At 51.1% G+C, this 46,640-nt stretch carries 48 protein-coding genes; 34 read left to right on the forward strand and 14 right to left on the reverse strand.

Features of this window, described 5'->3' with window-relative positions:
• The first annotated feature begins 466 nt into the window (after window positions 1-466).
• The 3 genes from RW092_RS11450 to RW092_RS11460 all read left to right on the forward strand — a co-directional run bounded on the left by RW092_RS11450 (window position 467) and on the right by RW092_RS11460 (window position 2,054).
• Entirely contained in the window at window positions 467-928 is a 462-nt protein-coding gene (locus RW092_RS11450; RefSeq protein ID WP_316010270.1) for a GNAT family N-acetyltransferase, read from the forward strand.
• A 17-nt stretch (window positions 929-945) separates the two neighbouring features.
• Window positions 946-1,329, forward strand: coding sequence for a VOC family protein (locus tag RW092_RS11455; RefSeq protein WP_028538630.1), 384 nt, complete (start codon window positions 946-948; stop codon window positions 1,327-1,329).
• Window positions 1,330-1,439: 110 nt separating this feature from the next.
• Complete coding sequence (locus RW092_RS11460; protein ID WP_085170951.1) at window positions 1,440-2,054, forward strand: YjgB family protein; 615 nt, start codon at window positions 1,440-1,442, stop codon at window positions 2,052-2,054.
• Window positions 2,055-2,218: 164 nt separating this feature from the next.
• On the opposite strand, the gene RW092_RS11465 is transcribed toward RW092_RS11460, so the two are convergent.
• Window positions 2,219-2,593 carry a hypothetical protein gene (locus RW092_RS11465; RefSeq protein ID WP_316010247.1) on the reverse strand — a complete coding sequence of 125 codons (375 nt, stop codon included), beginning with the start codon at window positions 2,591-2,593 and terminating at the stop codon, window positions 2,219-2,221.
• Between the two features lie 285 nt (window positions 2,594-2,878).
• Between RW092_RS11465 and RW092_RS11470 the strand changes: the two genes are divergently transcribed.
• From RW092_RS11470 to RW092_RS11490, 5 genes are all read left to right on the forward strand, one after another.
• Complete coding sequence (locus tag RW092_RS11470; RefSeq protein WP_316010248.1) at window positions 2,879-4,474, forward strand: response regulator; 1,596 nt, start codon at window positions 2,879-2,881, stop codon at window positions 4,472-4,474.
• Between the two features lie 82 nt (window positions 4,475-4,556).
• Window positions 4,557-6,254: a sensor histidine kinase gene (locus RW092_RS11475; protein WP_316010249.1), complete on the forward strand. Its 1,698-nt coding sequence runs from the start codon at window positions 4,557-4,559 to the stop codon at window positions 6,252-6,254.
• 209 nt (window positions 6,255-6,463) lie between these two features.
• Entirely contained in the window at window positions 6,464-8,116 is a 1,653-nt protein-coding gene (locus RW092_RS11480) for an extracellular solute-binding protein (RefSeq protein WP_316010250.1), read from the forward strand.
• A 15-nt stretch (window positions 8,117-8,131) separates the two neighbouring features.
• Window positions 8,132-9,022, forward strand: coding sequence for an ABC transporter permease (locus RW092_RS11485; RefSeq protein ID WP_028538635.1), 891 nt, complete (start codon window positions 8,132-8,134; stop codon window positions 9,020-9,022).
• A 21-nt stretch (window positions 9,023-9,043) separates the two neighbouring features.
• On the forward strand, window positions 9,044-9,934 hold the full coding sequence (locus RW092_RS11490; protein WP_316010251.1) for a carbohydrate ABC transporter permease: 891 nt from the start codon (window positions 9,044-9,046) through the stop codon (window positions 9,932-9,934).
• A gap of 81 nt (window positions 9,935-10,015) precedes the next feature.
• Here the strand turns inward: RW092_RS11490 and RW092_RS11495 are convergent, their stop codons facing one another.
• Window positions 10,016-10,558, reverse strand: a complete 543-nt coding sequence (locus tag RW092_RS11495) for a PadR family transcriptional regulator (RefSeq protein ID WP_016310999.1) — start codon at window positions 10,556-10,558, stop codon at window positions 10,016-10,018.
• The gene (locus RW092_RS11500) at window positions 10,555-11,400 is read right to left on the reverse strand and encodes a sialate O-acetylesterase (protein ID WP_016311000.1); all 846 of its coding nucleotides are present in this window, start codon (window positions 11,398-11,400) and stop codon (window positions 10,555-10,557) included. Before RW092_RS11500 ends, RW092_RS11495 begins: the two co-directional genes overlap by 4 nt.
• A 91-nt stretch (window positions 11,401-11,491) precedes the next feature.
• Between RW092_RS11500 and RW092_RS11505 the strand changes: the two genes are divergently transcribed.
• Window positions 11,492-11,668, forward strand: coding sequence for a hypothetical protein (locus RW092_RS11505; protein WP_174844475.1), 177 nt, complete (start codon window positions 11,492-11,494; stop codon window positions 11,666-11,668).
• Window positions 11,669-11,743: 75 nt separating this feature from the next.
• Window positions 11,744-12,166, forward strand: a complete 423-nt coding sequence (locus RW092_RS11510; protein WP_127575817.1) for a hypothetical protein — start codon at window positions 11,744-11,746, stop codon at window positions 12,164-12,166.
• 61 nt (window positions 12,167-12,227) lie between these two features.
• On the opposite strand, the gene RW092_RS11515 is transcribed toward RW092_RS11510, so the two are convergent.
• Window positions 12,228-13,856, reverse strand: coding sequence for a helix-turn-helix domain-containing protein (locus RW092_RS11515; protein ID WP_028538637.1), 1,629 nt, complete (start codon window positions 13,854-13,856; stop codon window positions 12,228-12,230).
• Complete coding sequence (locus RW092_RS11520; protein WP_127575818.1) at window positions 13,853-15,598, reverse strand: sensor histidine kinase; 1,746 nt, start codon at window positions 15,596-15,598, stop codon at window positions 13,853-13,855. Before RW092_RS11520 ends, RW092_RS11515 begins: the two co-directional genes overlap by 4 nt.
• A 368-nt stretch (window positions 15,599-15,966) precedes the next feature.
• Between RW092_RS11520 and RW092_RS11525 the strand changes: the two genes are divergently transcribed.
• The 7 genes from RW092_RS11525 (at window position 15,967) to RW092_RS11555 (ending at window position 21,301) form a co-directional block, all read left to right on the forward strand.
• Entirely contained in the window at window positions 15,967-16,890 is a 924-nt protein-coding gene (locus RW092_RS11525) for an ABC transporter permease (protein WP_316010252.1), read from the forward strand.
• Between the two features lie 17 nt (window positions 16,891-16,907).
• Complete coding sequence (locus RW092_RS11530) at window positions 16,908-17,834, forward strand: carbohydrate ABC transporter permease (protein WP_255315314.1); 927 nt, start codon at window positions 16,908-16,910, stop codon at window positions 17,832-17,834.
• Between the two features lie 46 nt (window positions 17,835-17,880).
• Window positions 17,881-19,500: an extracellular solute-binding protein gene (locus RW092_RS11535; protein WP_316010253.1), complete on the forward strand. Its 1,620-nt coding sequence runs from the start codon at window positions 17,881-17,883 to the stop codon at window positions 19,498-19,500.
• 138 nt (window positions 19,501-19,638) lie between these two features.
• Window positions 19,639-20,577 (forward strand): glycoside hydrolase family 43 protein, encoded by a 939-nt coding sequence (locus tag RW092_RS11540; protein ID WP_316010254.1) that lies wholly within the window; start codon window positions 19,639-19,641, stop codon window positions 20,575-20,577.
• The gene (locus RW092_RS11545; RefSeq protein ID WP_316010255.1) at window positions 20,574-20,720 is read left to right on the forward strand and encodes a hypothetical protein; all 147 of its coding nucleotides are present in this window, start codon (window positions 20,574-20,576) and stop codon (window positions 20,718-20,720) included. The genes RW092_RS11540 and RW092_RS11545 overlap by 4 nt, the downstream gene beginning before the upstream one ends.
• On the forward strand, window positions 20,717-21,052 hold the full coding sequence (locus RW092_RS11550; protein WP_028538643.1) for a cupin domain-containing protein: 336 nt from the start codon (window positions 20,717-20,719) through the stop codon (window positions 21,050-21,052). Before RW092_RS11545 ends, RW092_RS11550 begins: the two co-directional genes overlap by 4 nt.
• A gap of 78 nt (window positions 21,053-21,130) precedes the next feature.
• Window positions 21,131-21,301 (forward strand): hypothetical protein, encoded by a 171-nt coding sequence (locus RW092_RS11555; RefSeq protein ID WP_157268784.1) that lies wholly within the window; start codon window positions 21,131-21,133, stop codon window positions 21,299-21,301.
• 22 nt (window positions 21,302-21,323) lie between these two features.
• On the opposite strand, the gene RW092_RS11560 is transcribed toward RW092_RS11555, so the two are convergent.
• Both RW092_RS11560 and RW092_RS11565 read right to left on the reverse strand, forming a co-directional pair.
• Window positions 21,324-21,587, reverse strand: a complete 264-nt coding sequence (locus RW092_RS11560) for an MBL fold metallo-hydrolase (protein WP_316010256.1) — start codon at window positions 21,585-21,587, stop codon at window positions 21,324-21,326.
• Window positions 21,588-21,599: 12 nt separating this feature from the next.
• Window positions 21,600-22,007, reverse strand: coding sequence for an MBL fold metallo-hydrolase (locus RW092_RS11565; RefSeq protein ID WP_316010257.1), 408 nt, complete (start codon window positions 22,005-22,007; stop codon window positions 21,600-21,602).
• Window positions 22,008-22,200: 193 nt separating this feature from the next.
• Between RW092_RS11565 and RW092_RS11570 the strand changes: the two genes are divergently transcribed.
• Both RW092_RS11570 and RW092_RS11575 read left to right on the forward strand, forming a co-directional pair.
• Entirely contained in the window at window positions 22,201-22,722 is a 522-nt protein-coding gene (locus RW092_RS11570) for a YfiT family bacillithiol transferase (protein ID WP_016311006.1), read from the forward strand.
• Window positions 22,723-22,952: 230 nt separating this feature from the next.
• Window positions 22,953-25,565, forward strand: a complete 2,613-nt coding sequence (locus RW092_RS11575) for a carbohydrate-binding protein (RefSeq protein ID WP_316010258.1) — start codon at window positions 22,953-22,955, stop codon at window positions 25,563-25,565.
• A gap of 41 nt (window positions 25,566-25,606) precedes the next feature.
• On the opposite strand, the gene RW092_RS11580 is transcribed toward RW092_RS11575, so the two are convergent.
• Window positions 25,607-26,686: a permease gene (locus RW092_RS11580; RefSeq protein ID WP_085170486.1), complete on the reverse strand. Its 1,080-nt coding sequence runs from the start codon at window positions 26,684-26,686 to the stop codon at window positions 25,607-25,609.
• A 204-nt stretch (window positions 26,687-26,890) separates the two neighbouring features.
• Between RW092_RS11580 and selD the strand changes: the two genes are divergently transcribed.
• From selD to nagZ, 7 genes are all read left to right on the forward strand, one after another.
• Window positions 26,891-27,943, forward strand: a complete 1,053-nt coding sequence (gene selD, locus RW092_RS11585) for a selenide, water dikinase SelD (RefSeq protein ID WP_028538647.1) — start codon at window positions 26,891-26,893, stop codon at window positions 27,941-27,943.
• A gap of 22 nt (window positions 27,944-27,965) precedes the next feature.
• Entirely contained in the window at window positions 27,966-29,003 is a 1,038-nt protein-coding gene (mnmH, locus tag RW092_RS11590) for a tRNA 2-selenouridine(34) synthase MnmH (protein WP_036624522.1), read from the forward strand.
• Between the two features lie 128 nt (window positions 29,004-29,131).
• Window positions 29,132-31,540, forward strand: coding sequence for an S-layer homology domain-containing protein (locus RW092_RS11595; protein WP_316010259.1), 2,409 nt, complete (start codon window positions 29,132-29,134; stop codon window positions 31,538-31,540).
• A gap of 375 nt (window positions 31,541-31,915) precedes the next feature.
• A complete protein-coding gene (locus RW092_RS11600; RefSeq protein ID WP_028538650.1) occupies window positions 31,916-32,374 on the forward strand; it encodes a DinB family protein in 459 nt (152 codons plus the stop codon).
• A gap of 64 nt (window positions 32,375-32,438) precedes the next feature.
• On the forward strand, window positions 32,439-32,981 hold the full coding sequence (locus RW092_RS11605) for a hypothetical protein (protein WP_316010260.1): 543 nt from the start codon (window positions 32,439-32,441) through the stop codon (window positions 32,979-32,981).
• Window positions 32,982-33,018: 37 nt separating this feature from the next.
• Window positions 33,019-33,594, forward strand: a complete 576-nt coding sequence (locus RW092_RS11610; RefSeq protein ID WP_016311015.1) for an LOG family protein — start codon at window positions 33,019-33,021, stop codon at window positions 33,592-33,594.
• Between the two features lie 49 nt (window positions 33,595-33,643).
• Window positions 33,644-34,966, forward strand: a complete 1,323-nt coding sequence (gene nagZ, locus RW092_RS11615; protein WP_316010261.1) for a beta-N-acetylhexosaminidase — start codon at window positions 33,644-33,646, stop codon at window positions 34,964-34,966.
• On the opposite strand, the gene RW092_RS11620 is transcribed toward nagZ, so the two are convergent.
• Complete coding sequence (locus tag RW092_RS11620; protein ID WP_316010262.1) at window positions 34,954-35,289, reverse strand: MGMT family protein; 336 nt, start codon at window positions 35,287-35,289, stop codon at window positions 34,954-34,956. The two genes, nagZ and RW092_RS11620, sit on opposite strands and share 13 nt — an antisense overlap.
• Before the next feature lie 173 nt (window positions 35,290-35,462).
• On the opposite strand from RW092_RS11620, the gene RW092_RS11625 reads away from it, so the two are divergent.
• Both RW092_RS11625 and RW092_RS11630 read left to right on the forward strand, forming a co-directional pair.
• The gene (locus RW092_RS11625) at window positions 35,463-36,293 is read left to right on the forward strand and encodes a DUF1361 domain-containing protein (RefSeq protein WP_316010263.1); all 831 of its coding nucleotides are present in this window, start codon (window positions 35,463-35,465) and stop codon (window positions 36,291-36,293) included.
• Entirely contained in the window at window positions 36,241-36,804 is a 564-nt protein-coding gene (locus RW092_RS11630; RefSeq protein ID WP_316010264.1) for a GNAT family N-acetyltransferase, read from the forward strand. Before RW092_RS11625 ends, RW092_RS11630 begins: the two co-directional genes overlap by 53 nt.
• A 141-nt stretch (window positions 36,805-36,945) precedes the next feature.
• On the opposite strand, the gene RW092_RS11635 is transcribed toward RW092_RS11630, so the two are convergent.
• Together RW092_RS11635 and RW092_RS11640 are read right to left on the reverse strand one after the other, a co-directional pair.
• Window positions 36,946-37,755, reverse strand: coding sequence for a histidinol-phosphatase (locus RW092_RS11635; RefSeq protein ID WP_085279548.1), 810 nt, complete (start codon window positions 37,753-37,755; stop codon window positions 36,946-36,948).
• 62 nt (window positions 37,756-37,817) lie between these two features.
• Window positions 37,818-38,720 (reverse strand): LysR family transcriptional regulator, encoded by a 903-nt coding sequence (locus RW092_RS11640; RefSeq protein ID WP_016311021.1) that lies wholly within the window; start codon window positions 38,718-38,720, stop codon window positions 37,818-37,820.
• 271 nt (window positions 38,721-38,991) lie between these two features.
• Between RW092_RS11640 and RW092_RS11645 the strand changes: the two genes are divergently transcribed.
• From RW092_RS11645 to RW092_RS11665, 5 genes are all read left to right on the forward strand, one after another.
• Window positions 38,992-39,450, forward strand: coding sequence for a chemotaxis protein CheX (locus RW092_RS11645; protein ID WP_036624248.1), 459 nt, complete (start codon window positions 38,992-38,994; stop codon window positions 39,448-39,450).
• A 103-nt stretch (window positions 39,451-39,553) separates the two neighbouring features.
• Window positions 39,554-40,330, forward strand: a complete 777-nt coding sequence (locus RW092_RS11650; RefSeq protein WP_316010265.1) for an SDR family NAD(P)-dependent oxidoreductase — start codon at window positions 39,554-39,556, stop codon at window positions 40,328-40,330.
• A gap of 122 nt (window positions 40,331-40,452) precedes the next feature.
• Complete coding sequence (locus RW092_RS11655; RefSeq protein ID WP_316010266.1) at window positions 40,453-41,871, forward strand: DEAD/DEAH box helicase; 1,419 nt, start codon at window positions 40,453-40,455, stop codon at window positions 41,869-41,871.
• A 23-nt stretch (window positions 41,872-41,894) separates the two neighbouring features.
• A complete protein-coding gene (locus RW092_RS11660; RefSeq protein ID WP_316010267.1) occupies window positions 41,895-42,647 on the forward strand; it encodes an ABC transporter ATP-binding protein in 753 nt (250 codons plus the stop codon).
• A gap of 2 nt (window positions 42,648-42,649) precedes the next feature.
• On the forward strand, window positions 42,650-43,876 hold the full coding sequence (locus RW092_RS11665; RefSeq protein WP_016311026.1) for an ABC transporter permease: 1,227 nt from the start codon (window positions 42,650-42,652) through the stop codon (window positions 43,874-43,876).
• 68 nt (window positions 43,877-43,944) lie between these two features.
• Here the strand turns inward: RW092_RS11665 and RW092_RS11670 are convergent, their stop codons facing one another.
• The 3 genes from RW092_RS11670 to RW092_RS11680 all read right to left on the reverse strand — a co-directional run bounded on the left by RW092_RS11670 (window position 43,945) and on the right by RW092_RS11680 (window position 46,204).
• Window positions 43,945-44,064: a YjcZ family sporulation protein gene (locus RW092_RS11670; protein ID WP_208855739.1), complete on the reverse strand. Its 120-nt coding sequence runs from the start codon at window positions 44,062-44,064 to the stop codon at window positions 43,945-43,947.
• 107 nt (window positions 44,065-44,171) lie between these two features.
• On the reverse strand, window positions 44,172-45,470 hold the full coding sequence (locus tag RW092_RS11675; protein WP_316010268.1) for an aminotransferase class I/II-fold pyridoxal phosphate-dependent enzyme: 1,299 nt from the start codon (window positions 45,468-45,470) through the stop codon (window positions 44,172-44,174).
• Between the two features lie 113 nt (window positions 45,471-45,583).
• A complete protein-coding gene (locus RW092_RS11680; RefSeq protein WP_016311029.1) occupies window positions 45,584-46,204 on the reverse strand; it encodes a pyridoxamine 5'-phosphate oxidase family protein in 621 nt (206 codons plus the stop codon).
• Between the two features lie 128 nt (window positions 46,205-46,332).
• Between RW092_RS11680 and RW092_RS11685 the strand changes: the two genes are divergently transcribed.
• Window positions 46,333-46,640: winged helix-turn-helix domain-containing protein (locus RW092_RS11685; RefSeq protein ID WP_316010269.1), on the forward strand; the 308-nt coding region annotated here is incomplete at its 3' end.

Consider the following 46,640-nt stretch of genomic DNA (forward strand, 5'->3'; position numbering starts at 1 on the left):
TTGTCACAACGTGAATCTCTCAGATTTTGGCTAGGCTACATTCCGAATTCATGTTAAATATTCGTATAAGGGTATTGGGGTAGGCGGTAGTGGAGAATTACCGGATTTGTCAGTTGATGGTGTAATAAGTGCACTATCAGGAGGAAATGGTGCAATTCCACCAAAAGATTCAGTAATTAAGGTAATGATCGAATGGAACAATCGAAAAGAAGAATTAGACCTTATTTCCAAGTAACCTCGACTTAATTGGGATTAGAGAATATCAAACGTATTATTATTGTCACGAACTTTTTTCATCAGACGCTGCCTTCTTAATACCAGGCCTGATAATTGGTGTCTAACGGAGAAGGGTGGAACAAGGGTTAGGCAACAAGAAGTTGAAAGACTAATATTAAACGGCAGTACAACGTTTCAGATCTGATATATTTAAAAGAAAGACATAACCTATAGGGAGATACATATGGATGTGAAGATACGCCTACTTGAAGATCACGAAGAAGTTCCCCTTGATCTATTACTGTTAGCTGATCCATCGCAAGAGATGATTGCGGAGTATTTGCAAAGAGGTCAGTGTTATGTGGGCTTGGACGAGAGAGAGCAGATTGTTGCTGTCATTGTATTACTACCAACACGACCCGGAACATTGGAAATTGTAAACATCGCAGTGCGTGAAGCGTTTCAGGGAAGAGGGATCGGGAAGAAACTGATTCAGTTTGCATTGGACCAAGCAAGAGAGAAAAACGCCAAAACGATTGAAATCGGGACAGGAAACTCAAGTGTAGGACAGCTGCTGCTTTATCAAAAATGCGGATTCCGAATTACGGGGATTGATCGGGACTTTTTTATCAGACACTATCCTGAAAAAATTTATGAGAACGGAATTCAATGCAGGGATATGATCCGATTAAGTCTTGATTTATTTGAATAAGAAAGAAGGAGTTTATCATGATCCATCATGTTGAAATCAATGTATCCGACCTCCAAACAAGCAGAGCATTCTGGGATTGGATCTTTCAAGAGCTTGGATATTCGGTCTATCAAGATTGGGATCAGGGAGTGAGTTGGAGAAGTGGAACTACCTATCTGGTCTTTGTACAAACGGAACCAAACTACTTAGACATCCCCTATCATCGAAAAAGAGCGGGACTCAACCATCTCGCATTCCAAGCGAACTCCAAGGAACAGGTCGACAGGATGACGAAGCATCTGGAAGAACGTGGGGTACCTATTCTCTATAAAGACAGACATCCCTATGCCGGCGGACCGGGGCATTATGCGGTATTTTTTGAGGACCCCGATCGAATCAAGGTCGAAATCGTTGCTCCTTGATTTCAGCGAAGGTTTGCTCCTGTTACCAGCAACCTTTTACAGTTTCGTTTCGTTACAAGGGTGTAGCAAAAATCAGCATCCGAGGTGCTAGAAAACAGGAGGATGGTTTCATGAATAAATCTGCAAGAAAGAAAACGGCAGCCTTGTATATCGCAGGAGCTGCAGTACTCGGATTCATTGGGATCTCGAACAGCCTGCCGACTGTATCTGCGGCACCGCCAGCAAAGACTGCAACAGCGACGGAATCTAAAGCTTCACAGTCCGTGAACAGCTTTTTGAATAGCTTTTATAAGCCGGCCCTTAAAGGCCAATTCCCGGAAGATGCAGTCAAACCATTAAAAGCACCTACGCTTGGAAAAACCACACGTCAAGAGATCATTAAAGCTATTGGTGAGCCTGAGGAAGCGGGCACAGGGGCGAATGCCTTTGACTCATATCATGGTTCCATGGGGCAACCTAGCCTTGCTTTTTCCTACAAGTCGAAGAAGCTTCAAGAAATGCGTTACTTTGGCACGGGAGTCGAGCGTCAACAGAATCTCGGCAGCATTACTCAAAAAATTTTGATGAAGCAATGGGGAATGCCCAACTCGACTTCTACCTTTAAAACGGGTAAACTCACCCAGAAAAAATTAGTGTACATCCGCGGGGATTACCAGCTGGAATTTATTTTTGACAGCAGCACGGACCTGAATCACATTAATTTGACCTACAAAGATGCGAAGTAAAAAAGCAACATAATACACAAATAAACGCCCCGGCCTAGAGCGATTCTTTAGGCCGGGGCGTTTCGCTATATTCGTTCATTTAAGGAGGAAAAACCATTCGGTGAAGGAACGCGGTGGCATGCTCACTTCTTCCGTTCTGCTTCCAACGATGAGCCTGTGATCCTTTATTGTCTAATAATCAGGATGTCTCTCGGAGGTCTTCCGGTACGCTGAATTTCAGCGATCTCTGCATTGGTCAGGTTGCGGCCAACGAGAACAAGTGAAGTAGTTACGTTGTTGAAGCCGAGGTTGCCCAGGTTGGCCACATTTTGACTGCCCCGGAATACCCGGATCGAACCTTGGAAGTTCGTTCCCGAGAACAATACCAGGGTGACGCGGTTGCTTTGCACAATATTTCTGAGCCGGAAGCTGGTCAGTGCATTATTAAATCTGAACGCTCCCAGATCGCGGACAGCGACCCCGCCGCGTCTGAAGAGAATCCGGCGGCCTGTAAAATTAGCACCTGACCATAATGCAAGACGTACATCGCGGTTTGCCAAAATCTATCACTCCTTTTCATAGGGATGATATATTCTATTTCCGTTTCTATGAATCGGTGTGGACAAGAGAGCAGGGTACTCGTTGGAATTTTGCGGGAATTTCCCGAGACATATGCGGAAGCACAACCTAGCAAAAGTTGCCATCTTGATAGAGCGCAATATATTGCAACTGCGGCACCATAATTACCATGGGAACTGTAATTTTTACCCATTAAGATAGAAATCAAGATGTAAATGCTTTCTAGTATCGCTATCGAGGAGGATTAGAGATGGAAATGAGTGATGATGATGTTCAAACTCCTGATTGTTGACGATGAGTTATTGATGCGCATGGGGATCCGTTCGATGGTTGAATGGGAGCAGCAGGGATTCTGTCTCGCCGGAGAAGCATCAAATGGGAAAGAAGCGCTGGAGCTGGCAAGAAGCGTTCAGCCTGACTTAATCATTACAGATATCAAGATGCCTCTAATGGACGGTTTGCAGTTGATCCGCGAAGCCCAAAGGGTGGTTCCAGGCTGCAAATTCGTGATTCTAAGCTATTTTAATGAGTTTAGTTATGCGAAAGAAGCGATGCAACTGGGGGCTGTCGATTATCTGATCAAAAATGAGATTACGCCGGAGGGATTGGTTCAATTACTGGAGCGCATTCGGCAGAAGCTGTTGGCCGAGAGGGCTTCTTTCGGTAAAAGCGAACCGGCGGTAAGTTATTTGGAAAGCCTTTCGTATCTTAAAGAAAATCTGTTCAAAGACTGGATCAGCGGGCTGCTGGAGGTCAATGAAGCGGTCATGAAATCTGAGCAGCTTCATGTCCGCGTTCGTTCCGCCGAATTGCGGGTGATAAAATTTCGTCTGGACCATTTTGAAAGGGTGCGTAAGAAGTACGTTGAGAAAGACGAGAAACTGCTGCGTTTTTCCATTCTTAATATTTTGGAAGAGATGATTCCGAGAAAGTGGGAGAAGGAGGTCGTCATTGAAAGCTCCTCCGATTATTTACTCATCATCAATACGGTTCAAAGTGAGTCCGAGCTTTCAGAGGTCCATCAATTATGCAGGGATATTCAACAAGCGATGAAGGATTTTATGAACGTCACGTTTTCTGTAGGTGTAAGTTCGATCATCCCAAGCTTAAAGTGCTTGAGAACGGCGTACCGCGAAGCGGATCAAGCCCTACAAAGCCGATTTTTTTGGGGAACCGGGCAAATTTTGATTTATGAAACCCCTAAAATGAACCATGGATCAAAGAAAAGGTCTGGTTTACCGTTGGAGGAATGGAAATCGGAATTTCGAAATGCGTTAGAGAGTCGTAAGGAGGAGAAACTGGCAGACGCGCTCCTAGAGATACGGCGAAATCTAGTTGCTGAGGAGGCAAGCGAGCGCGAAATTCGGGAGTTCTATATGGGATTAGCCGAGATCATCAGCACCGAAGGTTTCTCCAAGTGCACGTGTCGGCTGCCACAGGTGGAAAGGCTGCCGTATGAAGCGGTGTTGACCGCAGAGAGCTGGGATGAGATCCACCGTATTGTTCTGGAATATGCGAAGCAGTGCATCGCCACGGATTATCCGTTACCGGAGAGAAGCTATGCGGATCTGGCGGCTGATTTGATCCACCGAAATTATGCCGAAGAGATTTCGCTCATTAGCGTAGCCAATCAGATCAACGTCAATCCCTCGTATCTCAGTCGGGTCTTCAAGCAAGAAAAAGGTGAGAATTTCATTTCGTATTTGACCCGAGTGCGAATCGAACGCGCCAAATCGATATTAGAGAATCGAAGATATAAAATATCGGAAGTAGCCGAGAAGGTCGGGTATCGCAATTATCCGTATTTCAGCAAAATTTTCAAGAAATTAGTTGGTATGAGTCCTGAGGAATATCGCGGATAATCCCACCGACTTTACTTGGAAAGGGGCTCTGTGTGAATCGATGAGAAAGCGCTTACCATTCGTTAGCATCAAATCGAAAATCGTGATTATCTGTCTAACGGTCATCATCGTGCCGATCTTGGTGATGACGGTCATCTCCTATTTCTCTTCCCAAAATCAATTGGAACGAAAGTATACGGAATTATTGATGGAAGTCGCCAAGCAGACGAATATCCGCATTGACGAGTATTTTAAGGAAATTGAGAAGATTTCGCTGGTAACGACTTTTGGAATGAACAACCCGGATCATCCCACAGAGAAAATTTACCCGATCCAAGAGTTTCTTCGAGACGACAGCGAACAGAACAAAAATGAAGTCTATGGCATGCTGATGAACTACATCATGATGAAAGATCAAGAAATCTCCATCTATGTATACAATCTAAACGGCGGGCAGGATCTGATTGTTGGTACCAATCAGCCTTATAACTACCGTTATCGTCCGACCCAAGAAGAGTGGTTTCAATCTTTTCAAGTTTCCACCAGTAAAATGATGATCCTTGATACTCACATCGACAGACAGACTCAAAACAACACCTTGGCCATCTCGCATGTTCGCAAGATCTTGGATACGGACAGCGGGACTCTGCTTGGCTTCATGGTCGTTAGTATTGATCTTGACGTCATTGAGATTGCGAGCAATCGGCTGCAAGAGTCGTTGCGGAAGCGATTCACCATTGTGGACGAATCGGACAACATCATATATAACAATGATTTTTCGTTAATTGGTCAGAAATTTTCAGAGACGATTCGGCCTAACCGGACGGATCATCTTATGGTCGCCAGCCGATTTGAACGTCAACGCTGGACGACCTATCTCTATATGCCGAAGAAAGAGCTCTCGGCGGAGGGAAATCTATTACGACACAACCTATACTTGCTGGCTACGCTGATGTTAATCTTCCTCGCGATCGTTTCCATTCTATTATCTACTGTGATTACACATCCCCTAAAAAAACTGATGAGAAATATCCTGCTGGTCGAGAAGGGGCAATTTGATCAGGTGCAAGAGATTCGTTCTCATGACGAAATCGGACATCTATCTACTCGGTTTCAAAGAATGTCGCATGAATTAAAACGGCTTGTCGAACGGATCCAACAAGAGGAGAAGGACAAGGCTACCGCCGAAATCCGCGCGTTGCAGTCCCAGATCAATCCTCATTTTCTATACAATACCCTGGGATCTGTGAAATGGATTGCCTCCATGCAGCAAGCGAACAAAATCGTGGAGATGACGGATGCGCTTATCGAGATGCTGTTTTATGCCGCCCGTTCCGAAGACGCATTGGTTACGGTTCGCCAGGAACTGGATAACCTGCGCAATTATATGATCATCCAGAAAGTACGCTACTACAACCGAATACGACTGGAAATCCAAGCGGACGAGGATACCCTCGATGAACGCATTCCAAAGCTGATTCTTCAGCCGTTGGTGGAGAATGCGATTTTCCACGGGTTGGCATGGAAAGAGGAGAGCGGTACGATCACGATCAACGTCGAGCGTTCGGGCAACGATATCTCGATCACCATTCAAGACAATGGCGTCGGTATGGACGATGAAACCCTCCATTCTCTTACCGATTCACTGGCCTATGCGGAGAAGGGGGAAGCCCAAAATATTGGACTTTATAATGTGATGCGGCGTCTTAAGCTTCATTATGGAGAGAATCATGGATTTGAGTTGAAGAGCAAGTGGGGGGAAGGCACCACCATCCGCATGGTTCTTCCGAATTTAACGTAAGATCTAGCCTCCATGACTGCGGGTTAGGCGGAATAACACTTTTTTTACTTTGCTTATATCATTTTTACTTCTTTCAAAATCCTTGGGTGATTCTGCGCACAAGACGTAAAGAATCTAACATCAAATCGTCATTTTCGTTGATTTCTTGCGGCCTGACGCTTCTTCTACAATATAGGCGAAAGTATTCCATACTCATGAGGGGGGCAAGTATGAACAGAAAGCTAGTTTCCGTTTTATTATCCTTATCCTTATCCTTTGTTCTTGTACTGGTATCGGCCTGCAGTAATTCTACAAATTCGAGTCAACCTGCTGTCAATGGAGAAGAACCTAAACAGGCAACAAATGAAAAAGGAGAAGTCGATTATGCGTTTGGCTCCTACGAAGAAACGGTCACCCTTCATACCGTTCGTGCCGAATATGCTTCTGCGCAATTTCCTGATGGCGATGATATGACCAAGAACATCTGGACGCGAGCGTATAAAGAGCGCTTCAATATTGACGTCGTAACGGATTGGGTAACCGACGAGTATGATACGAAATTAAATTTGGCGATATCCTCCAAGAAGCTTCCCGATGTGTTCCATGTCAATCCGACTCAATTGCAGCAATTGATTAAGGCGGATATGATCATGGATCTAACCGAAGTGTTCAATAAGTATGCCTCGGATCGTGTAAAAAGCTATATGGAAGCCGATCGCTCCAGTTATGAATCGGGAATGAAAGACGGCAAATTATACGGGATTCCTCAGATGCATTGGGGGATCATTGATCAGCCGGATTACATCTGGATTCGCAATGACTGGAAAGAAGAACTTGGTTTGCCGGACCCGAAGACGATCGACGACCTTAAGAATATCGCGCTTAAATTTAAAGAAGCCTATGGCGGATTCGGCATGGCCGTGGATCAGACGCTCGATTATTTGAATCTTCTGGCCGTCGGTTGGGGGGCTCACCCGGATATGTGGATCCCGGGCGAAGACGGGAAACTGGTATACGGAACGATTCAACCCGAGATGAAGAACGCCCTGGCCGATTGGGCGGAATGGTACAAACTGGGCATCATTGATCCGGAATTCGCCATTAAAGACTTTAGCGCTATGAACGCAGGTGTGGTGTCAGGCAAGGCAGGCATCCAACCTTATTATCAATGGTGGGGATATAACCCTGGTGTAGACGTCGTCACCAACTTGGGCAAAGAGGCGGTTTTTTATCCGTACAATATTCCAACCGTCGACGGGAAGCCAGCCACGCATTCCATTTTCTTTGCCAACGGAGTTTATACGGTAGTTAATAAGAACTGCAAAAATCCCGAAGCGGTTATCAAATTACTCAACTTCTATGCCTACATGCTGGATGAAGGAGCACAGAATGAGGATCCCGAAACCTTATCTGCCTTTTTGGATAATGATATTGCTCACGTTACCGGGGCATTCAAAATTATTAACCCGGAAACCGACTATACCCAGTTCGAGCATGTGAGTGAAGCGCTGAAAACCAACGACACGAGCAAATTCACGACAAGCGGGATGTGGCAGAAGTATAACAACAGCGTAGAGTTCAAGAAAAACGGAACTCCAGCGGCTACAGGTGATTATCTTCAACAAGGCAGCCCGAAGCCAGCGTACGGTCTTGCCAAGTCTATTCTTGACAACGAACAATATATCAAGACCGCGTTGTGGGGCGCTCCGCCCGAGGTGCTCGTCAAGTATGGATCGACCTTGGATGACATCCTCACGGAAGGCTTTACCAAAATTATCATGGGTGCAGAAAGCATTGATTATTTCGATAAGGTAGTTGAAAACTGGCGGACAGCCGGCGGTAACGAAGTAACTGAGGCCGTTAACGAAATGTACGAGCAATGAACGGAGGATCAAATCATGCTCAACAAATTATGGCGGCAGCGAGCCTTCCATCTCATGCTCATCCCGGGAGTGGTTCTGGTTTTTATTTTCAGCTATCTTCCCTTTTACGGATTAATTATTTCCTTTCAGGACTATAATCCTGGGCTAGGTTTCAACTCCCCCTGGGTCGGCATGGAGAATTTTCACCACGTCTTTCAACAGCCGAATTTTATAAGAACGATCTGGAATACCCTGTACATGTCCATCTTCAAAATTATCGGCGGCATTGTCGTCCCCGTTATCTTTGCATTGCTGCTGAATGAAGTAGCTCATACGTTTATTAAACGAACGTTTCAAACGTTGGTTTATTTGCCGAACTTCCTGTCGTGGGTGATCATGGCGGGTATCATGATTGACATTCTGAGCTCGGAAGGGATTGTCAATTCGTTTCTCGGCTTATTCGGGGTGGGCCCTATCTCTTTTCTAGGTAGTCCCTCCATCTTTCCTTGGACCATGATTGTGACGGATATCTGGAAGGGATTTGGGTTTGGAACCGTCGTTTATTTAGCGGCCTTAACAAGCATTGACCCTGGTTTGTACGAGGCTGCGGTCATGGATGGAGCGAGACGTTGGAAGCAAACGCTCTATATCACCTTGCCGTTGCTTGCGCCTACCATCGTGCTCATGTCCGTATTATCCCTGAGTAATGTACTGAACGCAGGGTTTGACCAGATATTTAACCTGTATTCCCCGGCTGTTTATGAATCCGGCGACATTATCGACACTTATGTATATCGCCTCGGAATCCAGCAAGCGCAATATTCCGTGGGAACCGCAGTAGGTTTATTTAAATCGGTTGTTTCCTGCGTGATGGTCGCCTTGTCCTATTTCTTGGCGGATCGGGTTGCCGGCTATCGAATCTTTTAGCGGGGAAAAGGAGGCAATTCTATGATATTAGACCGCAGTCCGGGACGTAGGCTGTTTCAAGCGGTAAACTACTTGATCCTCATATTAACATCGCTGCTTTGTATTCTGCCCTTCGTGAACCTGCTTGCCGTCTCTTTCAGCGGCAGTGCTGCTGTCTCGGCGGGGGAAGTCGCCTTTTGGCCGGTTGATTTCAATACAAAGGCTTATGCGTTTGCGATCAAAGGCGGGGAGTTTTTTCAAGCCTTATGGGTATCTGTCCAGCGCGTCCTATTAGGGACGCTTGTGAATCTTGTATTAATGGTGCTTACCGCATACCCTCTGTCCAAATCCAAAGAGAAAGTAGCGGGGCGCGGGCTCTATATGGGATTTTTCGTGATCACCATGCTGTTTAACGGAGGGCTTATTCCGAATTATCTGATCGTTGTCAAAGCGGGGCTGATCGATTCCATTTGGTCTCTAATTCTGCCGGGGGCGCTTCCAGTTTTCAGCATGATTATATTGATGAACTTCATTCGGGGCTTGCCGGAAGAGATCGAGGAATCGGCCACTATCGATGGGGCGGGGCCTTTGCAAATTCTAATTCGAATTCTAATGCCAGTCTTAAAGCCGGCGCTGGCCACCGTCGGATTATTTAGCATCGTCGGTCATTGGAACTCTTGGTTCGACGGCATCATCTATATGAACGACACCGCCAATTACCCTCTGCAAAGCTATTTACAGACGCTGTTGCTGAATTTCGAGCAAATTATGCAGCGATCCAACAACGATTATACACAGCTCTTGGCGATGATGAATGTAAGAACGGGACGCGCCGCTCAACTCTTCCTGGGAGCACTTCCTATTTTGGCCGTTTATCCTTTCTTACAGAAATACTTTACGAGCGGCCTTGTCCTCGGCAGTGTGAAGGCATGATGAACAAGGGGGAGCGTTCGTCAATCTAGACAGTATCGACGAGGAATGTTCAAGAACCCCAGAGGCTCAGATGAAAGTCATCTAAGCCCTTGGGGTTCTTGTTATTTCTGTTTTTAATCGTTCAAACCATTCCAGGTTAACCAAGTGATGGGCTCGGGAGTTTTCGTTCATGAGGCGGAAGTAATCGAGAGTGCCCGGAATCTCCTGCGTACTGGACAGGTATTCATCCAAAAGTGCAATTCGGGATTTGGTCTGATCGATTTGCGACTGGATCAGCTCTAGCAGCTTGTCTTTGTCATATTCATCAGCAAACAGAAGCGCTCCATAAAATTGCAGGTTCACATACTCCGATTTGGTGCCGTATTGGACCATTAACTTTTCGAACTCTGCCCTTCCGGAGGGGGTGATTTTGTAGTTTCGCGTTTCGCGTCTGCTGGTTGTGGACTCTTGCTGGATCTGTTCAATCCAACCTTTCTCTTCAAGCTGCTGCAGATTGTAATAAAACGACCCCTTGGTGAAATTAACGATGTACTTGTAATGGCGTTGTTCCATGAGGGCTAGCAGCTCGTAGCCGTGAGCGCCGGGATTCTGGATCAGTAAGCCAAGGATCAGTAAGGGGATCAAGGCATCATCACCTTCGCCATCCTAGCTTCGAATTCTGCGTAGGTGATTTTACCCAATGCCAAATCCATGCTATGGAGGTAAATCAGTTCGTTTTTTGAATAGTTACGCTCCACGTTCAGCGACTGTTCTTCTCCCGGAAGGGGCTCCAGGACATGACGTTTTTTCGAAAAAGCCTCAAAATACCGGTAGCCAAATTTACGCTGCGAAACCGCATCGATATGAATCCCATCCGGATTCGCGGTTAATTCCGCTGCCGTTACAAAATAACAATTTGGATGCGTGTTGGCATAACGCTGTAATTGCTCATTAACTTGTTGATATTCCGTCGCGTGCTGTCCAAACCCGGTTTTTCCTAAGAAATCCCCAAGCCCGCCAAGGATCAGCGGCACTTCATCATCCAGATTTAACTCGTTTCTCAAGGTCTCAATGATCAAGGCGAATTTCTCGTAGTAGGTTTCATGAAGTGAACCATAACTATCACTTTCTCCCTGATGCCAAAGAATCCCGCAGATTTGACTGGACTGCTGAGCGAAGCGGGCTTCGGATAAGGCATGCTGAAACAGGGTACCTTCCGGATGCCAATCCTTTAAGGAGCTGCCTCCTTCCGCACAAGGAATCAACCCGATTTCCTCATCGGGATGTGCCTTTGACCAGGCATCAGCAAAGGATGCCGCCAAGCTAACGCCAGAGACCGGACGGTCGTAATTGATCGGCTCCGTCATCATCTGCCACTGCCCGTTGCGCAGCATTTTGATTTTCTCATTATAGATCGGATCGACTTCATGCAAAAATCCACGACCCGCCATATTCGACTGACCTAACATTAAAAATGACTTGATCATCAGCTTAACTCCTTTATCTCGACTCAATAGTCTAATTAGACTATTGTTAGCTTATAACAGACTTGGGCAATAGTCAAATGAATGCGGGATGATGAAGGTCTGTTCTGCAATTGGCATTAAGAGCTTGCCTTTTTTCTCGGTGAAGACCAAGTCCTCCCATGCTTCATCAGACAACTTCTCCATTTACGGAAAATATGTCTATCTGGAGAACGGGGATTGCAACCATAGCATTACAGATACGGGCGCGCTGGAGCGGTTCTTGCTTTAGGTTGGAAAATAAAATCGAAGCAAATCTGAGGCGGGTTGAATGATTCAGTAATATGCTTTGAGGGAGGCACTCTCAATGAAAAAAGCACTAAAACTCTTCCTGATGTTTTCCGTGATCTTACTTTGCTTGGTTCAACCTGTATCGGCTGCGACCAGCACGGTGAAGCTCAAGGTGACGCTCGTCCGCGTGGAACTGGTGGAAAACAGTCACGTGGGTAACGAGTGGTATACCACGGCATCGGTGAATGGCAAAGAGATCGAAGAAGGCTCAAGTGTTACTTTGAAACTTAAATCATCGGAGAGCCTAAAGTTAAAGGCGTATGCGGAAGAGCAGGACAAAATCCCCGAGAGCGGCTCGGCTAACGCAACGGTGAAAGTGTCCTCGGTGACCAAGGACATCACCAAGTCACTTAAGGTAAAGGTCACCGAAAATCGAGGCCGATATTCCGGGAATACAGCGGAATGGAAATTTACGTTTAAGGTGCAAAAGTCAAAATAAATCAAGGAGAAGGGCCTATCCAACAGTCGGAAAGGCCCTTCTTCCTGCGCTTGGCGTGCCATCAAGCCCGCTCCGCCACCCGCCATCGCTCCGCGCTGCGCGGGTTCTTCTTGTAATCGTTGGGCGTGACGCCGACCTCTTGCTTGAACAGCTTGGAGAAGTAGGAGTAGTTGGCATAGCCAACTTGGTTGGCGACAGCGTACACGGACAGTTTGGTCGTTTCGAGCAGCTGCTTGGCGACGGAGATCCGGACTCGGATGATGTAACTGCCCAGCGAAATCCCCGTTTCTTTCTTGAATAAACGGGCGAGGTAATCCGGGTTGAGGTAGACAACCTCCGCGAGATCGTTCCGGGTCAGCTCATCTCCGTAATGGGCGTGGATGTACTGCTTGATCTCTTCAGCAACGGATTTCGGTTCCGCCGCAAAATCCCGATAAGCCATGGCTGTATTCACCAAGTAAGTGACATACTCCTGCATGTCTTCGATCGAATGGAGTGACTGCGCCAACAGCTGCTCATTGGCCCGTGCCGCATATAATTTGTGCGCTTCGATTCCTTTTAACTTTAAGAAGGCGTAGACAAGTTGCACAATATCCAGACGGAACAAGGCGAGGCTGGAAGTGTCCAGCGTTTTGCGGTCCAAGCAGTCGCGAAGGTATCTCGCCGTCTCGGCAAGGAACGAAGCCGAATCGTTCTGATGAAGCAGCTCCTCCAGACGGGTCAGGTTCGGGGGATGATATACTGGTTGCTTTTTCAAATCATCGCGCTCTGCCCAATAGGTTCGGTTGCGGGTTTTGGTTAAGCTCTCGTTCATCATCAGCAGCTGGTGCAGCGCGTGGCCAATTCGTTCCAGCTGATCGGAGAGGCCCACTAAGCAGCAAGCATCACAATGCAAATAGGCGTTGGCTCGGCGAATCCCTTCAGAGCACAATTCCGCAAGTACGCTGGGGTTCGGCGGAGCATTCCACTTGAGGATAGCCATCCATTGATGCTCTTTCACCTCCAGGATCGTCTCGGCGGTAAACTGCGAATGATGCAGCAGCTCGCTCATTACATTCCCAAGGGCAAAATCGAACAGTCCTTTTTCCTCCCGCCCCAAGCTGCCGCTATATGGGAACACGTGTATCAGCACCGGCTGGAGGATATCGGACGGAAGGTAGGCAAGCTGCTGATCTTCCACCGCCTGAATCACCGCTGCCGGCTTAAGTGGGGCGGTAAGGCTTGCGCTCACCAGCTTACGCCAGAAATATTCCAAGAGATTGGCCTGATTTCGCTGCCACAGTACCCCTTCTTGCATCGCCTTCTCCCGCTGCTGCTGTTCCTCGGCTCGGGCGATCGCCTTACGAAGGATCAGCATCAGCTTATCGAACTCGATGGGCTTCAAGAAGTACTCGAAGCTCTGCAGCTCAATCGCTTTCTGCGCATAATTGAAATCCGCATAGTTCGTCAGGAAGATCGCTTGAACGTTGTAATTCTCTTCCCGAATCCAGGCGAGCAGCTCCAGCCCGCTCCCCTGCGGCATCTCGATGTCAGAGATCAGGATTTGTATCGGGTACTGTTGCAGGATGTCGCGAGCCAGGGCGACGTTGTTTGCGGTATAGAGCTTATCAATGCCCAGCGCCTTCCATTCGATTTTCTTCTCTAAAGCAGCGACAACATAAACATCGTCATCCACAACTAATGCGTTCATACTGCCACGCTCCTGTTCATCCCAACTTCTGCTGGGAGGGATAAGATCACACATGCACCGCCGTTCTCCCGATTGGAGAACGATACGACTGCATCCCCGTTGTAGAGAGACTCCAAACGCTTCAGCGTATTCATGATTCCGATATGGTTGCCAGCGGATTGATCCAAGGGGGTGCCGTTCTGCAGACACTCCAGAATTTCCGGTGGAAATCCGGGCCCGGTATCGGTAATTAGGATCGTCATGCGATCCTCGCTCCTCGCACGCTCCCATCGCACCGAGAGCGCGATGTGTACTTGTGAAATCCGGGACACCGCATATTTAACGGCATTTTCCACAAAAGTCTGCAGGACGAGCGGCGGGATTCGCACCTCCTCAGCCCAATCTTCCTCCGCATCGATCGAATAGACCAGTGCATCAGGATAGCGGTGCTTCTGAATATCTAGATAAATCCGCACATGCTCAATTTCGTCTCTTAACTTTACGAAATTCCCGTTGTTCTGAAAGATGTAACGGAAATACCGCGAGGTGGACAAAGCCATCTGCTCGATTTCCCGGTACAGCTGCATTTGCGCCATGCTATAAATATTCGTCAGACAATTCAGGAAAAAATGCGGATTAATCTGCAGCTTCATATAATCCAATTGGATTCGCTGCTTCTCCAGTTCCCGTTCGTACAAGTCGATTTTAAATTTCTTGATCTGGTCGACCAGGTTCATAAATTGCTTATTGGCTCTTTCCAGCTCGACGATCTTACTGCTCTCGAAGGCCAGCACCTCCCCTTCCTCCGTCCAAAACGCCAGATTATAGGAGAAGCTCTTGATCGGTAGAAGGACTTTGTTGCGGAAATAGAGCAGGATGAATCCCAGGCTGCAGGTGATCATGACCGCGAGCAGAAGAATTAGCAGCTGGGCGATCATGATTTTCTCGAAGGTTCCAAACTGGATGACCAGCTTGACGTGAAAAGTCGCGTTCGTGAACTCCCCATTCACCGTCGTTCCGCCCTTGAATAAGTTCTGAAAAAATGAGGAGCGTCGATCCTCATCCATCCATGCGCCGTTATTGGAGATGGGGCTGGTTAAGGCCTGACCGCGATCATCCACCAGGGAGACATACCCGTTCTTGCCGAGATTCAGTTCACGTAAAGGACGAATCAGTTGATCTGCTGACACCAGGCTGATCATGTAGCTGTCGTGATACGGGACGATGTTGGTAATATAGTGCCTGCCGTTAATTTCAACGGGAGTCCACTTGGAGTAAATTTTCTCGTAAACGTCCCGGCCCGCTTCTACGTTAGCAACAACCTGTTCCTTCAGCTCCAAGTAATCTGAATACGGGATGCTGATTGGCGCGCAGTTAAGGAAGAAATCCTGGTTCTTTAAATACACGAAGAAATTGTATTCCTGGCCGTAGTTTTTTTGCAGCTCATTAAAACGTTTGTGCAGATTTTCATTCCCCTCAAAAAATGCCACGCTGTTCATCGGATGATCGTTCATCGCCTGCAAGTTCTCATCGTTCGCCAACGTCCAGCCCGTATAGTGGTTAATATAAGCGAAATCATGGTTGATCCGGTTGATGTACAGATCCGCCGTATCTTGCAGAAACCGCGTGGATTGCTGCTTGACGATCGATACTGCCGATAAGCTGATCACGAAATCCAGGATCAGGACGATGAAGGAGATCAGAAACATGATGTTCACGTAGTGCCGAATTGGATATTGTTTGTTTTTCGCTCTTTTGACCATGTTCCCCTCGCCTCTTCCTGCCGGAACTAGCTTGTTCTGACTGATGTGAAAACATCCATGAATGCGCTGTCATTGGTGTTAACCCTATTATAATTCCTTCCTATAGAAAAAGAAGACCGAATCCATCCCACGCCATCGAAAAGTCCGGAAAGCGTCAAATCAAGTCCGGATTCTGATATTCCCTTCTGTTGCTTATTGAGGGGACAAGCTTCAAAATCACGAGAGCCTATGAACAGAAGTCCGTTTACTGCCGACTTGGAGTCCGATAAACGCCCCGGCTCAGCGCTATACTCAAGACATGAAAGCCGCCGTGCAGGCGGAAGGCATGCCTAGGGAGTTTAGACAATCAAGAAGAAGGAGGGGATGAAATGAAATCCGGCGCAGTGAGCCTAAGGCGAACGCTTGGACAAATCAAAAGAAATCGGGGACTTTACCTGCTGCTGTTGCCTGCGGTGGTGCTGACGCTGTTATTCGCGTACAAACCGATGTACGGCGTGGTCATTGCGTTCAAGGATTACAGCCCGGCGCTGGGCATTGGCGGCAGTCCTTGGGTGGGGTTTAAGCATTTTGAGAAATTTTTTCATTCATATCAATTTAAGGCGACGATTCGGAACACCATCATCATCAGCTTATACAGTATCGCCACGTTTCCAATTCCAATTGTGTTGGCGTTGATGGTGAATCAGATGCGGGCAAACCGGTTCCGCCGTTTCTTTCAGACCGTTTCGTATATGCCGCATTTCATTTCTACCGTTGTAATGGTAGGGTTGATCCTGATTCTGCTCTCCCCGAGTACTGGCCTAGTGGGGAATCTCTACAAGCTGTTCGGAGGAGAAGCCCCCGACATTATGGGCTCTGCCGCCTGGTTCAGCAGCATCTACGTCTGGTCGGATGTGTGGCAGCATGTGGGATGGGACAGCATCATTTACATCGCCGCATTGTCTACAGTGGACCCCAGCTTGTACGAGGCAGCAACCGTTGACGGAGCCAGCCGCTGGCACAAAATCCGTTACATCGATATTCCGATGCTGATGCCGACGGCAATAACGCTGCTCATTTTGCGGGTTGGCGGCCTGCTGGGAGTTGGGTTCGAGAAGGTCTACCTGATGCAGAATGACTTGAATATTACCGCAAGCGAAATTCTCTCTACGTACATTTACAAGATCGGCCTGCTAAGCAGCCAGTACAGCTTCTCCTCGGCGGTCAACCTGTTTAACACGCTGATTAACTTCCTGCTGCTGATTCTAGTGAACCAGATCTCTAAGAAATACAGTGAGAACAGCCTGTGGTAGGAAAGGGGGAGAAAGAGATGAAAATGGAGCCAGCCCATTCTGTATCCAGTCCAGCCGTACAGCCCATCAACAATCGGTCTTCCGACAAAGTGATGGAAGTGCTGCTCTATGTTTTTGCGGTGCTGTTTCTGATTGTGATCATTTATCCGCTTTATTTTATCGTGATTGCTTCCTTCAGCGATCCTTCAGCAGTGGCGAACGGGCAGGTGTGGTTTTTTCCCAAGGGGTTTACTCTGGATGGCTATAAGGAGCTGCTGAAGCACGATAATATTTGGATTGGCTACAGAAACACGATATTGTATACGGTAGTAGGCACGGCTATTGGCCTGATCGTGAACGTGTCGGCGGCGTACGCGCTGTCGCGGAAGGATTTGATCGGACGAAAATTCCTTTCTTTATTTTTCATCTTTACGATGTTTTTCAGCGGCGGGTTGATCCCGACCTTCCTGACGATTCGGGATTTCCATCTATACGATACATTTCTAGTGATGGTCCTGCCGTTTTCCGTGGTTGTGTACGATATCATCGTGGCAAGGACGTTCTTTCAATCAAGCATTCCTGAGGATTTGTGGGAGGCGGCGCAAATGGACGGCTGCGGAAACCTCCGATATCTCGCCCAAATTGTGCTGCCCCTGTCCAAGGCGATCATTGCCGTCCTGGGGTTATGGATCGCAGTGGGTTACTGGAACTCTTACTTCAATGCTTTGATTTATTTAAAAAATCCAGACCTGCACCCCCTGCAGCTTATCCTGCGTAACATCCTGATCACCAACCAGATGCAGTCCGGCATGGGAACCGGAGAAGCGGCGCAAATCGCGCTTCGGCTCGCCAATTTGATGCGATACTCCGTCATTATTATCGCTACCGTCCCGATCATGTGCGTATATCCCTTCCTGCAGAAGTATTTCAATCAGGGGGTGATGATCGGCGCGGTTAAGAGCTAGATGGACACGTAAGGCATGGTACAATCTAAGAATGGGGGAACGAGCAATGAGCAAACATTCTGGTAAATTATCAGTCAAAAAATGGACCTCGCTTATACTTGCGGGAACGCTTGCCCTTAGCCTCGCGGGGTGCGGCGGCGGTAAATCTGCGGATTCCAGAAGTCCGGCGCCAAGCGATACGAGCCTTTTTAATAAAGAGGGGCTGCCGATTGTCAATGAACCGGTCACGCTGAAAGTGTTAACGATGCGTTGGGGAAACATGGGCGATACGTTTACCCAGAATCAGTGGCTGAAGGATTTGGAGAAGAGTACGAACGTCAAAATTGAATGGCAGGTCGTATCCTCCAACGATTGGAACGAACAAAAGTCGATTATGCTGGCCAGCGGTACGCTACCGGATATTATTTTGGGCGACCAGACGTTCTCCGACTCCGATATCGTGAATAACTTAAGTTACTTCCGTCCACTGGACGAGTACATTGATCAATACATGCCAAACCTCAAAGCAGCAATGGCCGAGACACCGGAGCTGAAGAAGATCAGTACGTTCCCGGACGGCAAAATCTATTCCTTGCCAACCCGGTTGCCGTCGCGTCCAAAAACGAAAAACCAGCCGGTCATCAACAAGGCTTGGCTGGATAAATTGGGACTCCAAGTGCCGGACACGATTGATGATCTATACAACGTGTTGAAAGCGTTTAAGGAGCAGGATCCGAACGGCAACGGGAAGGCGGACGAAATTCCGTATACCGAAACAGGGTTGTCTCCGGATTTCCTGAATCCTTTTGGCATTACTGATATCAACGCCACTAATATGCTGGTGAAGGACGGTAAACCGGTGTTCTATCCAACCAGCGAGGAGTACAAGGAAGGCTTGAAATATGCCCATAAGCTGTATGCGGAAGGCCTGATCGACAAAGAGCTGTTCACTCAGGATGCGACGATGACGTCGGCGAAACAGCAAAATGCGGATGCTCCGATTGTTGGATTTACGAACCAATGGACGCCGGATGCGGTATTTGGCAAATGGAGTGATCAGTATATCGCCATTCCGCCGATTGCAGGTCCCGACGGGAAGCGGTACAATCCGGGGAATCCCAACGGCATGAGCTTTAACCGTAACGAGCTGTTGATTACGACTTCCTGCAAATATCCGGAAGTGGCCGCCCGTTGGGCTGATCAGTTCTATACGAACGAAGCGAGCATCCAGAACTTCTGGGGTGCGATCGGTACGGTCATTCAGAAGAATGACGATGGGACCTATACTTTGATGGATCCACCGGCCGGAACCAGTGCAGATGCCTGGTACTGGGAGCAATCGCTGCGGGATTTTGGACCGAAATACGTCAGCCCTTCCTTCGAGAAGAACATTGTTCTTAACCCGAAAGCGGGCGACGGCTTGAAGCTGGAGATCGACAAAATGGGCAGCGAATACGTGACTACGCCATTCCCGAATGTGATGTATACGGCTGAAGAGTTCCAGGAGCTCCCAACCCTAACTACGGATATCGATACCTATGTATCAACGATGCGCGCCCAGTGGGTAACCAAAGGCGGCATCGACGAAGGCTGGGATGCTTACGTGAAGCAGCTGAACGCCATGGGCTTGGAGAAGCTGCTGAAAATCCGCACCGACGCCTACGACCGTTATATGAGCGTGAATTAACATCTTATCGCTTAGGAACCGCTCTGCATATGCAGGGCGGTTTTTGTATTCTTAATTCATGTAGGCAGGTATGGATCTCCCCGGCGGCGAATATAGCCTTAAATATCCATACAAGCCATTAAGCAAAGGAGGAGCCCCATGAACGAAGAGCAGATCAAGAGATCCGGAAATCCCGTATTTCCAGGCTGGTATGCGGACCCGGAAGCGAGGATTTTTCAGGATCGATATTGGATTTACCCGACGTACTCGGCCCCTTATGATGAACAGACCTTTTTTGATGCTTTCTACTCTACGGATTTGACGGAGTGGACGAAGGTGGAGCGCATCCTGACGATGGACGACATCGCTTGGGCGCGGCGAGCGTTATGGGCCCCATCGCCGATCGAACGAAATGGTAAGTTCTACTACTATTTTGCGGCGAATGACATCCAAAGCGACGAGGAGCTGGGCGGCATCGGCGTGGCGGTGGCTGATCGGCCGGAAGGGCCGTACCGGGATGCGTTGGGCAAGCCGTTAATTGATCGGTTTCATTTTGGAGCGCAGCCGATTGATCCTCATGTTTTTCTCGATGATGACGGAAGCGCTTACCTCTACTATGGGGGCTGGGGACATTGCAATGTGGCAAAGCTGACCGAGGATATGGTTCATCTGGACACATTCGAGGATGGAACCACGTTCAAGGAGATCACTCCGGACCATTATGTTGAAGGGCCTTGCATGTTTAAGCGTAACGGCATTTATTATTTTATGTGGGCGGAAGGGGGATGGACCGGACCGGATTATTCCGTGGCCTATGCTATGTCCGATTCACCGATCGGGCCGTTCAAGCGCGTAGGCAAGATTCTGCAGCAGGATCCAGCCATCGCCACCGGTGCCGGGCATCATGGATTTCTGCAAATTCCGGGCAGCGACGAGTGGTACATCGTTTACCATCGTAGGCCGCTTAATGAAACCGATGCGAATCATCGCGTAGTTTGCATGGATCGCATGTTGTTTGACGAGGAAGGGCGAATCCAGCCAGTGCAAATGACACATGAAGGCGTTACGGCCAGACCGTTGCAGCGGGCGGAAGGATGACGAGCAACTTTATGGATCTAACGTATTTGCAAAAAGGCAATGAACGACAACGCCAAGCTTACTATGAAACGCTGCTAACGCTGTATAAGTGGGAGGATGCACGGCTGCGTCATTTTATCGCAGAGAGGATGGAGATGAAGTGATCAGTAAACAGAACGCAGAGCATTATGTGTGGGGCGGAAATTGCGACGGTTGGCGGCTGGTGGATCGGGAGGAGTGCAGCATTATCCATGAGAAAATGCCCCCGGACAGCCAGGAAGTCCGGCATTTTCACGAAAAGGCAGAGCAGTTTTTCTTCGTCCTGTCCGGTTGTCTGCATCTCGAATTGGATGGAATCCAATACGAGCTTCATCCGCATGAAGGGCTTGAGATCCCGCCGAATATGCCGCATCAGGCCATGAACCGATCCGCTGAAGCGGTGGAATTCCTTGTTATATCCCGCCCGAATCCACGGGGGGACCGAGTGCTGGCTTAAATCCACTGGACGGATGCAGATAAAAGAAGAGGAGAACAGAAATGTACAGCCCCGGCTCGACCGGAGAACCTCCTGTATTTGATCGAACAAATGCTGCAAGAGCCAACGGCCGAGCGGATCGAAGCTTTTTACCATTCGGTCCGCACGTTTGCCGATTGGGGCGAGGACGACCGAAGCTGGCCGTCGCGTTTTATGGAAGACAGCGAATTAAACTGGTTAACCGGCTTAACTCCGGTAGGGGATATCTAGCGGTTCTGTTGCCGCGAACGGTTTATTTTACGCCTGCCGCAATCTCCTTCATCCGTTCTTGAACCGCCCCGGTACATACGCCGCCATGATAGGTGATCACGGTTTCCACATCCAAGGCAGCCAATTTCTTGACCGATCTCAGGGCCTGGGGGTAATCCTGCGTAAAATTCGGTACGGGCGGCTGTACCTGGCCCTCGCTAGAGACAACTGCGTCTCCGCTGATTAACGTTTTACTGGAAGGATGATACAAGCTAATATGGTCAGGCGTGTGTCCTGGGGTGTACACGACTCGTAATCCTCAGCCAAATGGCAAATCGTCCCCGTCGTGAAGCGCCGTATTGACTTTCACCGACTCGGCGTAAGCACCGCCCTTAATCAGCGGGATTTCACCAGCCAGATACGGAATCCCCTCCTCGTGGGCCAACACTTCCAACTTCCCTTCCTTCGCCCGGATCAGCTCCGGCAGGCTGCCGATATGGTCGCGGTCTTGATGTGTAATGATCACATGGGTCAGCTGATCCAAGGAGAATCCTGCTTGCTCCAACCCTTCGCGAATCACATCCAATTGCCCGGGAACCCCGGTGTCAACAAGGACGAGATGATCGGTACCCCATAATAACGCCGCATGGACAGCCATCTGGTTCCCATTTTGCAACTTCAGGTTGAGCGGCAACGGCAGAATGCCGGATTCTTTAGAATGTTCCATTTTCGTCCCCTCCTCGACATTTAAACATAGTTTAACCTGCGCCAAAATCGTAGCAGAGAATAGCCCAAAGGACAAGTCCTAAGCTTTAATCGTATGGAATAGGTTATCGACAATGTCAGCTTGATCAGGTATAAATGAATCAATAAGAAAGTGAAAGTGGCAGTTTAATTCCTGATCAGGAGGCGAACCAGACATGGACCCTAGATATCCGATAGGCGAGTATGCCTTCACAGGCGAGATTACGGCGGCACAGCGAGATCAATGGATACGTGAAATCGAGACGCTGCCGACGCGATTAAGGCAGGCGGTGGCCGGATTAAGTGAAGATCAGCTGAACCTTCCTTACCGCGAGGGCGGCTGGACGCTGCGGCAGGTTGTGCACCATCTGGCTGACAGCCATATCAATGCCTACACCCGGTTTAAACTGGCGCTAACTGAAGAGACCCCAACGATTCGGCCTTATCACGAAGACCGTTGGGCGAAGCTGCCCGACTACGAGGGAGACATCGAAGCTTCACTGCTTCTGTTGGAAGCGCTGCATCGTCGCTGGACCCACCTGTTGAGATCGCTGAGCGAGGAAGATTTTGAGCGTTCGTTCCACCATCCCGAATCGGGGAAAACGACGAGCTTGGCCTACAACCTCGGAAACTACGCTTGGCACGGAAATCATCATCTTGCTCATATTACGGCGTTAAGAACGCGGCTGGATCTTTAGTTCCATCCTTCTCTTTTGCAGACAGCCTGAAAGTCCTAATAAGGACGGCAGGCTGTTTTTTGTTTGCATCGAAATTGGAAAAGAACTTTAATTTCCGCTATAAATCGGCATTTTGAGTTATAGAAAGAAAGCGCTGTCTATTTTAACATGGGGTTCGTAATCGAACTTATCGATGAAAGGATGGATGATTCGTGAAGGCTGGTACGGGGAAGAGGTCGAGGTGGAGTGCAATGCTCCGATATGTACTGATGGCGATATTGGCTTGTTCGCTGACAGGTGGCGCGCAGATCGCCCCAAAACAGGCGGCCGCTGAAGGAGGAAGCACGCAAGCAACGGAGGCGGTTTATACGTTTGAGGCGGAGGCGGCGGCAAATACCTACTCCGGCAAAGCCGGTCCGGTTCCTTGCGACACCTGCTCCGGCGGGGCAAAAGTAGGCAACCTTTACCAAGGCTCGGCAATGCAGTTTAACGCGGTGAATGTAACGGAGGCAGGCGTTTATAAGCTAAGCTTGTCCTATATTTCCGGGGATCCCCGTTCGTTTATGGTCAGCGTAAATGGCGGAGAGCGGGAGCGCTTCTCGCCGCCGGCGACGAAGGATTGGAATGCGGTGGGCGTATTCGACTTCGAGGTCCGTTTACAGGCGGGCGATAATACGTTGTCTTTTGACGATGACGGCGGATATGCTCCGGATTTGGACAAAATCAGCTTGACCTTCGTCACGTCCTCGGAGCCGGGAACCGATCCGGGGAACGGTGAAGATCTGGAGCTTGGTGCGCCGCTCAGCACGGTGAAATACGGGCCGATTGCCGTAACCCGGCACGCGAAAGGGATGAGCGTAACCAGCGGCAGTCTGAAGCTGCTCTATAATACGGAAAATGGGCTCTCGGCGTACAGCTGGAAAAATCGCGGTGAAGAGGCCAAGATCCAAGGGGCGTACAGCTCCATTCAGTTGGACCAGTACTTAACCAGCAAGGATTACGCCAAGCATGAGTTCAAGCTGGAAGAGGTGGAGCGGTTCCACGACCGTGGCGGCAAAGGGATCAAGGTCACGGTGAACAACAGGCAGGAAGGTCTGCCGACCCTGAAGCAAATCTACTATATCTATGAGCAGAAGGATTACTTGCTCACTCAAGTTATTGCCGAGCAAGATACGCCGCTCGCAACGAACTATATTGCCCCGCTGATTGTGGATCACCGCGGCGGCGTGGATATCGGCCAATATGGCGACAACCGGGTGCTGGTAGCTCCTTTTGATAACGATGCATGGTCGCGGTATTTGTCCAAGACGATCAACACGGATCTAAACAATCAAAATTATGAAAGCTCGGAACTGACGGCCATTTTCGATAACGACAGCCGTCGCGGCTTTGTGGTGGGTTCGGTTAGCCATGATACGTGGAAAACCGGCATTTATTGGAGCGGATCCAATGACCGTCTGAACAAGCTGAACGTATATGGCGGCTTCACTTCTCTGGCTTCCACGCACGATTCGTTGCCGCATGCCAAGGTCAGCGGGACGACGATTGCTTCTCCGAAGGTGTTTGTTGGATTTTTTACCGACTATCGGGACGGTTTGGAAACCTATGGTCAGGCAAATGCAGTGGAAGCCCCGCCGCTGGCATTTGGTCCCGGTGTTCCGCAAGGGGTTCCGGTGGGCTGGAACAGCTGGGGAGCTGTCGGCAGCAAATTAAGCTACGATCAAGTGATCGAAACCTCCAATTTCTTTAAGGAGAAGCTGCAAGGAGAGTCGTTTAATAACGAAGGTCAGCTGTATATGAACCTCGACTCGTACTGGGATAATATGAACGATGAGCAGCTGGGGCAACTGGTGGATTATATTAAGGCGAACGGTCAAAAAGCAGGCATCTATTACGGCCCGTTCGTCTACTGGGGCGATAATTTGAACCAGACTGTGGAAGGCACGGACGGAAAATATACCTATGGCGATATCGTTCTTCGCGATGCGCAAGGGAATCCGCTGCCGAAGATCGACGGCGCCTATGCCGTCGATCCGACCCATCCAGGGACGAAGCAGCGTATCGACTATTATATGAATCGCTTTAAGGAGCACGGCTTCGAGTATATTAAGCTGGATTTTCTGAGCCATGGCGCATTGGAAGGCCAACACTTTAACCCGCAAGTTTTTACTGGTATTCAGGCTTATAACGAAGGAATGGCTTACATCGTGGATGCGCTGGACGGCTCGATGTTCATCAGCGCGTCGATCGCGCCGCTGTTCCCCAGCCAATACGCGCACAGCCGGCGGATCTCCTGCGATGTTGACGGTTCGCTGGGCAGTACGGAATACCAGTTAAACAACCTGACCTACGGGTGGTGGCAAAACGGAACCATCTACCGCTACACGGATCCGGACTATATGACGTTGGAGAAGGGCGGCTCGCTGCTTGGAGCGCAAACCCGAGTGAACGCGGCGGCGATTTCCGGTACTGTGTTCCTCAACTCGGATGATGTGGCGAATCAGACGGCCCGGGAATATATGGAGCAGCTGCTGGTGAACCCGGCGGTGAATGCGGTGGCGAAGAAAGGGCTAGCATTCCGGCCGATGGAGGGCAACACCGGAACGGCAGCGGCGGACGCTTACATCTTAAAAGACGGCGGGGGATATTATCTCGCGATCTTCAATTTCACGAACGAGCCGGTGGAACGGACGATCTCCTTCGAGCGGGCTGCCATGGACAACAAAGGGAAGTCCGGCTTCCGCGTGACGGATCTGTGGACTGGTGAAGAATGGCGTGAGAAAACGGAGCTGCACGTCACACTGCAAGGGGCCGAGTCGAAATTGCTTCAGCTTGTTCCTGTTGCGGGGGGCGGAAAAAAATAAACAAAAAAAGGAGCCGTGAATCTCGGCTCCTTTTTAATTTGTTACAGCACCCAAGCGCCCACAATCCCCGCAACGATGCCAAGGATGACCACTGAGGCGAACAAGAATCCCAACACCTTGCGCGGGAACGAACGCGACACCATCAGCAGAGACGGCAGGCTGACAGCCGGCAGCGTGATGAGCAGGGCTGCAGCTGGGCCTGCGCCAAGCCCAAGCGCGGTGAACGATTGAATAATCGGAATTTCCGCAGCCGTCGGAATGACGAACAACGTGCCGACGAGGGCAAACAACAGGATGGCCAGAATGCCGCTGCCCAACTCAACGGGGAACAAGACGCCTTGGAAGGCTCCCAGCAGCAAGACGGATAACAGATACGCCGGTACAACGTTCAGGATCATCATCCCGAGGCTCTTCAACCAGCGAAGAGCGAACGGCCCCTCGTTCTTCTGTTCGGCTGCCGCTTCCGCCTTTTCCAGCTCCGCTGGCGCGGGAACCTGCTGGCCTTTCGCCAGACGGTTGGCGAGGTAACTTACCCCAAACGTCAGCACGATGCCAAACACGAGGCGGAGCAAAGTAAATTTCCAGGACAAGACAAAGGTCATGAAGATCAATGTCGCCGGATTCAGTACAGGATTACCCAGCCAGAAGGCCAGGCTGGCGCCGACGGATACATTGCGTTTCCGCAGGCCGGCGGCGATAGGGGCGGCACAGCAGGTGCACATCATCCCCGGCAAGGAGACGATACCGCCCAGAAACGTGCTCTTAAACCGGCTGCTGCCGAGCACTTTATATAACCATTGAGCCGGCAGGAGCACCTGGACAAGCGATCCAAGCAAAATCCCGAGCACGGCGGCCTTCCAGACCGATTTGAAATAGGCGGCTGCATAATCGACCGCGGCACTCCATGAAATGGGACCGGAAGCATCTGATCCAAGGATCGAAGAGCCAATCGAATGCTCGGTGGCGGCTTTGAACGCTTTTCCATAATAAGGCCACCACTTGACATAACTTAGGCCAGCGATGGCTATGATGAGAAACAGAACGACAAATATCGCCGTTTTGCGTTTATCCAAACCGCGTGGTTGCTGTTGCGGATAGTTGCCGCTTGATGATGAAACCATAGACTTCATTTCCCTTCACATATGATTCAAAATTTGAACTAAGACACGAAATATAGTATACCATACGATGGCAAGTGAACTACATTGAATCTGCTGGTAAGCGAGAAGCGGGACGGTTGCCATTTGTAATTCAACGGAGTACGCTTAAATAAGCATAAGCTAGAAAATCCTATATCGATACGTAGGGAAGGATTGTGATCCGTCATGTCTACTGTTGAACCTATAAAATTAACATCCTTGTCCAGCAAAGGAGGCTGCGGCTGCAAAATCGGCCCGGCAGACCTCATGCAAGTGATTCGAAGCCTCCCGCCAACGGTGCCGAATCCAGATCTGCTGGTGGGGCTTGATACAAGTGATGATGCCGGGGTATATCGGTTAAACGATGACCTCGCGCTGGTGCAAACGGTCGATTTCTTTACACCAATCGTTGACGATCCGTACGCGTTTGGCCAAATCGCCGCCGCAAATGCGCTCAGCGATATTTACGCGATGGGCGGCAAGCCGCTCACCGTGCTGAACATTGTAGCTTTTCCGATTTCCACTTTGGATAAAAGCATTCTGGCCGACATCCTGCGCGGCGCAGGAGACAAGGTGCAAGAAGCTGGAGCGACGCTGGTGGGCGGTCACTCCATCGACGACAAAGAGCCGAAATTTGGCTTAGCTGTTACGGGATTGGTTCACCCGGACAAAGTGAGAACGAATGCTGGCGCCAAGCCGGGGGACAAGCTGATTTTAACGAAGCCGATCGGCGTTGGCATCATGACCACCTCGATCAAGAAGGATCAGCTCAGCGCGGAAGAGACGAAGCGGGTCACCGAAGTCATGTCGACCTTAAACAAAACGGCTGCTGAAGTCATGGAATCATACGATGTGCACGCGTGCACAGACGTAACCGGCTTTGGCTTAATGGGACATGCCCTGGAGATGGCCAAGGGCAGCGGAACCGGCATCACCATCTTCCAGAGCCGCGTGCCGGTGCTTCCACGCGTGCGGGAATTGGCGGAGCAAGGATTTGTCCCTGGCGGAACGAAGAACAATTTCGCGCATGTGGAAGCGAACATTACGTTCCCGGACTCGCTGGATCAGATCGGCCGATACATCCTGTGCGATGCGGTGACATCGGGAGGCTTGCTGATTTCTGTGAATCCGGATCAAAGCGAGCAGCTGTTGGATGAACTGCAGAAAGCCGGCGTGGAAGCGAGCTTGATCGGCGAGGTCACCGCAGAGAACGCGGGCCATATTGTGGTCGAAGCCTAGGAAGGGGTTTGCAGCATTGGATATGTTTCAGGATATAGGCTTGCAGGAATGGGCGGAGCAGCGAGAAAGCGGCAAAGCGATCACCATGATTGACGTTAGATCGCCCTCCGAGTTCGCCGAGTCCACGATTCCAGGCAGTTTGAATATCCCGCTGTTTGATGATCAGGAGCGGGCGGAAATTGGAACTTTATATAAGCAGGTGAGCGTAGACGCCGCCAAACAACGCGGGCTTGAGATCGTTTCAGCCAAGCTGCCCGACTTTGTCCGGAAGTTTGCGGAAATCCCGGGGCGTAAAGCGGTGTTCTGCTGGCGTGGTGGGATGCGAAGCCGAACGACGGCGACGCTGCTCAGTCTGATGGATATCCATACGTACCGGCTGGCCGGCGGATATCGCGCTTATCGCCAATGGGTTGTCAGCACGCTCGAGCAGATGGAGTTTGCTCCTGAACTCACCGTGATTCACGGGAATACGGGAAGCGGCAAAACCTTGCTGCTTCGCAAGCTTCAGGAACAAGGGTATCCCGTTATCGATCTGGAGAAGATGGCGGGGCATCGGGGCTCGGTGTTTGGGCAAATTGGGCTGCAGGCGCATAACCAGAAGATGTTCGACTCGCTGCTGTTGGATGATCTCCTGCGTTATCGGGAAGCGCCTTACGTGTTGATGGAGGCGGAAAGCAAACGAATCGGCAAGGTGGTTGTCCCTGAATTCCTCATGGAGAAGAAAGAGCAGGGGCGGCATATCCGGATCGATCTGCCAACGGACGTACGGGTGCAGATCATTTTGGAGGATTACGAGCCTTGGAACAATCCGGAGGGCTGTCTGCTAGCGTTCCGAAAAATCAAATCCAGAATCCATACGCCCATCGCTGCGGAAATCGAACAAAGCCTGCTTGCAGGCCGCTATGACCGCGCGGTTGAGCTTCTTCTAACTTACTACTATGATCCTCGGTATGCCCATACAGAAGGGCAATACGAGGGGGCGGAATTTACGGTGATTCGGGCCAACACGGTTGACGAAGCCGTCATGGAAGTTCAACGACTCTTACCGAAGTCGGTTTGATTCGGGGAATTTCTTCTTAACAGCTCGCAGAGGTTCTGCGGGCTGTTTTTTTGCTAAGCCGTTTTAGGGATGGTAAATTCAGCCAATTGCATTTACAATGGAAAAGAAAAATGGGTAAATGTGGGAAGGTGAAACGGTTGAAGCAACAGTTAAATCTAATCAGCAAAGCAGCACGGCAAAAGCCGCCTGTCAAATTGGCATTTCTTGGTTTGGTGGCGCTTTCAGTGGCCTTGCCGCAGGGGGCGGCGCTGGCAGAGGAGGCCACAACCTCTACGTCAACAACGACGACGATCGTAAACACCGGGAACTTGGGAACCGATCCGTCCAAGCAAGGGGAGGCAGTTGCCGATTCGTCTCGTGCCAAAATTACGAAGGAGCAGGCTATCGCTAAGGTTCGGGAGTTGTTTCCGGTTTTGAAAGAGGCGACAGTGAACCAGGTCGAATACGGGATTCATAATGTGTACCCTGCACCAAGCTATCAGGATGTCTGGACCATTCATTGGCAAGTTGAAGTTGGCAATGGGAGTCACAGCTTTTCAAGCAGGGTGGATGCCATCACCGGGGATTTGATGAGCACCTATATTACCTTTCCGCGACAAGGCAATAAGGTCTATTATCCTCCGAAATTAACGAGAGAGCAGGCTTCGGAACAAGCGAAGGCCTTTCTCGCCAAAGCTGCTCCATCGTTATCAGCCGATGAGGTGAAAGAAAGTGATTCTCTTTTTTACTTGGATTCGCAGGCTTTATTTGGTCCGGTACAGTATGATTTTTCTTTCGATGTTCTGAAGAATGGGCTGCCCTCCGGTTTTGAATCCATTCATATCACGGTAACCGGCGATGGAGAAGTCGTCTTTTTTAGCCGTTCTGAGGAGAGGTTGGAATATCCGTCCTCCGTTCCGACGGTTTCTAAAGCGGAAGCGGAGAAGAAGTTCCGAGACGAGTTCCAGGTTGAACTGGGGTATGTCCCGGTACGGAAGAACGGTGCCATTTCCGATTGGATCCTGGCTTGGCAGCCGGTTTCGGATGCTTTCCTGGCCATTAACGCCCAGACGGGACGCAAGATGAACAGTGAAGGTACAGAGCTGACCTCCACCACGATTACAATTAGCGATGTTCCAGCCGGGACCAAGATATTTGAGCCGCGCACTTCTAAAGTGGAATTAACATCTGATGAAGCCGCGAAGTTGGTGGAACAAACGGTTTTTATTCCAGAAGGCCGGAAGCTTAGATATCCGAGTATGAACAGCGATTACAGGAATCCGGAGAGGAAGACATGGAGCTTAAGATGGGAAGAGGAGCGCCAGAACCTGACGGGACCGATGTATTTCCCGGCCCAGACGTACGCCACGGTCGATGCCTTGAGCGGACAAATTCTCGAGTTCCAGATTGAAGCCTTTAATTATGGCGAGCCGCGTGAACCGTTGGCGCCTCCGCCTGGAGCAGCGAAACTGAATTATGAGCAAGCGAAACAGCGCGCCTTGGAATGGGTAAACCAGTTATATCCGCAAGCGAGCCGGAACCTAAAACTGATTGAACGCGGGGAATCTTGGAGTCGCCTCTCGAATGGAGAGCAATTCCGCTTCGAATTGACCCGTTACGTTAATGACCTTCCGGTGCTCGGTGGAGGGGTTTTTATTACGGTCGATGCGTATGGTCGGTTGTTCTTCTATTCTGTGAACCACGAGCAAATTCCGGAGGATCTGCCGAACGGCCAAACAGCAACCGTAACAGCGGAGCAAGCACTCCAATCGTACCTGGACAACTTTAAATTAGAATTGCAGTATAACCAGATCGGCGGGTATATGATTGATAATACCTACGTGGATCCAAAGGTATACCTCGTTTACTCACCGCAATTCAAGGATCCAGGAACGTCTTTTCAAGTGCTGAATGCCGTGACGGGCAAGTGGGTGACGACGTATGAGGGCATCCGCATGGAACCAACGCGGGGCGACATCGAGCCCAAGGATGTGAAGGGCCACTGGGCAGAGGCGGATTTGAAGACCCTGGTTCAATACCGCATTCTAGAAACGGATGAGCAAGGGAACCTGAACCCCAATGAGACGATCACGGTGGGGGACTGGCTGACCTATGCCGTGAAGGCGGCGAATCCTTATTATACAAGCTACGTGCTGGCATCCCCGTCTGCCGCGTCCGCAGAGGTCTCGATGGACGACAAGTATTCCCAGGCGGTGAAGTACGCTGCCGATTTGGGGTGGATCGATCCGGCCGAGCCGTTACAACTGGATCAGAAGTTGACCCGGGAGCAGCTGGCCGTATTGCTTACCTCGATGGTCAAATACGATCGCTTGGCGGCGAATTTCTTCGGCAAAGACGCATTCATCAACCAGTTCAGCGATGCCAAGCAAATCACTCGCCCCGGCGAGGTCACCATAGCGGTTCGACTCGGATTGCTGCAAGGCCAGAACGGCAAATTCAACCCGCAGCGCCAAGTCACCAAAGCCGAAGCCGCTTCTATCCTGATGAGATTGGTGAAGCTCCAAGGTCATACCGATCAGCCGATTGCCTCGCAGTAAGCCCCAGGATAGAGTGTTGACTCTCCCCTTTGAGGAGGCATTACGCTCCGGGATTGCCCACAATGATGAGAAAGTTCAACAGCTCATCGAAAGACATCTGGATTTTATGAAAAAATATGGTCAGAAGGACAACAAAACGGGCTGGCGTATTACTTGCTGGCAGCGGCTGAAGCTTATGCAGCTACCGTATCGGGTACCGCCGGCAGTGATCAGTAATCCATATGAGGCCAATCCCACAAAGGCTCCCGTGACCTGAGGTCCGGGGCCTTTTTACATTCCGCGTGCTGAATTAAGACAGACACTTATGGTAAAATCAGGTTACTGCTGAGGGCGTGGAGTAGAGTGGCACCTTTACCAGGGAAAGGAGTTGGATCGATGTTAAAGTGGTTTCAATATAATTGGCAAGTCCGGGACGAATGGTTTCACTGGTGTGAGAACATTCCTGAAGAAGAGCTGCTGCGCAAGCGGGTTGGCGGTGTGGGGAGTATTTTACAGACCTTATTTCATATCGTTGATGTTGAATGGAGCTGGATCCGTACCATCGAAGGGAAGCCGGATTTTCAGGAGGACTTCAAATCATTTATGTCCTTGGAATTGGTGAGGAAGCTGTCGGATTCCTTTCATACGGAAGTCGAGGCATTTCTTCAAACTTGGACCCCAGAGATGGAGGGACTGCTTGTGACCGATTCCTGGGGAAGAGAGTTTACGCAAGGTGAAATCCTCCGTCATATCATTGCCCACGAGATTCATCATATCGGTCAGCTGTCCGTGTGGTCACGGGAATTGGGGAAGGTGCCGGTGTCGCCGAATTTTATTGACCGAGGCCTTCGTTAGCTTTTGATCAAAAAAGGGTAACCTAATCCATATCTCCCAAATGACGACGGAGGAGGAAACGACTTTGAGACAAAACATTCAGGTGCCCTTTGGTTATGAACCTCCGGCCCCGAGCCGGAAAGGGACGTTCATTTTCTACGATTCCTTTGAGTCTATTTCAGACGAAGAGCTGCTGCGGGCCGCCGAAGAGGCGGAGACCCGCAAGTTTGCGAAGCTGGTCCTTTATCCGCTGCACGAAGAAACGGTGAGACGGATGTCGAAAGAACCGGTGAGTCCTTTCTATCGCAGAGAGGACCGGCTGCATGCATGGAGACGAGAGCAGAAGGGAACCGGTCCGGCGATCCTTGTGGAAGGCTGGGAAGGCAAGCGAAAAAAGTATACGCCCATCGACACAGCCCTTCGCCACCTGACGGAGGTGTATCCGGCTCCCCATTTCCTGTATCTGACTCCGGAGATGGCGAACCAATTTGCTTCCTTCTCCTCTTTTGAGGAGTGGATCGTCAAGATCCGGCTTCTGCTGGCGGCCGAGCCGAGTCATCCCCATCCGCGGCTGGAGAAGTACAGCCATCGTTGGGATTTGTCCGGTACACGGTTAGATTTCGCTTGAAGACGTGGGGTCCATTTACTTTGCAGGAGGGAAGAGGATGAAATCGATTTGCGTATTTGCCGGCTCGCGATTTGGCGAAGACGAACAATACCGCATCCAGGCGGAACAGCTGGGAAAAGTCATGGCACAGCGGGGATACCGCTTAATTTATGGTGGTTCGAGGCATGGGCTGATGGGTGCCGTAGCGAATGCGATCTTGGAGGCAGGCGGTGAAGCGATTGGCGTCATGCCCTCCGGTTTGATTCACGGTGAAATGGCGCACCCGGGGCTGACGCAGTTTATCGAGGTCGAAGGCATGCATGCCCGGAAGGCGAAGATGAGCGAGCTCGCAGACGGGTTCATCGCTCTGCCCGGTGGATTTGGCACGTTGGAGGAATTGTTTGAGGTGCTGTGTTGGCTGCAAATCGGTATCCACCAGAAGCCGGTTGGCGTTCTCAATGTGCAGGGCTATTATGAGCCCCTGATGGAGTTGGTGAATTCCTGCATCCGAGCGGGCTTTGTCCATCCCGGGCATGAAGCCTTGATTAATGTCGCCGAGGAACCAGAAGAATTGTTGATGCGGATGGAGAATTTTGTACCGGTCATTGCAGAGAAGAAATGGAAGCAGGGGTGAAGCGACTCCCGTGAAGTTTAGGCATACAAAAAGAGACGGAGGCGATAAAATGGACAGAATCAACACATCGCATCGGAGCAAAAGCCTCTGGACGATCACTTGCTTGCTGCTGCTTGTGACCCTCTTGATTGGAGGATGTTCGGGGGCTGCTCGCAATCCTTCGTCTTCGGCTGGCGAAGGAACGGGGGCTTCCGGCTCCAACGGGACGGAGACGAACCAAGGGCAGACGCCCCCTTCAACCCCTGAAGCGCCGGAGGAACCGGAGAAACCGGCTGATCCTGCCGCCAAACTGCTGGATGAGCTCAGCACCGATGAGAAAATCGGCCAGCTTGTTCTGGTAGGCATGGATGGAACGGAGCCAAATGACGTGACTCGGCAGCTCATTGAGGAGTATCACGTGGGGGGCTTTATTTTCTATAAAAACAACATCCAGGACACCAAGCAGGCGCTGGCCTTATTTAACGGCTTGAAAACCGCTAACCAGAACAAGGCGGTGCCGCTGTTTCTGAGCGTGGACGAAGAAGGCGGACGGGTCAGCCGCATGCCTGGCGAACTTGCGAAGTTGCCCGCCGCTCGCAAAATCGGTAATACCGGCAGCACGGAATTGGCGGGGCAAATCGGCGAGATCATTGGGAAAGAGCTGGCCGGCTTCGGACTGAACCTGGACTTTGCCCCGGTGCTTGACGTCAACAGCAATCCGGATAATCCAGTGATTGGGGATCGGGCATTTGGCACGAAGCCGGAGATCGTTAGCCGTATGGGTATTGCCGTAATGAAGGGAATTCAGGAGCAGGGGATCATTCCGGTCGTAAAGCATTTTCCGGGACATGGGGATACTTCGGTGGATTCGCACCTGGGGTTGCCCGTGGTAGAGCATGACTTGGACCGGCTGCGGAAGCTGGAGCTGGTGCCCTTTAAGCAGGCGATTCAAGAGGGGGCGGATGTCGTCATGATCGCTCACCTGTTGATGCCCAAGCTGGACCCTGATCATCCGGCTTCCTTCTCCAAGGCGGTGATTCATGACTTGCTGCGGGAGGAGCTGGGATACGAGGGGACGATCATTTCCGATGATATGACGATGGGCGCCATCGTGGAGCATTACGATATCCGTGACGCGGCCGTGCAGTTCATTCAGGCCGGCGGGAACATCGTGCTCGTGGGCCGTGACGCAGAGAAGGAGAAGCAGGTGATTCAGGCGTTGCGCGATGCCGTCAACTCCGGCAAGATTTCAACGGAAACGTTGGATGAACGAGTGTATGATGTGCTGAAGCTGAAGCAGAAATATCAGCTCAGCAACGACCCTGCGCAGGGACCAAATACGAAGCAATTAAATCAGGATATCAGCGATATCCTTAAGCCTTACGGGCTTTGACCCCTGGAGCTGTCCGGGCGGTACTGGTGCTGGTAACGATCCAGATCAATTCGTCCGCCTGGCAGCACTTCAACGCCTTCCGCCTCCAGGTTCCAGGTCTGCTCTTGGAAGGCGGATTCGTCTTGCAATGCGATGTGCCCCTTCCCGTTCACAACCCGGTGCCATGGTAGTCCGTATTTGCTGCTCATGCTGTGAAGAATGCGGACCACCTGCCTCGCGGCACGGGGACTTCCTGCTGCGGCAGCGATTTGGCCGTAGGTCATCACTTTGCCTGGCGGGATGGAGGAGATGATTTCAATCGTTCGTGCGGTAAATGGCTGCATGATGAACAACTCCTTATTTTCAAGGTTGTCTATACCGTTATATACCACGCCGCAATCGTAAGTTCCAGCGCTACCTTATCCGTCCCAGCCAGGAACAGAGGAGGATCGCTGCTATGGTAACGATCCGCCGGCTCCAAACGTATATAGGTCAAAGGCAGACGGGAGGGATAGGTTTGCAACGGTGGAGGATGCTGGGGTATCCGGAGAAATGGATTTTATATGCGGTTTTATTTATGTTCACGGTGATTGGGATGAAATATGCCATCAGCACGAGGTTGCCAGATGGCGGACGGCCGCCTTATTTGTTCCTAATCTGGAACGTGTTTTTGGCTTGGATTCCGCTTGGGCTGGCAGTTCTGCTCGATGTGATTCACTTGATCCCATCGCGAACAGTCAAGGTGGCTTTAGGCGTTCCGGTTGGGCTGTTATGGCTGTTTTTCTATCCGAATGCGGCATATCTCATCACCGATTTGCTGCACCCGTTTAACCGCTACCCGATTGCAGCAGGCACCCGGTTCTGGGAAGAGCTGTTGTTCTGGGATCACCTTTTAACGTTGTTGTTTGCCGCGTTACTCGGTTTGGCGCTGGCAACGGTATCCTTGGCATCCGTACATCACCTGGTGCGGCGAGCGGGAGGCAGCTTGGCAGGCTGGGCGTTTGCCGTCCTCGTGCTGCTGCTGAGCAGTTTCGGCATTTATCTCGGCCGCTTTATCCGCTGGAACAGCTGGGACCTGCTCAGGCATCCGGGATATGTGCTCGAGGAAACATTAGCTTATTTCACCGATGCCGCGAACGTGGCGCATATGGTGGGATTTTGCAAATGGATCTTTCTCATTACCTTCTTCTGTTATGTGGTGCATTACGGGTTGGCGAGAATTTATCACACCTCGGAACGGGGGCAAGGGATAAGGGGTAACAGAAAAATCGAAGCGAGATCCGGGGGGATGGGACATGACGGAAATGAAAGAGCAGCTGCGGCGGCAGTTTCCAGTCCTGGAAAGTGAGCGGCTGGTGCTGCGACGGCTGCTTCCGGAGGATGCGGAGGCGATGTTTCGCTGCATGTCCGATCCGGCGGTGCGCGCCTTTACGGATCTGAATCCGGGGAAACTGCTGTTTCCCGGTCGACTCTATCGCTACTTCGAGGAATCCTACCGGTTTTTGCGGGATCTACACTTTGCTGTGATTCGTAAAACGGAAGGGGATTGGATTGGGTTGTGCTCGCTGCAGCATTGGGATATTGAGGGGCAAACGGCACGGCTCGGTTATCTGATCGCCCCGGCGTATTGGAACCAGGGCTATGCAACCGAGGCGGCAGCGAGTGTGCTGTATTTCGCCTTTGAGACGCTTGGACTTGGTTCCGTTGAAGCGCGCTGCAGCCCGGACAATCCGGCATCAGAGCGCGTCCTTCGGAAATGCGGTCTGCGGGAAGCAGGTAGGCTCTCCCCGGCGGGACGCAGAGGCCAAAAATGTGTGCTCAAGCGATATATCATCGAAGGGAAGTCCTTTGAAACATAAGTGATCGTTTTTGTTACACAAATGAAATATAGCTGTGATCAAACCCTAATAGAAAGGGGGTACACTTATTACATGACCCCCTTTTGAATATATATCTCTCTTAAGAACCCGAAGGACGTTGTCGGGTTCTCTTTTTTTTGACTACAGAGGAACGGTGACTTTCTGTTTATTTTTGAAATAGACCCATTCCTGAAATCCGATTTCTTTCAAACGTTGAGCGACTTCTTCCCATTCATCTCCAACCCGGGACGGGATGTGGGCATCGGAGCCAAAGGTGACGGAAACCCCGAAATGAAGGGCCCGTTCGAGAATGGAATCGTCAGGATACCATCCGCCGCTCAGCTTGGTTTTCCCGGAGGTGTTAATTTCAATGGCCACCCCGTGCTCGGCAATCGTTTTTAATGTATCGTCAATCGCTTGTGCAGCCGGAATATCCGTAAATGCCGGGTAGTTGCCCTTCATCGCGTCGATGTGTCCCATAATCTGAAACAAACCGCTGCGGGCCGATTGGCGGATCAAATCGTAATAGGCTTCTTTGCTGGCTACTTTCTCCTCTTGGCTAAGGCCCTTCCAACGATTTTTGTTGAAGATGCTTACCTCACCAACGCTATGAACCGAACCGATAATATAATCAAAAGGATACTGGTTCAGCATATTCCGATAAGCGCCCAGATGTTCCGGGAAGAAATCCGATTCGATCCCCAGCAGAACATCGATTCGGCCAGCGTACTCCTGCTTTAACTTCAGCACTTCCTCAACATATCCGGCAAAAGCTTGTTTGCCCATGGCGATTCGGGGAAAAGGCTGATCCTCATTATGGCCGAAGTATGGCGTATGATCGCTGATCCCGATGACCGATAATCCGGCAGCCAGTCCGGCTTCAATGTAATCGCGGATGTTCCCGTCCGCATGGCCGCAGCGGAAATGATGGGTGTGAAGGTCAAACTTCATGGAAGACGGCTCCTTTCTGTTGCGTTGAGGTGTTGTGCCCGATGAGCACGAAGTATCTCCGTTTACTCAGAACTGATAAAATGGGTTTCCGGCATGCCCTTCAGGTCGCCCAGAAACTGCTGCATCGCCGAGTTAATATATCGGCTGGATTTATAGATGACGCCAACCGGGTGAGTGACTTCAAGCTCAGGGATTGGCACAACCTTTAGCGTACCCTGTTTCAATTCGCGTAATATCGATTGCCGTGAAATGATCGCCGCCCCGAGATTGATCTCTACCATCCGTTTGACTTCCTCACTGCTGGACAACTCCATCACGATGTGCGGTTCGATGTTATGTTGCCGGAAGACCTCGTCGATAAACCGCCGTCCGACCGTATCGGGAGACAGCATAATCATCGGGATGCCGCGCAGTGAATCCAGCGTGGGAGATGGGTTGCTTGCCAAGGGGTGCAGCGGAGAAACGACGAATTCGAACGTATCATAATACAACACCGACGAGAGCACTTGCGGGTTGTTTTCGATTAAATACCCGATCCCGATGTCAACTAGCCCTTGCTCCACGTTCTGATAAATTTGGCTGGAGGGCATGGATTGAATGGTGGTTTTGATCAGCGGGAACTGGTCTTGGAAGTACGATAAGATCCGCGGCAGAATTTGAATGGCGATCGATGTGGTAGTCCCTAACACAATATGGCCTTGCGGGGTATGCTCCATATCGGACAGCTTCTGCTTGAGTTCTTCAACGATGTCCAGAATGCGTTCCGCTTGCTCCAGGAATACTTGCCCCCGGTCCGTCAGGGTAACCGGTTGGTTGCGGTCAACCAATACGGTGTTAAACTCATCCTCCAGGCTTTTGATTTGAGCCGAGACTGCGGGTTGGGTCAGGTTGAGCAGTTCGCCAGCCTTTCGGAAGCTTTTTGTTTTGGAGATCGTAATCAACGTCTCCAACTGACTAATATTCACCAGAAGGCCTCCTTTCTTTCCCGTTCCTTGGGAAATGCGCCGGATACGGCGCATTCCTCCATGATTAATTCATTATAGGGGAATTTCGTTGGCTAAATCAATGACACGACATTCGACTGTGTTCGACAAAATCCTACTTCAGCATCAGTTTTGTCTCCATGATTCGATTTTTAATGACTTATTCCTAGGAATAAAGTATAATAAGTTTTAACTAAATGTTGGGTCTATTGTATTGTAAAGTTATTCTTCTAGTGAAAAGGGGCGCATCCTTTTGAAAGCAGAAGTCATAAATCCTTTTCTTGAATCCGCTCGTTCGGTTATTCAGCAGGTTGTTCAAGTTTCGCCTTCGACCGGGAGTATGGGAGTTAAAGAAGTGATTCCCGTACAGGATCATATATGGATTCAAATCGGAATGACGGGCCATTTCAGCGGCATGGTGGTGTTCGGGCTGCAAGAGGCCGTAGCACTGCGCATCGTTTCGGCGATGATGGGCGGATTCGTCCTGACAGAGATGGATGAAATGGGGCAAAGCGCGATTTCCGAGCTGGGCAACATGATCAGCGGGAATGCCAGCACCATTTTGTCCAATCAAGGAATTGTTGTGGATATTACGCCTCCGCAGGTCCTCAAGATGGAGCAGGCGGCGGGGATTGGTCCACGCAAGGCGCTTTGCATTCCGCTGTTGATGGACGGCATCGGCGAACTGGACATTCAAGTGATGATCTCTTAAGATTAGGTACAGCAGAAAGTCAAGTGCCAGCATTTTATACATACGGTTTCGTGAACAGAAGATGACTTTTTGAACTACCTCTTGAAGGGATGTTACAGTGCGTATGTCGTTAGAAGGCAAAATCGTTGTCGTCACCGGCGCATCCAGCGGGATTGGCGCTTTGGCGGCGCAGAGGTTGTCTGAGCGCGGCGCTGTGGTCGTTCTGGCTGCCCGGAATGCGGAGAAGCTGAACCGGGTTGCGGCGAGTCTGGCCGGACCTTATCGGGTACTGGAGATGGACGTTGGCAGCGACGCTTCCGTGAAGGAAGGATTCGACCAGGTCCTGACGGAGTTTGGACAGGTGGATGTCCTGTTAAACAATGCAGGTTACGGCAAGTTCGAATCCTTGGACCAAATGCCGATTTCCGAATTTGCGGAGATGATGAACGTCAATTACATAGGTATGGTTCGGTGCACGAAGGCGGTTCTTCCGTCCATGAAGGCTGCCCGTTCCGGACGGATCGTTAATGTCGCTTCGATGGCCGGCAAGATCGGCACGGCCAAGTCTGCGGCCTACACCGCGACGAAGCATGCGGTTATTGGCTTTAGCAGCGCATTGCGTCAAGAGGTCCGGGAGTACGGCATTACGGTGTCGACGATTAATCCGGGACCGATTGATACGCCTTTTTTTGACATTGCGGATCCAAGCGGCGGTTATGTCAACAACGTGCGTTGGATGATGCTCAATCCGGAGCGCGTGGCCAAAGCGATGGTAAAGGCGGCAGAGAAAGGCACGATGGAGATCAACCTGCCTTGGATCGCCGGCGCAGGAGCGAAGTGGTACCAGATGTTCCCGCGACTCGCGGACCGGTTAAGCTATCGAATGATGAATAAGAAATAGCCTGCCTGTGAAGGCAGGCTATTTGCGTCGGTGTAAATTTGTTGTGACTTAGGCTTATCGCATATAATGAAAATATTGGCATAGGACATCAAGTACTTTGAAAATAAAGGATGAATGGCGAAATGACGAATATTACATTTGCCGGGCTGGGAATTGGCGAGCCGTTGACCGCAGCCTTGCTGGACTACGGAATATCGGAACCGACACCGGTTCAGGCCGAGTGTATCCCTGCGGCGTTGGAAGGCCGGGATATTCTTGCACAATCCCAGACCGGAACGGGGAAGACGCTGGCTTACCTGCTGCCGTTGCTGCAACGGATTACCCCTGAAGAGAAGACGTTACAGGGGTTAATTTTGGCACCTACCCAGGAGCTGGCGATGCAAATTCTGCGGGAGGCGGAGAAGTACGGAGAAGCGCTGGGGATCCGAAGCCAGGCGTTAATCGGCGGAGCTGCGATCAAGCGCCAGCTGGAGAAGCTGAAGCAGCACCCCCAACTTGTCGTAGGAACGCCGGGCCGGATTCGTGAAATTTTAGCGCTCCGCAAGCTCAAGCTGCATACGCTGCGCACCGTGGTTGTGGACGAAGTGGATCAAATGTTCCAACTTGGCGGCACAGCGGACGTGGAGCACATTCTGCGCGGGACGTTGCGGGACCGCCAGCTGATGTTCCTGTCGGCGACAATTAACCCGGATATTCGGGCATTGGCGGCGAAAGAGATGAAGGAGCCGCTGGAAATCGGGATTGAACCGGAGCACCGAACGTCCAAAACGGTGGAGCATCTTTACTTCTTATCCGAAGCGCGGGATAAAATCGATATGCTGCGGCGGATCGTACGCCACTTCGAACCCGAGCGGACCATTGTATTTATCAATAATACGGATCAGATCGCTGAAGTTGAAGCGAAGATGAACTATGTAGGTCTCAGCGCTGGCGCTTTATATGGAGATGCGGACAAAACGGCGCGCAGCCTGACGCTGAAGCGATTCCGCGAAGGGAAAATCCGCGTGCTGGTGGCGAGCGATGTTGCTGCCCGCGGACTGGACATTGAGAATTTGGCTCTGGTCGTGAACCTCGATCCGCCCATTGATTCCGAGCATTACGTTCACCGAGTCGGCCGAACTGGCCGGATGGGGCGGAAGGGTCTGGCCGTTTCGATCGTGACGCCGCAAGAAGAATTCATTATGCGTAAATTCGCTCGGGAACTGGGCATTGAGATTGAGCCCAAGGCGTTATATAGCGGGAAGCTGGTGGATGCTGGTGAGGCAGGTTCCGGCAAGCGAACCCGGCCCACTGTTGGCGGCAAGCTTGGTGCAGACAAGGCGCCTCGCCGCAAAGGCACAACGGGGAGCGCTGGCCGTACAGCAGGGGAAGGCGGTAACGGACGGACATCCCCGTCGGCACAGATTTCCGGCCGATCTGCTTCCAGTCATGGAGGATCGCGGAAGGTATCGCCCACCGCTGAGCGAAAGAAGGAGCGTCTTCAGGATCGGAAGAATAAAGGGGCTCCAAAGTGGTTGAAAAATAAGCCGCCGCGCAGTTAGGCGGATCGTGGGAGGCGTTAGGTTTGAGTGGAAGTGAACTGCCCGTATTGCAGGTCGACGAGCTGAGCGGCGGCTACAGCTTGGGAAGGCCTGTACTTCACGAGATTAGCTTCGAGGTGAAGCCGGGGGAAATGGTTGGGCTGATCGGGTTAAACGGGGCCGGTAAGAGCACAACCATGAAGCATATTCTGGGACTGATGACTCCGCATCAGGGAGAAATTCGCATTTCCGGCAATACGCGGGACGATGCGCCGGAGGCCTATCAGTCGCAGCTGGCCTTCGTTCCGGAGTCGCCGTTGCTCTATGAGGAATTGACAGTACGGGAGCATTTGGAGTTTGCAGCCCGGGCCTACGGCGTCGAGCCGGCAGCTTACCGGGAGCGGGCGGACCATCTGCTGAAGCTGTTCCATATGGAAGAGAAGGCGGACAGCCTGTCCGCCCATCTCTCCAAAGGGATGAAGCAGAAGGTGATGATCATGTGTGCGTTTGTCGCCCGGCCGCCGTTGTATATTATCGATGAACCGTTTCTTGGATTAGACCCGCTGGGCATCCGGTCGCTGCTTGATTTCATGTTGGAAATGAAACAAGGCGGCGCCTCGATTCTATTGAGCTCGCATATTCTGTCAACGATTGAAAATTACTGCGACCGCTTTATCGTCCTGCACCGGGGGAGAGTTCTGGCCCAAGGGACGCTGGCTGAAATCGGGGAACAGGCGCAAGCCTCGGGAGCTTCGCTGGAGCAAATATTCTACGCCTTAGTGAAGGACGGCGAATAGCGATGGAGCTTCAAACGCTGCGAAGCCGGCGGAGAGCAGCCTTCTGGGGCAAAGTGCTCCCGTATTTGCCCTATGTCTTTCAGAGCGGCCTCGCCGTCTTGCTGCTCCTGCTGCTCATTGCGTTTTCGGCTTGGTATACGGCGTTTCTGCAGAACCTTCCGCCCGGTTTGCCGATTCGCTGGATTTTGCTGCTATTATGGGGGCCGCTGACCGTCTATGCCGGATTCCGAACTTATGTGCAGCCGGCGGACGTCATTTTCTTGCTGCCGCAGGAGACGCAAATGAAGGCTTACCTGGCCCCGGCTTTTCGGAACGGACTGATTTATAAGCTGGTTGGGCTCTATATTGTGGTGTTACTGGCTTGGCCGTTATATCAACGCAGCGGCGAGGGCGGGGCCATCCAGCCCTTATGGCTGATGCTGATCGTCTTGCTCTTGCTTAAGGCGTTAAGTGCCTACGGCGCTTGGCAGGAGCTCCGAATTACGACGTCTCGTGCTAGAGCCGGGTACCGCTTGCTGCGCTGGTGCTTCGTGCTGCTGATGACGGCGGCATGGATTTGGCAACCCGCTTGGAAAAGCGCCTTGTTCATGGTACTCGTCAGCCTCAATTACGGCCTGATCTTGCGGTTCCCGATGAAACACAGGGTCCCTTGGGACAACCTGATCGCTGCGGAACGCACAGCGTCCGCTCGGGTGCAGATGATGCTCAGCTGGTTCGTGGACGTGCCGTCAGAAGGTCAGAAGGTGATCCGCCGTCGCTGGTTGTCTGGCATCGGCAACCGGATTCCGTGGCAACCGGCCGAAGCCTACCGTTATCTGTTGGTCAAGACGTTCGTCCGGAGCGAGCTGCTCGGGATCCTGCTTCGCTTAACGCTGCTGGGCATGGTGCTGACAGGATGGAACGATCAGTCGTGGCTCGGACTGGCGATTCACTTGCTGTTTGTGTTCCTGGCGGGCATGCAGCTCGCCGCCTTGCGCCAGACCCATCGGGACTCACCGGCAGCTTCCTTCTACCCGTTGCCTGCTGGCGCACGGAAGACGGCGACGCTTCGATTAAGCTCCCGACTGCTGTTCGCGATCACGGTATTGCTGTGGCTTCCGATGGTTGTCATCCCGGGCGGAGATGCGCTTTTGACGTTTGGCTCCTTGGCCGCAGGCTTATTGTTGGCGTTAGCTATGCGTTCTGCCTGGAAGCGCAGATGGCGCGAAGAGGACGAAGACGAGGAATAGTAAAAAAACGGACCGTTTCCCTGCTCGGGAACGGTCCGTTTTGAATTGGAAACATATTTCAGAGCAAGTTACACCAGGATGGAACGGCTAACGATAACCAACAGGATAAAGAGAACCAGGATCACACCTGTGCTCGTGAACAGGCCGCCGTAGCCGTAGCCGCCTCTTGCTTCTTCAATTCCGCTCATTTTCATTCCCCTTTCCCAATTAGGCGTTTTGTATTTGTACACCGTATTGTATGAGAAGAGGGGCTGACGTGCGTGGGCCAATGTGCCGTTCTCCGGCGGTTCGCCGCCTATTTGCCCTGCAGGTCTTGGACGCCTTGATAGATCAGATCAAACAGTTCTTCCAGATGCTCTTCCGCGATACAGGAGAAGGCGATCCGCAGGTCGGTGTCGCCCAGCGCGATCGTGCCGATGCCGTACTGGTGGATCAGATGCTGCCGCAGCGCTTCAGCCCCGACCGTCTTAAGTTTCAGGCACATGAAATAGCCGGAATTAAATGGGTAGTATTCCCATACGTCCCCATACTTGCCGCTGTCGAGCAGGGCTTTGACTTTATTGGCACGTCTCTTCATAATCCGGAATTTCTCTTCCTTCTGGGCGGCAAATTCCGGCGATTTCAGAGCGCGCAGTACAAACGTCTGCGAAGGATGAGCACCGCTCGAAATTGTGGCGCGAATAATCCCCAGCGTCTTCTGCTCCAATGCGGTCAGCACCGCTTGGTCTTCGGACGCAAACGTAATAAATCCAACGCGGAAGCCCCAGACGTATTCTTCTTTCGTTGCTCCGTCCACTTTGATCGGCAAAATCCGCGGATGCAGTCCCGCCAGTTGACCAAACAACGATTCATGAAGCGATTCCTCGAAAAATAACCCAAAATAAGCGTCGTCGGTCACAACGACTACATTAATGCCTTCTTCGGCCGCCGCTTGGATGGCAGCTACGATCTCTCTGCCTTCCTTCGTCCCCGGCGTATATCCGGTTGGATTGTTCGGGAAGTTCAAGATCACGATCGCTTTGCCTTTATCCTTCTGAGCCAAGAGCGCTTCGCGCAATCCGGCGCTGTTGAAGGTCATGTCTTCGGTGAATAACGGGAAGTTCACGATGTCAGCATGACGGCGAATGCCGAAAGTGAGCTCGTAGTTCTCCCAGTTTTTGTCCGGATAAATGACAACATCGCCTTCATCGACGAACAGATCGGCGACGATGCTGAGCCCGTGGGTCAGGGCGTTGGTAACAATCGGTTGGCCGAAGCTCTTGCCTTCGAGCGACGGATTCTCCTGAATCATTTTATCACGCCATACGCTGCGCAGCTCAGGTTTGCCTGCTGGCGGGGCATAAGGGTACAAATCCTGCGGTTTATAGGCGGACAAGGTGTCCTGAATCGCTGCAAGATGCATCGGGATGCCGTTTTCGGTAGCGATGCCAATCGTAGCGTTATATTTCTTAGCGTGGGCTGAAGCTTCGGCAGATTGGCTTAAAATGCCTTCCTTCGGGAAATAAATTTCCTTGCCCAGCGTGGACAGCATGTCATACACGTGCCGGTTGCCGGATTTGACGCTCTCGTTTAACTGCTCCGCGAGTGGGTTCATCACATTCATCCTTCCAAATCGGTTTGATATTTTAGGACAGTAACGTCTTAAACTGCCTAACATTATATCATTTCGACCCGGACACGTCACGGTGAAATCACAGCGGATTTGGCTTATTTTTCTGGGTGGGCCGGACAGTATTTCTTCATGAGGGCAATTGTCTCTGCATCCAGTTCATTCCCCCGCTGCTTGAGGCCGGAGGTGACGGCGGTTCGATTCGGTTCCTTCAAATTTTGTCCGAATTTAAATTTGGCGCTGATCGCTTCTGGCACAATCCGGCAAAGGGCTACGGCCTTCAGTTGTCCGGCATAGTCAGGATCCTCAGGCGTGATCGGGGCGTAACCGCCCTCCGGCTGCAGCTTCTCCATAAACAGGGTAAAGGCGTGAGCTTTTTCCTCAAGATCGTCCACCCTTTCCACCTGTCCGCGCACCATGACGCTTTTGAAGTAAGAGGAGGCCGGGCAGGCCAGCTTGGGATCGGTAAAATAAGATGGGATGATCGCATACTCCTTGGCAACTGTAAAGCTGACCCGTGGATCTTGAGTGATCTGCTTCATTTTCTCTCCCGCCAGGCTTCCGTGAAAATAGAAATGCTTGCCATCGTAAACGAAATTCAGCGGCGTGACCCGGCTCCAACCGTCCTCGCCGACCGTGCCGAGAAAGCCGAAGCTCATTTCCTGTAAAAACTCGTGAATTTCCGCCTCTTCTGTCATGCGAAATTCTTTTCTGCGCATGGTTGGTCCCCCCTCCGATGGTTTGACATTCAGCTTACGCCGGAAATTGACAATAAAAAAGAACCAATTTACATTAATTTTACTGGTCCAATTTCGGTTCATTTCGGGCGGAGACAGGGGGACTTGAGATGCCGGATTTTACGATTCCGTTGGCGTCGTTCAGCGAGAAATATCGATATAAATATTTAGCTTTGTACCATGCGCTTCGTGCGGCGATTCTCGACGGTACGCTGCCGGAGGGCACACGCCTGCCGGCGACCCGGGAGTTGGCCGAGTTATACGGCCTGTCCCGCGGGAGCGTCTCGCAGGCGTACGACATGCTCCACGCCGACGGCTACGTGCGGACCGCCGTCGGCAGCGGCACGTTTGTTGCCGGCGGGGTGCAGCCGCCGCAGGCGGACGAGGGGCCGAAGGCGCCGATCGCGTTGTCCCCTTG

Source organism: Paenibacillus sp. 3LSP (assembly GCF_032465655.1).
Lineage (GTDB): Bacteria > Bacillota > Bacilli > Paenibacillales > Paenibacillaceae > Fontibacillus > Fontibacillus barengoltzii.

What these genes read in the sequence shown, in the direction of transcription:
- RW092_RS11570 (WP_016311006.1), top strand. Translation starts at nt 22,201, where the DNA reads ATGGACCCTAGATATCCGATAGGCGAGTATGCCTTCACAGGCGAGATT.
- mnmH (WP_036624522.1), top strand. Translation starts at nt 27,966, where the DNA reads ATGTTTCAGGATATAGGCTTGCAGGAATGGGCGGAGCAGCGAGAAAGC.
- RW092_RS11460 (WP_085170951.1), top strand. Translation starts at nt 1,440, where the DNA reads ATGAATAAATCTGCAAGAAAGAAAACGGCAGCCTTGTATATCGCAGGA.
- RW092_RS11510 (WP_127575817.1), top strand. Translation starts at nt 11,744, where the DNA reads ATGAAAAAAGCACTAAAACTCTTCCTGATGTTTTCCGTGATCTTACTT.
- RW092_RS11580 (WP_085170486.1), bottom strand. Translation starts at nt 26,686, where the DNA reads ATGGTTTCATCATCAAGCGGCAACTATCCGCAACAGCAACCACGCGGT.
- RW092_RS11635 (WP_085279548.1), bottom strand. Translation starts at nt 37,755, where the DNA reads ATGAAGTTTGACCTTCACACCCATCATTTCCGCTGCGGCCATGCGGAC.
- RW092_RS11670 (WP_208855739.1), bottom strand. Translation starts at nt 44,064, where the DNA reads ATGAGCGGAATTGAAGAAGCAAGAGGCGGCTACGGCTACGGCGGCCTG.
- RW092_RS11675 (WP_316010268.1), bottom strand. Translation starts at nt 45,470, where the DNA reads ATGAACCCACTCGCGGAGCAGTTAAACGAGAGCGTCAAATCCGGCAAC.
- RW092_RS11505 (WP_174844475.1), top strand. Translation starts at nt 11,492, where the DNA reads ATGAAGGTCTGTTCTGCAATTGGCATTAAGAGCTTGCCTTTTTTCTCG.
- RW092_RS11525 (WP_316010252.1), top strand. Translation starts at nt 15,967, where the DNA reads ATGAAATCCGGCGCAGTGAGCCTAAGGCGAACGCTTGGACAAATCAAA.
- RW092_RS11520 (WP_127575818.1), bottom strand. Translation starts at nt 15,598, where the DNA reads ATGGTCAAAAGAGCGAAAAACAAACAATATCCAATTCGGCACTACGTG.
- RW092_RS11480 (WP_316010250.1), top strand. Translation starts at nt 6,464, where the DNA reads ATGAACAGAAAGCTAGTTTCCGTTTTATTATCCTTATCCTTATCCTTT.
- RW092_RS11515 (WP_028538637.1), bottom strand. Translation starts at nt 13,856, where the DNA reads ATGAACGCATTAGTTGTGGATGACGATGTTTATGTTGTCGCTGCTTTA.
- RW092_RS11455 (WP_028538630.1), top strand. Translation starts at nt 946, where the DNA reads ATGATCCATCATGTTGAAATCAATGTATCCGACCTCCAAACAAGCAGA.
- RW092_RS11530 (WP_255315314.1), top strand. Translation starts at nt 16,908, where the DNA reads ATGAAAATGGAGCCAGCCCATTCTGTATCCAGTCCAGCCGTACAGCCC.
- RW092_RS11540 (WP_316010254.1), top strand. Translation starts at nt 19,639, where the DNA reads ATGAACGAAGAGCAGATCAAGAGATCCGGAAATCCCGTATTTCCAGGC.
- RW092_RS11535 (WP_316010253.1), top strand. Translation starts at nt 17,881, where the DNA reads ATGAGCAAACATTCTGGTAAATTATCAGTCAAAAAATGGACCTCGCTT.
- RW092_RS11650 (WP_316010265.1), top strand. Translation starts at nt 39,554, where the DNA reads ATGTCGTTAGAAGGCAAAATCGTTGTCGTCACCGGCGCATCCAGCGGG.
- RW092_RS11610 (WP_016311015.1), top strand. Translation starts at nt 33,019, where the DNA reads ATGAAATCGATTTGCGTATTTGCCGGCTCGCGATTTGGCGAAGACGAA.
- RW092_RS11600 (WP_028538650.1), top strand. Translation starts at nt 31,916, where the DNA reads ATGTTAAAGTGGTTTCAATATAATTGGCAAGTCCGGGACGAATGGTTT.
- RW092_RS11575 (WP_316010258.1), top strand. Translation starts at nt 22,953, where the DNA reads ATGCTCCGATATGTACTGATGGCGATATTGGCTTGTTCGCTGACAGGT.
- RW092_RS11665 (WP_016311026.1), top strand. Translation starts at nt 42,650, where the DNA reads ATGGAGCTTCAAACGCTGCGAAGCCGGCGGAGAGCAGCCTTCTGGGGC.
- RW092_RS11500 (WP_016311000.1), bottom strand. Translation starts at nt 11,400, where the DNA reads ATGATCAAGTCATTTTTAATGTTAGGTCAGTCGAATATGGCGGGTCGT.
- RW092_RS11620 (WP_316010262.1), bottom strand. Translation starts at nt 35,289, where the DNA reads ATGCAGCCATTTACCGCACGAACGATTGAAATCATCTCCTCCATCCCG.
- RW092_RS11485 (WP_028538635.1), top strand. Translation starts at nt 8,132, where the DNA reads ATGCTCAACAAATTATGGCGGCAGCGAGCCTTCCATCTCATGCTCATC.
- RW092_RS11565 (WP_316010257.1), bottom strand. Translation starts at nt 22,007, where the DNA reads ATGGAACATTCTAAAGAATCCGGCATTCTGCCGTTGCCGCTCAACCTG.
- RW092_RS11630 (WP_316010264.1), top strand. Translation starts at nt 36,241, where the DNA reads ATGACGGAAATGAAAGAGCAGCTGCGGCGGCAGTTTCCAGTCCTGGAA.
- RW092_RS11680 (WP_016311029.1), bottom strand. Translation starts at nt 46,204, where the DNA reads ATGCGCAGAAAAGAATTTCGCATGACAGAAGAGGCGGAAATTCACGAG.
- RW092_RS11490 (WP_316010251.1), top strand. Translation starts at nt 9,044, where the DNA reads ATGATATTAGACCGCAGTCCGGGACGTAGGCTGTTTCAAGCGGTAAAC.
- RW092_RS11655 (WP_316010266.1), top strand. Translation starts at nt 40,453, where the DNA reads ATGACGAATATTACATTTGCCGGGCTGGGAATTGGCGAGCCGTTGACC.
- nagZ (WP_316010261.1), top strand. Translation starts at nt 33,644, where the DNA reads ATGGACAGAATCAACACATCGCATCGGAGCAAAAGCCTCTGGACGATC.
- RW092_RS11545 (WP_316010255.1), top strand. Translation starts at nt 20,574, where the DNA reads ATGACGAGCAACTTTATGGATCTAACGTATTTGCAAAAAGGCAATGAA.
- selD (WP_028538647.1), top strand. Translation starts at nt 26,891, where the DNA reads ATGTCTACTGTTGAACCTATAAAATTAACATCCTTGTCCAGCAAAGGA.
- RW092_RS11470 (WP_316010248.1), top strand. Translation starts at nt 2,879, where the DNA reads ATGATGTTCAAACTCCTGATTGTTGACGATGAGTTATTGATGCGCATG.